This window comes from Ruegeria sp. AL1, assembly GCF_056540905.1.
This window is the reverse complement of record NZ_JBQFXP010000005.1, coordinates 223,755-276,778: the sequence shown is the minus strand read 5'-3', so window position 1 is coordinate 276,778 and position 53,024 is coordinate 223,755. Positions and strand designations below refer to the sequence as shown.

General features: G+C 60.6%; 67 protein-coding genes (1 of these 67 only partly in view). 42 read left to right on the top strand and 25 right to left on the bottom strand.

Going from position 1 to position 53,024, the window contains the following annotated elements:
• The 7 genes from ACRZ9X_RS10580 to ACRZ9X_RS10550 all read left to right on the top strand — a co-directional run.
• On the top strand, positions 1-456 hold the 3' portion of the coding sequence (locus ACRZ9X_RS10580; RefSeq protein ID WP_170686665.1) for a LabA-like NYN domain-containing protein. 120 nt of this gene lie to the left of the window's left edge; 456 of the gene's 576 nt are visible here — the last part of the coding sequence; its start codon lies beyond the left edge, outside the window; the stop codon is at positions 454-456.
• Between the two features lie 191 nt (positions 457-647).
• Complete coding sequence (ispH, locus tag ACRZ9X_RS10575; RefSeq protein ID WP_480518546.1) at positions 648-1,598, top strand: 4-hydroxy-3-methylbut-2-enyl diphosphate reductase; 951 nt, start codon at positions 648-650, stop codon at positions 1,596-1,598.
• Positions 1,595-2,047, top strand: a complete 453-nt coding sequence (locus ACRZ9X_RS10570) for a DUF3429 domain-containing protein (protein WP_480518544.1) — start codon at positions 1,595-1,597, stop codon at positions 2,045-2,047. The genes ispH and ACRZ9X_RS10570 overlap by 4 nt, the downstream gene beginning before the upstream one ends.
• Positions 2,044-2,631: a class I SAM-dependent methyltransferase gene (locus ACRZ9X_RS10565; protein ID WP_480518542.1), complete on the top strand. Its 588-nt coding sequence runs from the start codon at positions 2,044-2,046 to the stop codon at positions 2,629-2,631. The genes ACRZ9X_RS10570 and ACRZ9X_RS10565 overlap by 4 nt, the downstream gene beginning before the upstream one ends.
• Complete coding sequence (rnhA, locus tag ACRZ9X_RS10560) at positions 2,624-3,091, top strand: ribonuclease HI (protein WP_480518540.1); 468 nt, start codon at positions 2,624-2,626, stop codon at positions 3,089-3,091. The genes ACRZ9X_RS10565 and rnhA overlap by 8 nt, the downstream gene beginning before the upstream one ends.
• Positions 3,088-3,711, top strand: a complete 624-nt coding sequence (locus ACRZ9X_RS10555; protein ID WP_480518538.1) for a trimeric intracellular cation channel family protein — start codon at positions 3,088-3,090, stop codon at positions 3,709-3,711. The genes rnhA and ACRZ9X_RS10555 overlap by 4 nt, the downstream gene beginning before the upstream one ends.
• A 16-nt stretch (positions 3,712-3,727) precedes the next feature.
• The gene (locus ACRZ9X_RS10550) at positions 3,728-4,327 is read left to right on the top strand and encodes a COG3904 family protein (RefSeq protein WP_480518536.1); all 600 of its coding nucleotides are present in this window, start codon (positions 3,728-3,730) and stop codon (positions 4,325-4,327) included.
• Here the strand turns inward: ACRZ9X_RS10550 and speB are convergent.
• From speB to def (ACRZ9X_RS10520), 6 genes are read right to left on the bottom strand one after another with little or no spacing between them, the layout of a single operon-like run.
• Positions 4,324-5,145 (bottom strand): agmatinase, encoded by an 822-nt coding sequence (speB, locus tag ACRZ9X_RS10545; RefSeq protein ID WP_480518534.1) that lies wholly within the window; start codon positions 5,143-5,145, stop codon positions 4,324-4,326. The genes ACRZ9X_RS10550 and speB overlap by 4 nt on opposite strands.
• A 26-nt stretch (positions 5,146-5,171) precedes the next feature.
• Complete coding sequence (locus ACRZ9X_RS10540) at positions 5,172-5,408, bottom strand: GlsB/YeaQ/YmgE family stress response membrane protein (protein WP_480518532.1); 237 nt, start codon at positions 5,406-5,408, stop codon at positions 5,172-5,174.
• Between the two features lies 1 nt (position 5,409).
• Positions 5,410-5,646 (bottom strand): hypothetical protein, encoded by a 237-nt coding sequence (locus ACRZ9X_RS10535; RefSeq protein WP_480518530.1) that lies wholly within the window; start codon positions 5,644-5,646, stop codon positions 5,410-5,412.
• Between the two features lie 6 nt (positions 5,647-5,652).
• The gene (gene fmt / locus ACRZ9X_RS10530) at positions 5,653-6,567 is read right to left on the bottom strand and encodes a methionyl-tRNA formyltransferase (RefSeq protein WP_480518528.1); all 915 of its coding nucleotides are present in this window, start codon (positions 6,565-6,567) and stop codon (positions 5,653-5,655) included.
• 23 nt (positions 6,568-6,590) lie between these two features.
• Positions 6,591-7,085: a peptide deformylase gene (def, locus tag ACRZ9X_RS10525; RefSeq protein WP_480518526.1), complete on the bottom strand. Its 495-nt coding sequence runs from the start codon at positions 7,083-7,085 to the stop codon at positions 6,591-6,593.
• Positions 7,082-7,600: a peptide deformylase gene (gene def, locus ACRZ9X_RS10520; RefSeq protein WP_480518524.1), complete on the bottom strand. Its 519-nt coding sequence runs from the start codon at positions 7,598-7,600 to the stop codon at positions 7,082-7,084. Before def (ACRZ9X_RS10520) ends, def (ACRZ9X_RS10525) begins: the two co-directional genes overlap by 4 nt.
• 94 nt (positions 7,601-7,694) lie before the next feature.
• Between def (ACRZ9X_RS10520) and ACRZ9X_RS10515 the strand changes: the two genes are divergently transcribed.
• Entirely contained in the window at positions 7,695-8,867 is a 1,173-nt protein-coding gene (locus tag ACRZ9X_RS10515) for a MalY/PatB family protein (RefSeq protein WP_480518522.1), read from the top strand.
• A gap of 34 nt (positions 8,868-8,901) precedes the next feature.
• Here the strand turns inward: ACRZ9X_RS10515 and ACRZ9X_RS10510 are convergent, their stop codons facing one another.
• Positions 8,902-9,255: a hypothetical protein gene (locus tag ACRZ9X_RS10510; RefSeq protein ID WP_480518520.1), complete on the bottom strand. Its 354-nt coding sequence runs from the start codon at positions 9,253-9,255 to the stop codon at positions 8,902-8,904.
• A 209-nt stretch (positions 9,256-9,464) separates the two neighbouring features.
• On the opposite strand from ACRZ9X_RS10510, the gene ACRZ9X_RS10505 reads away from it, so the two are divergent.
• Positions 9,465-10,454 (top strand): glutathione S-transferase family protein, encoded by a 990-nt coding sequence (locus ACRZ9X_RS10505; RefSeq protein ID WP_480518518.1) that lies wholly within the window; start codon positions 9,465-9,467, stop codon positions 10,452-10,454.
• Here the strand turns inward: ACRZ9X_RS10505 and ACRZ9X_RS10500 are convergent.
• Entirely contained in the window at positions 10,436-10,798 is a 363-nt protein-coding gene (locus tag ACRZ9X_RS10500; RefSeq protein WP_480518516.1) for a response regulator transcription factor, read from the bottom strand. The genes ACRZ9X_RS10505 and ACRZ9X_RS10500 overlap by 19 nt on opposite strands.
• A 182-nt stretch (positions 10,799-10,980) precedes the next feature.
• Here ACRZ9X_RS10500 and cobD point away from each other — a divergent pair, with 182 nt between their 5' ends.
• Genes cobD through ACRZ9X_RS10480 form a run of 4 tightly spaced genes read left to right on the top strand, consistent with a single transcriptional unit; the run spans position 10,981 to position 14,839 of the window.
• On the top strand, positions 10,981-11,946 hold the full coding sequence (cobD, locus tag ACRZ9X_RS10495; RefSeq protein WP_480518514.1) for a threonine-phosphate decarboxylase CobD: 966 nt from the start codon (positions 10,981-10,983) through the stop codon (positions 11,944-11,946).
• Positions 11,943-12,863: an adenosylcobinamide-phosphate synthase CbiB gene (gene cbiB, locus ACRZ9X_RS10490; protein ID WP_480518512.1), complete on the top strand. Its 921-nt coding sequence runs from the start codon at positions 11,943-11,945 to the stop codon at positions 12,861-12,863. The genes cobD and cbiB overlap by 4 nt, the downstream gene beginning before the upstream one ends.
• A 10-nt stretch (positions 12,864-12,873) precedes the next feature.
• Positions 12,874-14,037: a lytic murein transglycosylase gene (locus ACRZ9X_RS10485; RefSeq protein WP_480518510.1), complete on the top strand. Its 1,164-nt coding sequence runs from the start codon at positions 12,874-12,876 to the stop codon at positions 14,035-14,037.
• A gap of 58 nt (positions 14,038-14,095) precedes the next feature.
• Positions 14,096-14,839 (top strand): hypothetical protein, encoded by a 744-nt coding sequence (locus ACRZ9X_RS10480; RefSeq protein ID WP_480518508.1) that lies wholly within the window; start codon positions 14,096-14,098, stop codon positions 14,837-14,839.
• A gap of 18 nt (positions 14,840-14,857) precedes the next feature.
• Here the strand turns inward: ACRZ9X_RS10480 and ACRZ9X_RS10475 are convergent, their stop codons facing one another.
• The 4 genes from ACRZ9X_RS10475 to ACRZ9X_RS10460 all read right to left on the bottom strand — a co-directional run bounded on the left by ACRZ9X_RS10475 (position 14,858) and on the right by ACRZ9X_RS10460 (position 20,493).
• Entirely contained in the window at positions 14,858-15,208 is a 351-nt protein-coding gene (locus ACRZ9X_RS10475) for a hypothetical protein (RefSeq protein WP_480518506.1), read from the bottom strand.
• Between the two features lie 54 nt (positions 15,209-15,262).
• On the bottom strand, positions 15,263-18,718 hold the full coding sequence (locus ACRZ9X_RS10470; protein WP_480518504.1) for a chromosome segregation SMC family protein: 3,456 nt from the start codon (positions 18,716-18,718) through the stop codon (positions 15,263-15,265).
• 141 nt (positions 18,719-18,859) lie between these two features.
• Entirely contained in the window at positions 18,860-19,255 is a 396-nt protein-coding gene (locus tag ACRZ9X_RS10465) for a hypothetical protein (protein WP_480518502.1), read from the bottom strand.
• A 44-nt stretch (positions 19,256-19,299) separates the two neighbouring features.
• Entirely contained in the window at positions 19,300-20,493 is a 1,194-nt protein-coding gene (locus ACRZ9X_RS10460) for an aminotransferase-like domain-containing protein (RefSeq protein ID WP_480518500.1), read from the bottom strand.
• Between the two features lie 150 nt (positions 20,494-20,643).
• Here ACRZ9X_RS10460 and ACRZ9X_RS10455 point away from each other — a divergent pair, with 150 nt between their 5' ends.
• A complete protein-coding gene (locus ACRZ9X_RS10455) occupies positions 20,644-21,414 on the top strand; it encodes a FadR/GntR family transcriptional regulator (RefSeq protein WP_480518498.1) in 771 nt (256 codons plus the stop codon).
• On the top strand, positions 21,414-21,890 hold the full coding sequence (locus ACRZ9X_RS10450; protein ID WP_480518496.1) for a metal-dependent hydrolase: 477 nt from the start codon (positions 21,414-21,416) through the stop codon (positions 21,888-21,890). Before ACRZ9X_RS10455 ends, ACRZ9X_RS10450 begins: the two co-directional genes overlap by 1 nt.
• 61 nt (positions 21,891-21,951) lie before the next feature.
• Here ACRZ9X_RS10450 and ACRZ9X_RS10445 read toward each other — a convergent pair whose 3' ends face one another.
• The 5 genes from ACRZ9X_RS10445 to ACRZ9X_RS10425 form a co-directional block, all read right to left on the bottom strand.
• Positions 21,952-22,512: a F0F1 ATP synthase subunit B gene (locus ACRZ9X_RS10445; protein WP_480518494.1), complete on the bottom strand. Its 561-nt coding sequence runs from the start codon at positions 22,510-22,512 to the stop codon at positions 21,952-21,954.
• A gap of 5 nt (positions 22,513-22,517) precedes the next feature.
• Positions 22,518-23,069: a F0F1 ATP synthase subunit B' gene (locus tag ACRZ9X_RS10440; protein WP_480518492.1), complete on the bottom strand. Its 552-nt coding sequence runs from the start codon at positions 23,067-23,069 to the stop codon at positions 22,518-22,520.
• A gap of 86 nt (positions 23,070-23,155) precedes the next feature.
• On the bottom strand, positions 23,156-23,380 hold the full coding sequence (locus tag ACRZ9X_RS10435) for a F0F1 ATP synthase subunit C (RefSeq protein WP_005981269.1): 225 nt from the start codon (positions 23,378-23,380) through the stop codon (positions 23,156-23,158).
• A 48-nt stretch (positions 23,381-23,428) separates the two neighbouring features.
• Positions 23,429-24,187 carry a F0F1 ATP synthase subunit A gene (locus tag ACRZ9X_RS10430; RefSeq protein ID WP_170587982.1) on the bottom strand — a complete coding sequence of 253 codons (759 nt, stop codon included), beginning with the start codon at positions 24,185-24,187 and terminating at the stop codon, positions 23,429-23,431.
• A 2-nt stretch (positions 24,188-24,189) separates the two neighbouring features.
• A complete protein-coding gene (locus tag ACRZ9X_RS10425) occupies positions 24,190-24,522 on the bottom strand; it encodes an AtpZ/AtpI family protein (RefSeq protein WP_480518490.1) in 333 nt (110 codons plus the stop codon).
• 230 nt (positions 24,523-24,752) lie between these two features.
• Between ACRZ9X_RS10425 and ACRZ9X_RS10420 the strand changes: the two genes are divergently transcribed.
• Positions 24,753-25,085, top strand: a complete 333-nt coding sequence (locus ACRZ9X_RS10420) for an ArsR/SmtB family transcription factor (RefSeq protein WP_480518488.1) — start codon at positions 24,753-24,755, stop codon at positions 25,083-25,085.
• 3 nt (positions 25,086-25,088) lie between these two features.
• Here ACRZ9X_RS10420 and ACRZ9X_RS10415 read toward each other — a convergent pair whose 3' ends face one another.
• Genes ACRZ9X_RS10415 through ACRZ9X_RS10405 form a run of 3 tightly spaced genes read right to left on the bottom strand, consistent with a single transcriptional unit; the run spans position 25,089 to position 27,361 of the window.
• Positions 25,089-25,487 carry a universal stress protein gene (locus ACRZ9X_RS10415; RefSeq protein WP_480518486.1) on the bottom strand — a complete coding sequence of 133 codons (399 nt, stop codon included), beginning with the start codon at positions 25,485-25,487 and terminating at the stop codon, positions 25,089-25,091.
• Positions 25,488-25,547: 60 nt separating this feature from the next.
• On the bottom strand, positions 25,548-26,486 hold the full coding sequence (locus tag ACRZ9X_RS10410; protein WP_480518484.1) for a DMT family transporter: 939 nt from the start codon (positions 26,484-26,486) through the stop codon (positions 25,548-25,550).
• Positions 26,483-27,361 (bottom strand): LysR family transcriptional regulator, encoded by an 879-nt coding sequence (locus ACRZ9X_RS10405; protein ID WP_480518482.1) that lies wholly within the window; start codon positions 27,359-27,361, stop codon positions 26,483-26,485. Before ACRZ9X_RS10405 ends, ACRZ9X_RS10410 begins: the two co-directional genes overlap by 4 nt.
• A 118-nt stretch (positions 27,362-27,479) precedes the next feature.
• Between ACRZ9X_RS10405 and ACRZ9X_RS10400 the strand changes: the two genes are divergently transcribed.
• Positions 27,480-28,061, top strand: coding sequence for an FMN-dependent NADH-azoreductase (locus tag ACRZ9X_RS10400; RefSeq protein ID WP_480518480.1), 582 nt, complete (start codon positions 27,480-27,482; stop codon positions 28,059-28,061).
• A gap of 65 nt (positions 28,062-28,126) precedes the next feature.
• The gene (locus tag ACRZ9X_RS10395) at positions 28,127-28,870 is read left to right on the top strand and encodes an aspartate/glutamate racemase family protein (protein WP_480518478.1); all 744 of its coding nucleotides are present in this window, start codon (positions 28,127-28,129) and stop codon (positions 28,868-28,870) included.
• A 66-nt stretch (positions 28,871-28,936) separates the two neighbouring features.
• Here ACRZ9X_RS10395 and ACRZ9X_RS10390 read toward each other — a convergent pair whose 3' ends face one another.
• On the bottom strand, positions 28,937-29,467 hold the full coding sequence (locus ACRZ9X_RS10390) for a prolyl-tRNA synthetase associated domain-containing protein (protein WP_480518476.1): 531 nt from the start codon (positions 29,465-29,467) through the stop codon (positions 28,937-28,939).
• A gap of 89 nt (positions 29,468-29,556) precedes the next feature.
• Here ACRZ9X_RS10390 and ACRZ9X_RS10385 point away from each other — a divergent pair, with 89 nt between their 5' ends.
• The 10 genes from ACRZ9X_RS10385 to trmD all read left to right on the top strand — a co-directional run bounded on the left by ACRZ9X_RS10385 (position 29,557) and on the right by trmD (position 36,541).
• Positions 29,557-30,075, top strand: a complete 519-nt coding sequence (locus tag ACRZ9X_RS10385) for a hypothetical protein (RefSeq protein ID WP_480518474.1) — start codon at positions 29,557-29,559, stop codon at positions 30,073-30,075.
• Between the two features lie 206 nt (positions 30,076-30,281).
• Complete coding sequence (gene ffh, locus ACRZ9X_RS10380; protein ID WP_480518472.1) at positions 30,282-31,787, top strand: signal recognition particle protein; 1,506 nt, start codon at positions 30,282-30,284, stop codon at positions 31,785-31,787.
• On the top strand, positions 31,784-32,338 hold the full coding sequence (locus ACRZ9X_RS10375) for a GNAT family N-acetyltransferase (protein WP_480518470.1): 555 nt from the start codon (positions 31,784-31,786) through the stop codon (positions 32,336-32,338). The genes ffh and ACRZ9X_RS10375 overlap by 4 nt, the downstream gene beginning before the upstream one ends.
• Positions 32,335-32,874: a GNAT family N-acetyltransferase gene (locus ACRZ9X_RS10370; RefSeq protein ID WP_480518468.1), complete on the top strand. Its 540-nt coding sequence runs from the start codon at positions 32,335-32,337 to the stop codon at positions 32,872-32,874. Before ACRZ9X_RS10375 ends, ACRZ9X_RS10370 begins: the two co-directional genes overlap by 4 nt.
• Complete coding sequence (locus ACRZ9X_RS10365; RefSeq protein ID WP_480518466.1) at positions 32,871-33,167, top strand: chorismate mutase; 297 nt, start codon at positions 32,871-32,873, stop codon at positions 33,165-33,167. Before ACRZ9X_RS10370 ends, ACRZ9X_RS10365 begins: the two co-directional genes overlap by 4 nt.
• Positions 33,168-33,237: 70 nt before the next feature.
• Positions 33,238-33,627 (top strand): 30S ribosomal protein S16, encoded by a 390-nt coding sequence (gene rpsP, locus ACRZ9X_RS10360; RefSeq protein ID WP_170350323.1) that lies wholly within the window; start codon positions 33,238-33,240, stop codon positions 33,625-33,627.
• A 12-nt stretch (positions 33,628-33,639) separates the two neighbouring features.
• Positions 33,640-34,275, top strand: a complete 636-nt coding sequence (gene bluB, locus ACRZ9X_RS10355) for a 5,6-dimethylbenzimidazole synthase (protein WP_480518464.1) — start codon at positions 33,640-33,642, stop codon at positions 34,273-34,275.
• A gap of 141 nt (positions 34,276-34,416) precedes the next feature.
• Complete coding sequence (gene rimM / locus ACRZ9X_RS10350; protein ID WP_480518462.1) at positions 34,417-34,920, top strand: ribosome maturation factor RimM; 504 nt, start codon at positions 34,417-34,419, stop codon at positions 34,918-34,920.
• Positions 34,920-35,735 (top strand): hypothetical protein, encoded by an 816-nt coding sequence (locus tag ACRZ9X_RS10345; RefSeq protein ID WP_480518460.1) that lies wholly within the window; start codon positions 34,920-34,922, stop codon positions 35,733-35,735. The genes rimM and ACRZ9X_RS10345 overlap by 1 nt, the downstream gene beginning before the upstream one ends.
• Positions 35,732-36,541 carry a tRNA (guanosine(37)-N1)-methyltransferase TrmD gene (trmD, locus tag ACRZ9X_RS10340; protein WP_480518458.1) on the top strand — a complete coding sequence of 270 codons (810 nt, stop codon included), beginning with the start codon at positions 35,732-35,734 and terminating at the stop codon, positions 36,539-36,541. The genes ACRZ9X_RS10345 and trmD overlap by 4 nt, the downstream gene beginning before the upstream one ends.
• Here trmD and ACRZ9X_RS10335 read toward each other — a convergent pair.
• Positions 36,538-37,338: a glycoside hydrolase family 25 protein gene (locus ACRZ9X_RS10335; protein ID WP_480518456.1), complete on the bottom strand. Its 801-nt coding sequence runs from the start codon at positions 37,336-37,338 to the stop codon at positions 36,538-36,540. The genes trmD and ACRZ9X_RS10335 overlap by 4 nt on opposite strands.
• 381 nt (positions 37,339-37,719) lie before the next feature.
• Here ACRZ9X_RS10335 and rplS point away from each other — a divergent pair, with 381 nt between their 5' ends.
• Positions 37,720-38,103 (top strand): 50S ribosomal protein L19, encoded by a 384-nt coding sequence (gene rplS / locus ACRZ9X_RS10330; protein ID WP_039541573.1) that lies wholly within the window; start codon positions 37,720-37,722, stop codon positions 38,101-38,103.
• 11 nt (positions 38,104-38,114) lie between these two features.
• The gene (gene rpmE / locus ACRZ9X_RS10325; RefSeq protein ID WP_420586214.1) at positions 38,115-38,336 is read left to right on the top strand and encodes a 50S ribosomal protein L31; all 222 of its coding nucleotides are present in this window, start codon (positions 38,115-38,117) and stop codon (positions 38,334-38,336) included.
• Between the two features lie 70 nt (positions 38,337-38,406).
• On the opposite strand, the gene ACRZ9X_RS10320 is transcribed toward rpmE, so the two are convergent.
• Positions 38,407-38,778: a VOC family protein gene (locus ACRZ9X_RS10320; protein ID WP_480518454.1), complete on the bottom strand. Its 372-nt coding sequence runs from the start codon at positions 38,776-38,778 to the stop codon at positions 38,407-38,409.
• A 478-nt stretch (positions 38,779-39,256) separates the two neighbouring features.
• Between ACRZ9X_RS10320 and ACRZ9X_RS10315 the strand changes: the two genes are divergently transcribed.
• Entirely contained in the window at positions 39,257-40,066 is an 810-nt protein-coding gene (locus ACRZ9X_RS10315; RefSeq protein ID WP_480518452.1) for a division plane positioning ATPase MipZ, read from the top strand.
• A gap of 98 nt (positions 40,067-40,164) precedes the next feature.
• Complete coding sequence (locus ACRZ9X_RS10310; RefSeq protein WP_480518450.1) at positions 40,165-41,724, top strand: acetolactate synthase large subunit; 1,560 nt, start codon at positions 40,165-40,167, stop codon at positions 41,722-41,724.
• 31 nt (positions 41,725-41,755) lie between these two features.
• On the opposite strand, the gene ACRZ9X_RS10305 is transcribed toward ACRZ9X_RS10310, so the two are convergent.
• A complete protein-coding gene (locus tag ACRZ9X_RS10305; protein WP_480518448.1) occupies positions 41,756-42,991 on the bottom strand; it encodes an adenylate/guanylate cyclase domain-containing protein in 1,236 nt (411 codons plus the stop codon).
• 61 nt (positions 42,992-43,052) lie between these two features.
• Positions 43,053-43,505, bottom strand: coding sequence for a MarR family winged helix-turn-helix transcriptional regulator (locus ACRZ9X_RS10300; RefSeq protein ID WP_480518446.1), 453 nt, complete (start codon positions 43,503-43,505; stop codon positions 43,053-43,055).
• A 58-nt stretch (positions 43,506-43,563) separates the two neighbouring features.
• On the opposite strand from ACRZ9X_RS10300, the gene hmgA reads away from it, so the two are divergent.
• The 10 genes from hmgA (at position 43,564) to ACRZ9X_RS10250 (ending at position 52,985) form a co-directional block, all read left to right on the top strand.
• Positions 43,564-44,919 (top strand): homogentisate 1,2-dioxygenase, encoded by a 1,356-nt coding sequence (hmgA, locus tag ACRZ9X_RS10295; RefSeq protein ID WP_480518444.1) that lies wholly within the window; start codon positions 43,564-43,566, stop codon positions 44,917-44,919.
• Positions 44,920-44,925: 6 nt separating this feature from the next.
• On the top strand, positions 44,926-45,549 hold the full coding sequence (locus tag ACRZ9X_RS10290) for a LysE family translocator (protein WP_480518442.1): 624 nt from the start codon (positions 44,926-44,928) through the stop codon (positions 45,547-45,549).
• Positions 45,550-45,576: 27 nt separating this feature from the next.
• Complete coding sequence (gene fahA, locus ACRZ9X_RS10285; protein WP_480518440.1) at positions 45,577-46,833, top strand: fumarylacetoacetase; 1,257 nt, start codon at positions 45,577-45,579, stop codon at positions 46,831-46,833.
• A gap of 86 nt (positions 46,834-46,919) precedes the next feature.
• A complete protein-coding gene (locus ACRZ9X_RS10280; protein WP_480518438.1) occupies positions 46,920-47,870 on the top strand; it encodes an MBL fold metallo-hydrolase in 951 nt (316 codons plus the stop codon).
• A gap of 136 nt (positions 47,871-48,006) precedes the next feature.
• Positions 48,007-49,617 carry an FAD-dependent oxidoreductase gene (locus ACRZ9X_RS10275; protein ID WP_480518436.1) on the top strand — a complete coding sequence of 537 codons (1,611 nt, stop codon included), beginning with the start codon at positions 48,007-48,009 and terminating at the stop codon, positions 49,615-49,617.
• 5 nt (positions 49,618-49,622) lie between these two features.
• Positions 49,623-49,826 carry a DUF2783 domain-containing protein gene (locus ACRZ9X_RS10270; protein WP_480518434.1) on the top strand — a complete coding sequence of 68 codons (204 nt, stop codon included), beginning with the start codon at positions 49,623-49,625 and terminating at the stop codon, positions 49,824-49,826.
• Positions 49,827-49,833: 7 nt separating this feature from the next.
• Entirely contained in the window at positions 49,834-50,472 is a 639-nt protein-coding gene (gene maiA, locus ACRZ9X_RS10265) for a maleylacetoacetate isomerase (RefSeq protein WP_480518432.1), read from the top strand.
• Between the two features lie 86 nt (positions 50,473-50,558).
• Positions 50,559-50,900 carry a DOPA 4,5-dioxygenase family protein gene (locus ACRZ9X_RS10260; RefSeq protein WP_480518430.1) on the top strand — a complete coding sequence of 114 codons (342 nt, stop codon included), beginning with the start codon at positions 50,559-50,561 and terminating at the stop codon, positions 50,898-50,900.
• A 219-nt stretch (positions 50,901-51,119) separates the two neighbouring features.
• Positions 51,120-52,511 (top strand): aminotransferase family protein, encoded by a 1,392-nt coding sequence (locus ACRZ9X_RS10255; protein ID WP_480518428.1) that lies wholly within the window; start codon positions 51,120-51,122, stop codon positions 52,509-52,511.
• Between the two features lie 267 nt (positions 52,512-52,778).
• Positions 52,779-52,985 (top strand): cold-shock protein, encoded by a 207-nt coding sequence (locus tag ACRZ9X_RS10250; protein ID WP_298850459.1) that lies wholly within the window; start codon positions 52,779-52,781, stop codon positions 52,983-52,985.
• The last annotated feature ends 39 nt before the right edge of the window (positions 52,986-53,024 follow it).

Below are 53,024 nucleotides of genomic sequence, written 5' to 3'. Positions count from 1 at the left end.
GGCAAACTGCTTAGAGCTTTCTATTACACAGCGCTACTGGAAAACGACGAGTATTCCCCGATCCGTCCCCTTGTTGACTGGCTGCATTACAACGGCTTCACCATGGTGACGAAACCGGCCAAGGAATACACCGACAGCATGGGGCGTCGGAAGGTCAAAGGGAACATGGACATCGAACTGACTGTCGATGCTATGGAACTGGCGCCGCGTGTTGATCATATCGTGCTGTTCTCGGGCGATGGGGATTTCCGCCCGCTGATTGCCAGCCTTCAGCGTCAGGGTGTACGCGTTTCGGTGGTTTCGACCATCCGCAGCCAGCCGCCTATGATCTCGGATGAGCTGCGTCGTCAGGCCGACAACTTCATCGAACTTGAGGATCTGCGCGACGTGATCGGACGCCCTCCACGTGAAATGCCAGCCGAGCCGCGCAGCGTTGCGGCGGCTGGCGGGCACTAATCCCCGGCCACTCACTTCCGGGGAAAATTGGCGCGGTCAGGATGTCACCACCCTGACCGCGCTTCTTTGTAAAGGGACAGGTACTAAAATCAGCCCTTTGCTAACAGCGATTCATGTCAGGTAAATGACGCGCTCCTGTCTGGACCATGGCAATGAAAAGACTTACCTGTCTCAGACAAGGAGACAGTGACATGACCAAGCCGCCCCTGACCCTTTATCTTGCCGCCCCGCGCGGGTTTTGCGCCGGCGTGGACCGGGCCATCAAGATCGTGGAAATGGCACTGCAGAAATGGGGCGCGCCGGTCTATGTGCGCCACGAGATCGTGCATAACAAATTCGTCGTCGACGGTCTGCGCGCCAAGGGGGCAGTGTTTGTCGAGGAGCTGGATGAATGCCCCGATGATCGCCCGGTTATCTTTTCCGCCCACGGCGTGCCAAAATCAGTTCCCGCCACCGCCGCCCAGCGAGAGATGATCTATGTCGATGCCACCTGCCCTCTGGTGTCGAAAGTGCATGTCGAGGCGCAGCGCCATGCGGATGCAGGCCTTCAGATGATCATGATCGGCCACAAAGGCCACCCCGAGACGGTCGGAACCATGGGGCAACTGCCGGACGGCGAGGTGCTGTTGGTCGAAACGGTTGAGGATGTGGCGCAGGTTTCCGTACGCAACGCCGAAAAACTGGCCTTTGTAACTCAGACCACCCTGTCGGTGGACGATACCAAGGATATCATTGCCGCGCTTGAGGCGCGCTTTCCCGCCATTGTCGGGCCGCACAAGGAAGACATCTGCTACGCCACCACCAACCGGCAGGAGGCAGTAAAGGCGGTCGCGCCCAAATCCGACGCACTACTTGTCGTCGGTGCTCCCAATTCCTCGAATTCCCGCCGTCTGGTCGAGGTCGCCTCGCGCGCGGGATGCACCTACGCGCAACTGGTTCAGCGCGCGACCGAGATCGACTGGCGCGCGTTGGAAGGCATCTCAAGCGTCGCCGTGACTGCCGGGGCTTCCGCGCCCGAAGTGCTGGTGAATGAGGTGATCGACGCCTTCAGCGACCACTATGATGTCACCGTCGAGCTGGTCGAGACCGCGGTGGAAAACGTGGAATTCAAAGTGCCCCGCGTCCTGAGGCAACCGGCATGAGCGGCATCCCCCGCGCGCCGCTGTTCCTTGGGCTGGCCGGGCTGCTCCCCTTTCTCTGGGGCGCTCTGACCTATCTGAGTGGCGATCTGAACGATTGGGGCCGTCAGGCGCTGGGGTCGCGTTTCGTTGGGCCTTATATCCAGCTTTTCTATGGCTCTGTGATCCTCAGCTTCATGTCCGGCGTGTTGTGGGGCTTTGCCACCAAAACCTCGGGCAGCAAGGCGGCGACCTGTTACGCACTGTCCGTTCTGCCCGCGCTTTGGGCGTTTTTCATGACCGGCGGCGGGCCAGTCGGTGCCGGGACGAACCTGATGTACGGGTTCGCCGGGTTACTCGTGCTGGATGCGCTGTTCTCGTACTGGCGGCTGACCCCGGTCTGGTGGATGCGCCTGCGCATCTTGCTGACCTGCGTGGTCTTGGCCTGTCTTGCGGTAGGAGTTTACCTGTGACCGACGAACGAACGATCGACGCCTATACGGCGCGTGTGGCTGACTATCTGAAAATTCCCCTGCCCCCTGAACAGCTTGAGGCGCGGCAGGCCTTTGCCGAAGCCGTCGGTGCAGGTGGCACTGTGCTGGATCTGGGCTCGGGGCCGGGATCGGACAGCGCGTTTCTGATGCGGCAAGGGCTGAAGGTACGTGCGCTGGATGCCACACCTGCCTTTGTCGATCATGCGCGCGAAAACGGCGTGGACGCGCATCTGGGCACGTTCGATGATGTCTCGGAAGTGGCGGAATATGACGGTGTCTATGCCAGCTTTTCTCTGCTGCACGCGCCGCGCGCCGATTTTTCCCGCCATCTGGGTGCAATCCACACGGCGCTGAAACCCGGTGGTCAACTGTTTCTTGGTATGAAACTGGGCACGGGCGAGCATCGCGACGGCATTGATCGATACTATACCTATTACTCGGAGGCCGAGATTGAGGCCGCTCTGACCGAAGCCGGGTTCACCATCGACCGCGCTGTCAAAGGGGTGGGCAAAGGTCTGGCCGGGTCATATGACGGGTTCATTCTGGTGTTTGCCCATGCCTGATCTTTTTGCCTATACCGATGGAGCCTGTTCCGGCAATCCCGGTCCCGGAGGCTGGGGCGTGCTGCTGCGCGCGATGGATGGCGAGACTGTCCTGAAAGAGCGAGAGCTGAGCGGCGGCGAGGCGGAAACCACCAACAACCGGATGGAACTGCTGGCGGCCATCAGCGCGCTGGAAACGCTGGAGCGGCCCTCGACACTGACCATCGTCACCGACAGTGCCTATGTGAAGAACGGCGTGACGGGGTGGATTTTCGGGTGGAAGCGAAACGGCTGGAAAACCTCGAACAAAAAGTCGGTCAAGAATGTCGATCTGTGGCAGCGGTTGGATGAGGCCGCGCAGCGGCACGAAGTGACGTGGGAATGGGTCAAGGGCCATGCAGGCCACCCCGAAAACGAACGCGCCGACGAGCTGGCGCGCGCAGGCATGGCCCCGTTCAAACCCAAGAAAGAGCAGGCGTGAGCGGGCTCGCCCTGCTGGACTACGCCTCGGTTCTGGTCTTTGCGCTGACCGGAGCCCTGGTGGCCAGTCGGGCACAGTTGGATCTGGTGGGCTTTGCCTTCATCGCCTGCCTGACGGCCGTGGGCGGGGGCACGGTTCGGGATTTGCTGCTGGACCGGCACCCGGTGTTCTGGGTGGGCCAGCCAGATTACATTCTGATCGCCTGCGGCGCGGCGGTGCTGGTGTTCTTCACCGCCCATCTGGTGGAAAGCCGGTACAATTGGCTGATCTGGCTGGACAGCTTTGCCTTGTCCATCGCCGTGGCTGCCGGAACGGGCGCCGCGCTATCGCTTGGCCAATCCGGCACCATTGTGGTGCTGATGGGCGTCACCACCGGCTGTCTGGGCGGGTTGATGCGCGATGTGGTCTGCAACGAGGTGCCGCTGGTGCTGAAACAGGGTGAACTCTATGTCTCTTGCGCCTTTGCGGGGGCTTTGACCGCGGTTGTGGCAACTCGGGCGGGACTTGAAGGCCTGCCCGCGCTTGCGCTATGCGCCCTTGTTTGCTGGGCATTGCGGGCCGGGTCGCTGTTTTTCGGATGGCAATTGCCGGTCTACAAAGCCCGGCCGCCGAGGCAATAAGGTTTAGGAATCACCAGTGACCCTCCGATGTTCATATCTGGCTTCGGCGCTGCTGCTGGCGGGATGCGCCTCTCCCTACTCGCCGGTCAGCTTCGTCGCTGAGGGGGATCAGATCGTGGCCAGCGGCACGATCGACCACACAACGCTGGGCGCGTTTGAGGAAATCATCGAAGACCATCCCGACATCAAAACGCTGGTGCTGCAGAATATCGAAGGCTCGGTCGATGATGATGCCAATGTGGTCTTCAGCCGCGTGGTGCGGCAGGAAGGGTTCGACACGGTCGTGCCTTCGGACGGGCTGGTCGCCTCGGGCGGGACAGACCTGTTTCTTGCGGGCAACCGGCGGGTGCTTGAGCCGGGCGCTTGCGTCGGCGTCCACAGCTGGGGCGGCGGCGGGTTTGTGGCCGCAGAGCTGCCCGAGGATCACCCGGAACATGATCGGTATCTGGACTATTTCACAGATATCGGCGTTGATCCCGCCTTTTATTGGTTCACATTGGACGCGGCCTCGGAAAACGAGATGCACTGGATGACCGCAGCCGAGGCGAACCGGTTCGACATGACCACGCGCAGCACTCCGCAACTGGGCAGCGCGGCCAATTGCGAAATCCGCTAGTCGTTCAGCAACCGCGCGCCGATTTCCTTGACGAATTTCGCCGCCACCATGGCCGTCATGCCATAGGGATCGCGGTGTGGGTTCAGCTCGACAATATCCGCGCCGATGAGCTGACCCTGGATGCGGTGGATCAGGTCGATCACCTCACGCGTGCTCAGCCCGCCGGGCTCGTGATGCGACACACCCGGCGCAAAAGCCGGGTCCAGAGCATCCAGGTCCAGCGACAGGTAAACCGGGCCGTCAAAGCTGATCTCAAGATCGGGACGCCAGTTGCGCATGTCGATCACCTCGACCCCGAACCTGTCGGCCTGTTCCTGTTGATGGGCGTTCATGGTGCGGATACCGACCTGCACCAGACGCTTGACCTTGCCAAGCTCCATGACGCGCGCAAACGGGCAACCATGGCCCAGCGGGCCGATCTGCTGACTGTCATAGAGGTCGGGATGGCTGTCGATATGCAGGACATTCAGCCCTTCATACCTGTCGGCATGGGCCTTGATCAGCGGATAGGCCACCGAATGATCGCCCCCCAGCGACAGCACCCGCGCACCGGATTCGATCCGGGCGGCAGCGCCGGTCTCGATCCGGTCGATGGGTTCCTGCCCTATCATCTCGAACACATCCAGATCGCCAGTGTCCCTGAAACGATCAGTCGCGCCCAGATCGGTGCCATCTTCGGCGGTCAGGTTGGCGGCCCCAGAGTGCAACGCCTCGCGGATACGGCCCGGAGCAAAGGCTGGCCCCTGCAGGAATGAGGAATGCAGGTCCAGCGGCACACCCATCAGCGCAACATCACCGGGATTCAAATCGCGGATCATTGATCACCTTTCATTTTGGGCCGCCGTCAGCGCCGCACATAAGTTTGCCACACCCAGATCACCAGCAGTGCCCCCAGCACGGCCCCGACAAAACCCGAGAGCCAGCCCATCACAGCCAGCAAGGTGCGCAGGATCAGCCCACCCACCAGCGCCCCTACGATGCCGATCAGCATGGTGGTGGGGATGTCGGCCTCGATCCGCATCAGGCGGGTGGCGAGGAAACCTGCCGCGGCTCCGATGACGATCAGGGCGACGATGGGCATGTCATTTCCTCCAATGCGTCGGCACGATGATCAGCGCACCGATCGAAGACAAAACCGCGTCCAGACCCGGCAGGCCAAAGCTGATGCCGAACATGATGCGGACGAAATAGAACAGGAAGGCCCCACCGACGCAGATGATGATCGACGGCAGGTAGCCGTTATGGGTAAAGCCCGTTTTCTCGGACAGATAGCCGACGATTCCGGCGATCACGACGGTGCCCATCAGGATCATGAACATCTGGCTTTACTCCGACGTCAGGCGGGTTCCGACCGGAATAGGCCAGCCCCGCAAGAAAGTTTCCCTATCCTGCGCGCCTTTGCCCGCCCTTTGCAAGCGCAGCAGTTCGACCGCGCCTGTGCCGCAGGCCACGGTCAGGTAGCTGTCCAGAACCTCGCCCGGTGCGCCCTGCCCGCCGGCCAGACGTGAGGCGAGAAGTTTGATCCGGTCGCCTCCGATTTCGGTCCATGCGCCGGGGAACGGAGAGAGGCCACGGATGTGCCGGTCAACCTCTGTTGCGGGAGCCGACCAGTCGACCCGCGCCTCGGATTTGTCAATCTTGGCGGCGTAGGTGACGCCTTGATCGGGCTGGGGGTCCGGGGTCAGGTCGGGGAGTTTGGTGAGTGCCTCGACGATCAGGCGCGCGCCCATTCCCGACAGGCGGTCATGGAGCTGAGCGGTGGTCTCCTCAGCCCCGATATCGGTAGCCTCGCGCAGCAAAACGGGGCCTGTGTCCAACCCTGCCTCCATCTGCATGATGCAGATGCCAGTTTCGGCGTCGCCCGCCATGATCGCGCGGTGGATCGGCGCCGCCCCGCGCCAGCGCGGCAACAGGCTGGCGTGGATGTTCAGGCAGCCTTGGGCGGGCGCATCCAGAATGGGTTGCGGCAGGATCAGGCCATAGGCCACGACCACAGCCACATCGGCATTCAGCGCTGCAAATTCGGCCTGGGCTTCGGGTGATTTCAGCGAGGTCGGATGGCGCACATCAAGGCCGAGCGCCTCGGCCCGCGCATGAACCGGGGTCGGACGGTCTTTCTTGCCACGCCCAGCAGGGCGCGGGGGCTGGCAATAGACGGCGACGATCTCGTGGCCCGCATCAACCAGAGCGTCCAGAATAGGGACCGAAAAATCGGGGGTACCCATAAAAATTATACGCATCCGTTCCTCCGTAGGATGGGGTTTCACCCCATCTTCTTGGCCTTGCGCAGCAGCATGTCGCGTTTGACCTTGCTGAGGCGGTCGAAATACATCCGCCCGTTCAGGTGGTCGATCTGGTGCTGCACGCTGGTGGCCTCGATCCCGACGAAATCGCGGCGATCGATCTGGCCCTGTTCGTTGAGGAATTTCACCGTCACCGCGCGCGGGCGTTTCACCTTGGCCGAGACGCCGGGCAGGTTCGGGCTGGCCTCATCATGTTCGCGCAGCTCGACCGAGCTGTGCAGGATTTCGGGGTTGGCCAGACGCACCGCCCGACCCCGCTGGGTCGAACCATCAACGACGGCCAGCCGCAGCATGACGCCGATCTGCGTCGCGGCGAGGCCGACGCCGGGCATCGCCTCCATCGTGTCGATCATGTCGTTCCAGATGGCGCGGATCTCATCGGTGATCTCGGGGACGTCCTCAGCCTTGGTGCGCAGGCGCTTGTCGGGCCATGGCAGGCAGGTCCGCACGGTCATGTGCGGGCCTTTTCGCGCTTGAGCTTCTGCATTTTTCGCGTGATCATTTGGCGTTTAAGCGGCTTGAGATAATCGATGAACAGCTTGCCGTTCAGATGGTCGATCTCATGCTGCACGCAGGTGGCCCAGAGATCGTCGAACGTTTCCTGTTGCAAATTGCCGTCACGGTCCAGCCATGTGACGTCCACCGTTTTGGGGCGGGTGACCTCGGCATATTGCTCGGGGATCGACAGGCAGCCTTCCTCGTAGACATTGGTCTCGTCCGAGGCGGCAATGACCTCGGGGTTGAACATCACCAGCGGTCGCGGGGCCTCGCCTTCTTCCTTGACGCAATCCACCACGATCAGCCGATCCAGCACGCCGATCTGGGGCGCGGCCAGACCGATGCCGGGCGCGTCATACATCGTCTCCAGCATGTCGTCGGCCAGTTTGCGCAGGTCGTCGGTGATATCGGCCACCGGCGCGCAGACCTTTTTCAGGCGGGGGTCGGGATGGATCAGGATATTGCGTTTCATGGGGCTGATTTAGGCCATCGCGCCCGCCACCGCAACGGCCCCCTTGCACATGGCGGAATTGCGGTTAGCTTTCGCCTCGACAGATGGAGATGACATGACTTTCAACGACCTGATCGACCGCCGGGGCACCAACAGCTCGAAATGGGACAAGATGGAGCGTCTTTACGGCGTCTCGCCCGAGGATGGGCTGGCGATGTGGACAGCCGATTCCGACTATGCCACCGCCCCTTGCGTGATCGAAGCGGTGCGCAAGGCGGCGGATCATGGGGCGTTTGGTTATTCGTGGGCGCACCCCGACTATCTGAATGCGATCCAATGGTGGATGAAGACCCGTCACAACTGGGCGATCGACACCGATTGGATTCTGACTTCGCAGGGTCTGGGCAATGCGATTGCGCTGTGTCTGGATGTCTGGAGCGAGCCCGGGGATGGGATCGTCATCTTCTCGCCCGTTTACCACGAGTTTGCCCATAAGGTGAACAAGGCGGGCCGCCGCGTTGTTGAATGCCCGCTGATGCGGGACGGCGAGACCTATGCGCTGGATCTGGACGATGCGCAGTCGCGGCTGGACGGGTCCGAGAAACTGCTGCTGTGGTGCTCGCCGCAGAACCCTTCGGGCCGGATCTGGACGCCCGAGGAGTTGCGCGCGGTGGCGGCGTTTGCCGAACGCAACGGGTTGATCCTTGTGTCCGACGAGGTTCACCACGATCTGGTCTATCCCGGCCATAGCTTCGTGCCGATGGATGTGGCCGTACCGGATGCGCGCCCATGGACCGTGACGCTGACGGCGGCATCGAAGACATTCAACATCGCAGGCCAGCGCACCGGCAACTTGATCATCCCCGACGCCAAGCTGCGGGCTGAGATGCGGCACCGGTTGCAGACGCTGGATTATGATCCCAGCGCGCTGGGGGTGGCGATGATTACCGCCGCTTATAGCCCCGAAGGTGCGGAATGGGTCGACGCGCAGGTCGCGCATCTGGCCGAGAACTGCAGGGTGTTCGACGCCGCAATCGCCGAAATTCCGGGCTTGTGGTCGATGCCGCTGCAGGCGACCTTTCTGGCTTGGGTCGATTTCTCGGGCACCGGGATGGATCACGCCGAGTTTGTGCGTCGCCTGCGCGAAGACGCCCGCATCGCCACCTCATCTGGACCCGGCTTCGGCACAGGGGGCGAAACGTTCGAACGATTCAATCTGGCCACGCAGCGCGCGCGCGTGGAAGAGGCCTGCAGGCGACTAAAGGCTGCGTTCAGCGATTTGCAGTAATACTGGTCCGGCGGCCTGACGGTCGGGCAGCGCCCTACTCGTCAACCCCCAACAAAGCGATCGGCGCATCCGGCGCGCGATAGAAATCCAGCGGAGCTTTGTCGGCGGCCACGGTGTTGCGCTTGAATTCATAGCGCATCTCCCCGGCGGCTTCCTCATCCGCGATGATCAGACATTGGTACATGTGATTGGCGCCGTCGTAGATATCGACCAACCCGCGCAGTCGAGGTGTGGTTTCAGCCTCGACGGTGAATCCATCCTTCCACAATGTTAAAATTTTGAAGGTATTGTCGCCCATTTCCACCCGCAAACGGCTGGATTTCTTCAGGGTCGCGATTCGGGCTGCATCCAATTCAGCGCGAATTTCCTTTGAAACATAGGTACTCATAATAAGGTTCCCCCCCTTAACACTCTCTATTGTGGCCCAGAATTTGTAAAAATCCAGTGAACTGCGTCACGTGATCCAGACAAGGCGCGATCTGTTGCGCAACAATCCCGGATTGTGCGTGGGTGCAGGCCACATGCGCGCGCGATGAAATAGGAACATCCGTTGCGACGTCCTATCTTTGCCCCAATCGCAAAGCGAAAGGACAAACAATGGGCCTGCTTGTTGACGGTGTCTGGCATGACACCTGGTATGACACCAAATCCAGCGGCGGGGCGTTCAAACGCTCGGCGGCGCAATTTCGCAACTGGATCACCGCCGATGGCGCGCCCGGCCCCTCGGGACGTGGCGGGTTCGAGGCTGAATCGGGGCGCTATCACCTCTATGTCTCTCACGCGTGCCCCTGGGCACATCGCACCCTGATTTTCCGAGCGCTGAAGGGGCTGAGCAATCACATCTCGGTCTCGGTCGTGCATCCTGACATGCTGGACAAGGGCTGGACGTTTGAAACGGACACTCATGGCGCCACAGGCGACAAGCTGTTCGGACATGATTTTGCCCACCAGATCTATACCCGCGCCGATCCCAACTATTCGGGTCGGGTCACGGTGCCGATCCTGTGGGACAAGGTGGAAAAGACCATCGTCTCGAACGAAAGCTCCGAGATCATCCGCATGTTCAACTCGGCCTTCAACGGGATCACCGGCAACTCAGACGATTACTGGCCCGAGGCAATGCGGGACGCGATCGAAGAGGTGAACGCGCGCATCTATTCAGACGTCAATAACGGGGTCTACAAATGCGGTTTCGCCACCTCGCAACAGGCTTATGACGCCGCCATTGGCCCGCTGTTCGACACGCTGGATTGGCTTGAGGATCGTCTGGCCCGCAACCGCTATCTGATGGGCGATCGCGTGACCGAGGCCGACTGGCGGCTGTTCACCACGCTGATCCGGTTCGATCCGGTTTATCACCTGCATTTCAAATGCAACCGGCGGCGGTTGATCGATTATCCGAACCTATGGGCCTATACGCGAGAGCTGTACCAGTGGCCGGGCGTGGCCGAGACAGTCAACATGAACCACATCGTGCGCCACTACCACTATAGTCACGAAAGCATCAATCCGCACCGGATCATCCCGGTGAACCCGGTGCTGGATTACGCGGAACCGCATGGGCGGGATCAGCGTCCGGCGGCGTAATGTTCCACCATGGCCGCCAGATCCTCGGGCGGGGTCGAGCTTTGCACATAAGCGCAGGCATTGGCGCTGTGGGCAAAGATGGACCCGTCCGAGAAGAAGGTGGTGTTGGTGACAAAGATCACCCGCGCGTCAGGCCGGCGGTAGCTGGCGAAATCCGCCACCGCCAGCGCGCTGCCGGTTTCCAGAACCAGATCCAGCACGATGATCTCAAAATCAGTGCCGTACAACGCGAGGATCGCCGCCTCTTGCGTTCCGACCAAGGTCACCTCGGCGCCCTGCCTTTGCAGATGCCGCTGCCAGACCCGACCAAGATCGGGGTTACTCTCAACAATCAGTACTTTCATTTGCAACAACCTCGGCACGTGATATGGGTGAGTAGGTGCCGACCCTTGTGATCCGTGATCACGCGATTTCCTTAACAAAGTGTTAACGACAGCCGCACAGAACGGTGATCCGGCGGATTCGCTTGTGCGAACGGCAAAAATCCGCTTGAAGCAGCAAGACTTGGCGATTCCGGCAGGGGCAGATGGTGGAAACGGTAGACAGATTGAATCCCCGGGGCGCACGCGATCATGGCGGCGGGTTGGACGGAGCCATGGCGCGCTTTGGCGGCGCGCGGGGCGACTGGATCGACCTGTCGACCGGGATCAACCCGCACGCTTACCCGGTCGCGGGGCTGCAGCCTGCGGATTGGATGGAACTGCCTGATCATGGCGCGTTTGAACGGCTGTCGGATGCCGCGCGCAGTTTCTGGGGCGTGCCGGACGGGGCGGCCATTCTGCCGGTGCCTGGGGCTTCGGCAGTGATTGCGCGTATCCCGGCACTGGCGGCGGCGGGCCGGGTCCAGATCACTCCGCCCACCTATAACGAACACGCGGCAGCCTTTGCGGCGCAGGGCTGGCAGGTGCAGGAGACCGGCCCGGCCGAGGCGCGCGTGATCGTGCATCCTAACAATCCCGATGGCCGCCTCTGGCAACAGGCAGATGCCAATGCCGCACTCACTGTTATCGATGAAAGCTTCTGCGATGTCGCGCCCGAGGCGTCATTGGTGCGGCTGGCCGAACGGCCCGGCGTGATCGTGCTGAAAAGCTTTGGCAAATTCTGGGGGCTGGCAGGTCTGCGGCTGGGCTTTGCCATTGGCCATCCCGACCTGATCGCGCGGTTGAACGATCTGACCGGGCCGTGGGCGGTCTCCGGCCCCGCCCTGCGGATCGGCGCGCAGGCGTTGCGCGATGTGCACTGGGCCGAGGACACACGGGTGCATTTGGAGAATGAGGCGACGCGATTGGACCAGCTTGTGCTGGCCAAGGGCGCGCATCTGGTCGGCGGCACCAGCCTGTTCCGACTCTATGAGGTGGATGACGCCGCCGCGTGGCAGGATCGCCTTGCCCACGCGCATATCTGGAGCCGCATCTTCCCCTATTCCACAACGTATCTGCGCCTCGGCCTGCCGCCCGCCGATGGCTGGGCACGGCTGGAGGCCGCGCTGTGAGCACCGCCTTCGTCCTGATCTGCGCACTGTGTCTGGACGCCGCCTTGGGCGAACCCGACTGGCTGTGGTCGCGCCTTCGCCATCCGGCGGTGATGATCGGAAACACTATTGGCTGGTTGGATAAGCGCATGAACCAAGGCACGCAGCGGCGGCTGAAGGGGTTCACAGTGGTTTTGCTGCTGGTGCTGTGCGCGTTTGCTCTGGGTCGGGTTCTTGCGCTGCTGGGACCGGTGGCCGAGATCGTGATTTGTGCAGTCCTGCTGGCGCAGAAATCACTTGTCGAGCATGTGCGCGCTGTAGGCGACGGCCTGCGCAGCACGCTGGCCGAGGGGCGGGCGCAGGTCGCAATGATCGTCTCACGCGACACGCGCGACATGAGCGAGGCGCAGGTCGCGCGATCCGCCATCGAAAGCGCAGCAGAAAACCTCAGTGACGGGGTGATTGCTCCGGCGTTCTGGTTTCTGATCGGGGGGCTGCCGGGGCTGCTGATCTACAAGGCCGTCAACACCGCAGACAGCATGATCGGCTATCGCAATGACAAATACGCGGCCTTCGGCTGGGCCGCCGCACGGTTGGACGATCTGCTGAACCTGATCCCGGCGCGGCTGACATTCCTGCTGATCGTGGCGCTGTCCGGCCAATGGTCTCGCTGGGCCGAGATGGTGGCGGATGCCCGTCGTCACGTCTCACCAAACGCAGGCTGGCCCGAGGCCGCCATGGCGCGGGCGCTCAACGTCGCGCTGGCCGGGCCGCGCAGCTATGACGGGCAGATGCGTGAGCTGGCCTGGGTCAACGGCGATGCCCCGCGTGACATCGGCGCGGCGGGGATTTTCCGCGCATGTGACATGCTGTGGCGCGTCTGGGGGCTTGCGCTTGGGTTGATCTCGGTGTGGGTTGGGGTCAGCCTGATCTTTTGAAGGACGCCGGATGCGCTTTCTCTCTGCCCTCGTGGCCACCGCCCTGTTCGCCTCGCCCGCCTTCGCCCAATGCGGCGGCGGGTTCAATGCCTTCGTGAAGGGCCTGAAATCCGAGGCGGCTGATCGTGGTTATGACGCCGCAACCGTCAACGCCTTCTTCCAAGGCGTCCAGCAGGACAATGCGGTGCTGAAAGCCGACCGGGCGCAGGGGGTGTTTCAGAAACCATTCATTGAGTTTTCGCGCCGCCTGATCTCGCAAAACCGGATCGACCGGGGCAAGGCGATGTCGCAGAAATACGACGCGGTGTTTGACCGGATCGAGGCGGAATACGGCGTCTCGCGCGGCGTGCTGCTGGCCTTCTGGGCGTTCGAGACCGATTACGGCGCGGTGCAGGGTGACTTCAACACCCGCAACGCGCTGGTGACGCTGGCCCATGACTGCCGCCGCCCCGAACTGTTCCGGCCGCAGATCTTCGCCGCCATCGAGCTGTACGATCAGGGCGATTTCGACCCCGCCCGCACCACCGGCGCTTGGGCGGGTGAGATCGGCATGGTGCAGATGCTGCCGCAGGACATTCTGGACAATGGCGTGGACGGGGATGGGGACGGCAAGGTCTCGCTGAAAACTTCGGCCCCGGATGCGCTGATGTCGGGGGGCAAGATGCTGTCGCATCTGGGTTGGCAACCGGGCCAGCCATGGCTGCAAGAGGTGACGGTGCCTGCAGATATGGACTGGTCCCTGTCCGGTCCGGGCAAGCCGCGCGCCGTGTCTGACTGGCAGGCGATGGGCGTCAAGGCGCGCAGCGGATCGCTGGCGAACCTGCCCGCCTCGCTGATCCTGCCGCAGGGGCACAAAGGGCCCGCCTTTCTGGCCTATCCCAATTTCGACGTCTATTTCGAATGGAACCAGAGCTTTGTCTATGTCCTGACCGCCGCCTATTTCGGGACGCGGCTGGAGGGTGGTCAGATCTATGACGCAGGCAACCCGGCACCGGGGCTTTCGGGAGCGCAGATGAAGCAACTGCAGAGCAAGCTGCAGGCGCGCGGGCATGATGTCGGCAAGATCGACGGCATTCTGGGCGCAGGTACGCGGGCTGCGGTTCAGGCCGAACAGGTGCGGCTGGGGCTGCCTGCGGATGCGTGGCCGACGGCGGAGTTGTTGGGGCGGTTGTAAAGGACAAGGACCTCAATCTGGCCAACCGCACTATACCTCACCAAGTAAGAACTCGCACATGTTTCGCATTGCTTTTCACGCAATCCTAATTCTCTTACTGACGATCCTTACGCAATTGGGCGGCCTCGCTTGGCTCGCTGCTCTATTCTTCAGAAGACGTCTGATTGCCTTTGTATTGGCTTACACCGGACTTTCGGTGGCTGCTATCTTTGTGGCACCAGTGTTTGGTCGCACAGCGCTTAGCTGCTTTGACGACGGCCCACTGGAAGTTCAAAGCTGGATGTATTGCGCGCTGAACAGAAACTATGTTTCACCCGAACTCAAACAAGTATTGATCGATACTGCGGGCAAGGTCGAACATCGCCACCCTGGAACCACCACCTTGGTTTTGGACGCGAGTTTTCCATTTGTGACCGGATTCCCTTTGCTTCCGCATTTGTCACATGATGACGGTGAAAAAGTTGATCTAGCATTCTACTATTCAGACAGTTCGGGTTACTTGCGCGGTGCAACACGCTCACCCATTGGGTATTTTGCATTCGAAAACGGGCCTACAGAATGCACATCAAAGTGGCCTACGCTCAGGTGGGATTTGGGTTTTGCTCAACCGCTTTGGAGCACCTTCAACATTGATGAAGGCCGAATGCGCACGGTTCTTGGGGTGCTAACGCAAGACGAACGGGTCGCAAAAATCTTTGTTGAGCCGCACCTTGTCGATCGTCTGAATGCTGCCCATCCAAAAATACGTTTTCAGGGCTGCCGGGCCGCGCGCCATGATGATCACATCCACATCCAGCTATAGATTTATTTCAGGTAGCACTCACTCTGGCCTGACCGGATACCGGTCGCCCTTCTCATCAATCAGGATCAATCGCCCGCCGCTGCGCACATACAGATCGCAGCGTTCGAAGCCGTTGCGATAGGCGATGCAGATACTGCCATCCTCGGCGATGGAATAGGTGCCAAAGGCGGATTCTCCGCTGGCGTAGGTGTAGGAATAGGCCCCTCCAGCCGAGTATTTGGACTGACCGTCGTCGAAAAAGGTCAGAGTGCGGCCAGCCAGACCGTTCAGTTCCTCGGCGGATAACGGGATATCTCCGGGTTTGGTGGCCCATTCGGCGGCCATCACTGGGCTGGCAGCCAGCAGAGCAAGGATCAGATAGCGGGTCATGCGGGCAGTCTAGCCCGAAGCGCCCTGCAACAGGCATAACGATGCAGTTATCGGTCAGGCGACCATCTGCTCGGCTTTCTTGAGGTCAACGGAGACCAACTGACTGACACCCTGTTCCTGCATGGTCACACCAAACAGCCGGTCCATCCGCGCCATGGTCACGGCGTGGTGGGTGATGATCAGGAACCGGGTGTCGGTCTGGCGGCACATCTCGTCCAGCAGGTCGCAGAACCGGGTGACGTTGGCGTCATCGAGCGGGGCGTCGACCTCGTCCAGCACGCAGATCGGGGCCGGATTGGCGAGGAAGACGCCAAAGATCAGCGCGGTGGCGGTCAGGGTCTGTTCCCCGCCCGACAACAGGCTGAGGGTCGAGAGCTTCTTGCCCGGCGGCTGGCACATGATCTCAAGCCCCGCATCCAGCGGATCGTCGCTTTCGACCATGACCAGATTAGCCTCACCACCGCCAAAGAGGTGCTTGAACAGCATGGCGAAGTTGGAATTCACCTGTTCGAACGCCGTCAGCAGGCGTTCGCGGCCTTCGCGGTTGAGGCTGGCGATGCCGCTGCGCAGGGCTTTGATCGCCTCTTCCAGATCGGCCTTTTCGCCGTTCAGGGTGTCGAATTCTTCCTGAACTTCTTTGCTGTCTTCTTCGGCGCGCAGGTTCACCGCACCCATGGCGTCGCGCTGGCGTTTGTGGCGATTGACCTCGGCCTCTAGCGCATCGGCGGCGGGCATCTGGTCGGGGTTCACGTCCAGCTGGTTGAGCAACTGGTTGGGCGTCAGTTGCTGATCCTCGGCGATGCGTTCTGCCGCCGCCATCACGCTTTCCTTGGCGGCGTCACAGCGCGCCTCGGCTGCCGCACGGGTTTCGCGGGCTTCCGACGCCTGACGTTCCGCTTCGCGTTCGGCCAGCACCACCTCGCGCTGCGCGGTCTCGGCCTCGGCCAGCTTGTCGGCGGCCTCGGCTCGGCGGGCCTCAGCTGTTTCGATCAGTTCATTCAGTTCCTCGCGTGCCTCGGCAATCTCGCCGGGGGCGGCCATGGCCTCTTGCAGTTCCTCCTCCGAGCTTTCCTTGCGTTCGGCCAGTTCCGCGATGCGTTTTTCCGCTGTTTCAAGACGGTGCTTCCAGCCGCTGAGATCTTTCGTCACCTCCTGGCTGCGCCTTGTGCGGGCCTCGCCCTCGCGGCGCAGCTCATCATGGGTTGAGCGGTGGGTCAGCATGGTGATCCGCGCGGCCTCGACCGTCTGTTTGATGTCCTCGACCTGCGCGCGGGCGCTGTCGAGATCGCCCAGACCGGTCAACGCGCCTTCGGCCTCGCGCAGTTGGGCGCGGGCAGACATAGCGTCTTCCTTGTGGCGGTCGACGGCGAGGGTCAGGGTTTCCAGCTTGCCCTGCGCAAGATTGCGATCCGCCTCGGCCCGACTCAGCTGGCGCGCGGTGTCGGCCATGCGCTGATCGGCGGCGCGGCGGGCCTCTCGCGCGCGGCGGTCGGCTTCGGTCACGTCGGCCAGTTGCTGCGACAGCGCCTCATGCGCGGCGCGGGCCCCGTCGGCCTGCGCCTCGGTGCGGGTGAGTTCCTGTTTCAGTGTCTCAAGCTTATTGAGTTGTTCCAGCCGCAGGGCGGCGGCGCTTGGGGCGTCCTCGGCCCAGGCGCGGAACCCGTCCCAGCGCCACAGGTCGCCCGAGCGCGAGACCAGACGTTGACCGGGTTTCAGCGAGGCTTGCAGGCGTGCGCCCTGATCTGCGTCGACCAGACCAATCTGCGCAATGCGGCGGCTGAGGCGGTCGGGGCCGGAGATGTGCAGGGCCAGCGGTTCGGCCCCATCGGGCAGCGGTTGATCGGCGTCATAGCCTGCAACCTGCACCCAGCCAGATGGCCCGTCGCCTTCGACCAAAGGCGCGCGCAGGTCATCGGCCAAAGCCGCGCCCAACGCCTTTTCATAGCCCGGTGCCACCCGCAGCAGGTCCAGCACCTGTCCGCCTTCGGCGGTGTCGCGTTCGACCAGTTTGGCCAGCGCGGTGGTTTCGGCCCGGATCGCGCCCAACTCACCTTCGGCCTCTGACCGCTTGGCACGGGCCTCGGCCTCACGCGCCTGCGTGTCGTTGCGCAGCTCATCGGCGGCGGCGAGCGCTTCTTCGGCGGCCTCGGCGGCTTCGCGGGCTTCCTCTTCGCCCTCTTGCGCAGCCTCGAACGCCTCATTGGCGCGGATCAGGGCGGTTTTGGCGTCATCCACGGCGGCGCGGGCTTTTTCTTCTTCGCCCTCGGACCGGGCCAGTGTCTTGCGGCTGTCTTCAACCAGTCGCTGCGCCGATTGGTGACGGGCGACCAGGCGGGCCATGTCTTCGGTCTGCTGCGAGAGGTGATCTTCGCGATCCTGCAGAACCGACGCGGCCTCGCGGGCGATCTCGGCAGCCTCAGCGACCTTTTCGTCATAACCTTCGGCGGCTTTGGCAAGCTCGCGGGCCTCCCACTCCAGCCGTTCAATCATCTCTCCCGCATCCCGGTTCAGGCCGGATTCGCGTTCGATATCGTTGCCAAGCTGCTGGATGCGGTTGGTCAGGGTTTCAATGGTCTGGCGGGCGCGGGTTTCCTGATCCGAAAGCTGGTCGCGCTGTACCTGCTGGCGTTGCAGGACAGCGGCGGCGATGGCCTCTTCCTCACGCAAGGGCGGCAGGGTCTCTTCGATCCGGGCGCGCTTGGCGGCAGCTTCGCGGGCGGCGGCTTCGGCGCGTGACGCTTCGGTGAGACGCTCGCGCAGCTTTTCCTCGGCCTGTTGGCGGGCCATGTCGGCCTCTTTCCAGCGGCGATAGAGCAGCATCCCTTCGGCCTGCCGCAACTGCTCACCAATCTCGCGATAGCGGGCGGCCTGACGGGCCTGACGGGCTAATTGCGCCAATTGACCGCCCAGCTGTTCCAGCACGTCATCGACGCGAGTCAGGTTCGCCTCGGTGCCTTTCAGTTTCAACTCGGCTTCATGGCGGCGCTGATAGAGGCCGGAGATGCCCGCAGCCTCTTCCAGAATGCGCCGACGCGCGCGGGGTTTGGCGTTGATCAACTCCGCAATGCGGTTCTGACCCACCAGCGCCGGGGAATGCGCTCCGGTCGAGGCATCGGCGAACAGCATCTGCACGTCGCGGGCGCGGACGTCCTTGCCGTTGGTCTTGTAGGCGCTGCCCACGTCGCGGGTGATGCGGCGGACAATTTCCAACTGGTCGCTTTCGTTGAAGCCCGACGGCGCGAGCCGTTCCGAGTTGTCCATGGTCAGGACCACCTCGGCAAAGTTGCGAGCCGGGCGCGTTGCGGCACCGGCAAAGATCACATCCTCCATCGCGCCACCGCGCATGGATTTGGGTCGGTTTTCGCCCATCACCCAGCGCAAGGCTTCCAGCAGGTTGGACTTGCCGCAGCCATTGGGACCAACAACGCCGGTCAGCCCGTCCGCGATGATCAGATCGGTCGGGTCCACGAAGCTTTTGAAGCCGGTCAGTTTGAGTTTGCTAAAGCGCAATGGCTGCTCTTGGTATGATTCCTCTGACTACAAACTCTGCGCAAGGGAGGGGCAAGGTGTCAACGTGATTGCGCAGGATATGGGAGTTTGGGCGAAGTTATCCACAACATCTTGGCAAAACTACGCGCGGGCCCACGTATCTTAGTACGGCGTGCATTCAAAAACCTGATAGCCGTAGCCACCCGAATAGCCATAGTTGACGCATTCATAGGATCGCATCATGAGCGCGCCAAAAATCAACTTTTCTCCAAGTTCCTGATCGCAGCCCAACACCCCCACGGTCACCGCCGCATCGCCCAGAACGTCCAGCAGAGGGCAGCCCGAAACCTGCGCCATGGCCAAAACGGCGCGGTCGCGGATCGGGCCCAAACGCGGAGCGTATTGGGGGTTCACGCGCACTGCCTCGGCCAAGGCATCATTCACGCGGACATCGAAAACGCTGCCATTGACCTCGACCCGCGTCGCGGGCAGGCCCCGGAAATGAGGCGAAGCGCCCGAGCAGGCGGCAAGCAACAGAAATGCGAACAGACGGATCATGCCGCCTTTCTAGCCGCACGATGGTTAATGAAACCTTTCGCGCCTCAGGCACGCAACACTTCGCCCAACCGACGAATGCCTTCACGGATTGTCGGCTCATCGGAGTTCGAGAAACTCAGGCGGATGGTATTTTCTCCGGACCCGTCCGGAAAAAATGCCCGCCCCGGTACAAAGGCCACTTTGACTGTATCCAGCGACCGCCGCAAAAGAGCAGCACCGTCTTTTCCGGCGGGCAGCGTCACCCATATGAACATACCGCCCTCGGGTCTGGTCCAATCGACTCCGTCGGGCATATGCTCCCGCAGCGCTTGCAGCATCACATCCCGCCGTGCGCCATAGACGCGCCGCAGCGTTGGTATATGCGTATCAAAACAACTGTTCGCCACCTGTGCGATGACCATCTGGTTGATCGTTGCCGAATGCAGATCGGCCGCCTGTTTCAACAGAACCAACTGAGAAATAACCGGTCTGGCCGCAACAACCCAGCCCACCCGCAGACCCGGCGACAGCGTCTTGGAAAAACTCCCGCAATAGATCGTGCGGCAGGCCTCGATCGAACCCTTTCGCTGGACCTCCAACGCCAGAACCGGCGGAATGGCGGGGCCGTCGTAGCGCAATGACTGATAGGCCCCATCCTCGATCACGGCGCAATTCAGGTCGTCGGCGAGGTCGAGCAAGGTTTCACGCCCGCGACGGTCAACCGTTTCACCTGTCGGGTTGGCAAAATCGGGAGAGAGATAGGCGAACTTCACCGAACCTTCACCAGCAGCAGCCTTGTATTCTTCAGCTCTGCGGTTGCCGTGGATGCTCAGCCGGTCGAACCGGGGTTCGTAAGCATTGAACGCCGCCAATGCTCCCAGGTAGGTCGGCCAGCCGACCAGAGTAGTATCACCAGCGGAAAGATACAGCTTACCAAGGTAGTCGAGCGCTTGCTGCGAGCCCGAGGTGATCAGCACATTGTCGATCCCGCAGCTCACGCCAAGCTGTTTCATGTAATCGACGATCCACTCGCGCAGAGGCGGATGCCCCTCGCTCACGGAATACTGTAACGCCTGCGCTTTGTTCTGGGCCGTCAACGCAGACTGGAATGCAGAGGCAAAAGCCTCGGCCGGGAACAGATCGGCATCTGGAATGCCACCTGCGAAAGAGATGATTTCCGGCTGCTCCAACACCTTGAGCAACTCGCGGATTTCTGACGCTTTCATGCGTGCAGCGCGCGTCGCAAAACCTGTTTCCATTGGCCAAACCCTCCTGCCTGAAAGGCACGCTAGCGGGTCAGAATTTAAAGTCAATAATGCTGACCTAATATGACGACAGATGTGACAGCTTTTCTTGAACACCTATGGATTACGTGGTCATATGTTTTGACCGATTTCGAATGAAGCGACATGCCCTTTCAAAAAATCCACTCTGAAAAACTGTCTCTGGCCGTAGTGCGCCAGATCGAGCTTCTGATCCTGCGTGGCATCCTGCGCCCCGGAGAGCGGCTGCCCCCGGAACGGGATCTGGCCGAACGCATGGGCGTATCGCGCCCGTCGCTGAGAGACGCAATTTCGCAGTTGCAGGAACAGGGTTTACTGACCGCAAGGGCCGGGTCCGGCATATATGTGGCCGAGGTGCTGGGCTCTGCCTTTTCCCCGGCGCTGATCCGGTTGTTTGGCAGCCATGACGAAGCGGTGTCCGATTACCTGTCTTTTCGCCGCGACATGGAGGGGCTGGCGGCCGAGCGCGCGGCGCGGCTGGGGTCGGAAAGCGATCTGAAGGTGGTGCAGACCATTTTCGACAAGATGGAGGCCGCGCATAACCGCAATGCGGCGCAGGATGAGGCTGATCTTGATGCGCAGTTTCATATGTCCATCATCGAGGCCAGCCATAACGTCATCATGTTGCATATGATGCGATCTATGTATGACCTGTTGCGTCAGGGCGTGTTCTATAATCGCCAGTTGATGTTCCAGCAGCGCACCACGCGCGAGGCCATTCTGGATCAGCACCGCGCCATCAACTCGGCGCTGCAGCAGCGCGACCCCGAGGGCGCACGGAAGGCGATCGACCATCATCTGAGCTTTGTTGAAAGCTGCATGTCCGACCAGCAAAAGGCCAACCGGAACGAAGCCATTGCACAGCAGCGCCTGAAGCATGAAACCGGCGAAGTCTGATGTTTATCGGCCACCTACCCGGAGCGTATCTGACCTTTCGGATTGCAGCTCCAGGTCTCGGCAGGCTTGCTTTCGCGGCGGCGATGGTAGGGGCCGTTGCCCCTGATATCGATATTCTTTGGTTCTATCTTGTCGACGACCGGGGACACCACCACCACTCCTACCTGACGCATCGCCCGATCATCTGGGCGGGCTTTTTCCTCGCCGGGTTGATGATACGTAAATGGGCCTTGAGAACCGGTACCTTCCTGACCTTCTTTGGTGCCGGAGGGCTGGTTCATATGGTGCTGGATTCGATCACCGGGGAGGTTGCGTGGCTCTGGCCGTTTTTAGACGCAACGCATCCGCTGGTCGTGGTGCAGGCCACCCATTCTCATTGGATATTGTCCTTCCTCAACCATTGGACGTTCAAGGTTGAGATCGCGATTACGCTGATTGCATTGCTTGTCTGGTTTCTCAGTTGGCGAAGAACCTGAGAGAACGAAAAAACCCGAGCGCCTGAGGCCCTCGGGTTCATTCAAAAAATTTGTCTACAGATCAGTGCAGCTTTTCATCGACATCCGCGATGGCTGCGTCGATCAGCTTGTTCGCCTGCGTCGCAGTCATCTGCTTGGCCAGAACCGCGTTGGCTGCCGAAACGGCCACGGTGATGGCCTGATCGCGCACCTCTTTCACAGCCGAGGCTTCGGCCGATGCGATCTGATCCTGCGCGGCTGCCAGACGGCGGGCGATGGATTGTTCCAGATCGACCTTGGCTTGCTCGGCCGCGCGGACGGCGTCTTCGCGGGCTGCCTCGACGATGGCGTCGGCCTGACCTTGAACTTCGCGCTGCTTGCGCTCATACGAGGCAAGCAGGCTGCGCGCTTCTTCATGCAGGGCCCGGGCTTCGTCCAGTTCGGACTGGATGCCCGCGGCCCGGTTGTCCAAAGCGCCGCCGATCATGCCGGGGACCTTGAAGTAGAACAGGACCGCGATGAAGACGATGAAGCCCAACAGGACCACAAAGTCGGTATTGCCAAGCGAGAAGAACGGGCCGCTTGCGGCCAGCGCGGGGCTGGCAGCGCCAAGGGTCAGGATAAGGGCAAGAGTGTTCCGCATGTCACTTATCCTTTCGTCTGCGCGTCTACGGCACTGTTGATAGCTTTGGCATCTGCCTCGCCGCCCAGTGCGGTGACCAGTTCAGCCGCCGTATCCTTGGCAACCACTTGAATGCTTTCCAGCGCACCGGCACGGATGTCGGCAATTGCCTTTTCCGATTCAGCCGCCTTGGCAGCGATTTCCGCGTCCGCCTTGGCAATCGCGTCATCCAGACCAGACTGGATTTCGGCACGTGCTTCGGCAGCGATACGCTGCGCTTCGGCACGGGCATCGGCCAGCGCCTTGTTATAGGCCTCTTCGGCCTCGACCGCCTTGGCCTTCAGATCTTCGGCCGCAGCCAGGTCATTTGTAATGGTCCCCTGACGTTCAGCCAGGATTGCCGCGATGCGGGGCAGAGCCACGCGAGACAGGACCAGAAAGATGACGACCAGCGTAATGACCAGCCAGAAAATCTGGTTGGGGAACCAATCGAAGCAGAGCTGCGGCATACCGATCGCCGACCCATGAGAGTCAACGCAGGTGCCAGCTACTTCTTTGGCAAGGGGTTCAGTCGCCATGATGTCCTCCGTCGGAACGTTGTCTTTACAACAGGTGGGCCGCTATGGCTTGGGCCCACCTGCGCGTAAGGATCAGGTTCCGCAGATTAGACGGCGAACATCAGCAGCAGCGAGACCAGGAATGCAAAGATGCCCAGCGCTTCTGCGAATGCGATACCGATGAAGAGGGTTGCGGTCTGCGAAGCAGCCGCCGAAGGGTTGCGCAGGGCGCCGGCCAGGAAGTTGCCTGCAACGTTGCCCACCCCGATTGCGGCTGCGCCGGAACCGATTGCTGCCAGGCCTGCGCCGATGTGTGCGAGATCGCCTTCCATGATGTGTCTCCTTACGAATTGGAAGTTTCGATGTTGGGTGTTCGGACCTTAGTGCGACGGATGCAGCGCATCCTTGAGGTATACACAGGTCAGAATGGTGAATACGTAGGCCTGAATGAAGGACACGAGGACCTCGAGGCCGTACATTGCGGTGATCGCCAGAACCGACACGGGCGAGATCACGGCAATCGCGGCAAAGCCTGCGAACACCTTGATCACCGCGTGGCCAGCCATGACGTTACCGGCAAGACGAATGGAGTGGCTGACCGGGCGTACGAAGTACGAGATCAGCTCGATGATCGCCAGAACCGGGCGCAGCGCCAGAGGCGCGCTGGAAACCCAGAACAGGCCCAGAAACGCGGCACCGTTCTTAACGAAACCCAGAACGGTCACGGTCAGGAACACGGCCAGCGCCAGCGGGATGGTCACGGCGAAATGCGATGTGGTGGTGAAGGATGTGGGGATCATCCCAAGGAAGTTCGCGCAGACGATGAACATGAAGAGGGTCATGACATAGGGGAAGTACTTGACGCCTTCCTTGCCGCAGATGTCTTCCAGCATCTTGTAGATGAAGCCATAGGCCAGTTCGGCCACCGACTGCATCCGGGTCGGAACAATCGCGCGCTTCGAGGTGCTGAGCACCAGCAGGCCGAAGATCGCGGCAATCGCCAGGAACATCCACAGGGTCACGTTGGTGGGCGTGTACCAGGCAATCGCACCGTCGCCAAAGAGCGGCTTGACGATGAACTGGTCCATCGGGTGGAATACCAGGCTGCTGCCTTCTGCTGCGGTGGTCTCGGTCGCCACGTTCAGTCCCTCTCGTCCTTCTCGGCCGCGCTTGCAGCCGCTTGTTTATCTTGAACCTCTTTCGCGCTGCGGAGCATAACCTTCACGCCCGCGACAAGGCCCAGCAATGTGAACAGCACCAGAAAGATCGGGATCGTCCCGAGCAGGCTGTCCAGCCCGTATCCGATGCCAAATCCGATCCCCAGACCGGATACCATTTCGATGACCATCCTCCAGGCAAGCTCGCCCCCGGACACGTCAGCATCTGCGCGGGGCTTGGGCGCTTTGGCCTTTTTCGCCGCTTCGATCTTGGCCTCAAGCTGCGCCATACGCTGCTTTTGGTCATCATCGGTCACGGGCGGGTCCCTCGTACAGTCTTGGGTAGGGTGCTAAGCGGCACGGGGCGCAGAGTCAACGCCATTGAGGTCGCAGGCAAGGCGCGCATAACTATGTGATTTTTATGTTAAATTTTTTACCGTCGCAGAACCGCAAAATGCGCGGAAGCGACCGAGCAGGCTGATGGACCTGAATCCGCATATTCAACCAAGTGGTTGACCAACCTGGACAGCTATGGTTCTGCAGATCTATGTCAAACGACCTAGACACCGTTTTCGCGGCCCTCGCCGACCCAACCCGCCGCACCATCCTTGCGATGCTGCTGGAGGACGACATGGCCGTGACGGATGTCGCCGAGCCGTTCGAGATGTCGCTGGCCGCGATCTCGAAACATCTGGTGATCCTGACCCGCGCGGGGCTGATCTCTCAGGAAAAACGCGGACGGGTGAAATGGTGCAAACTGGAACCCGACGCGCTGCGGGCCGCGTCCGTCTGGATGCAGGGGTTCGGACAGTTCGAGCCAATCAATCTGGACGCGTTTGAACGATTTCTGGAAGTCGAACTGCCCTCGGACGACGCCTGAGCGTCAACGCACCACAAAGACCGATACCGTGGCATGCTTGGCCAGATAGCCCGCATGGCTTGAGAAGATGTAATCTGTAATCCGAGGCGCATGGGTCCCGACGACAATCAGGTCTGCGCCAATCTCATCCGCAGCACGGGTCAGATCGCCGTCCATTTCGACGGCCACATCCACAGATTCGATCGTTTTTACCGAGACGTCCGAGCCGCTTGCTTCGGCCAGCTGATCGACAAAGGCCTTGATCTCATCGGCGTGAACCGACGCGTCTGATTGTGTTCCGGTGACACTGACGACGGTGATCCTGGCCCCCTGCCATTTCGACAACTGCGCGGCCACATCCGCCGCCTTGCGGGTTTCGGGCGGCAAATGCCGGTCCACTGGGATCATGATATGCTTGAACATGGTGAATTCCTCCTTATCAAAAAGTATAGAGAAATTTGAATGTTTACACTTTGATCTGTCTCAATGGCGTGTTCTGCCGGACGCCTTTCCTGCAATGGTCTTGGCGGGACCGCCTTCGCGGTTTTCGGGGCGCAGCAATAACAGCAATGCGACGCAGGTCATCAAAACCCCCACGATAATCAACGCACGAGGTGCACCATTGCCAAGCGCGATTTCCCAAAGAATGACCCAGCTGGGTGTGAGATAGGTATAGGCCATCACTTTGGCAGATGGCAGATTCAGCGATGCAAACTGAACCAGAACGAAACTGGCCGCCGTAGCGAAAATGGCGACGTAGAAAAGGCCAACCCAGACGATCAGCGGCAGATTGGCCCAGTCGGTCGCCTGTATGTCGGACCAGCCATAGACGGTCAGGATCAAACCTCCGGCGATCAGAGTGCCAAAGGTGAAGACCACTGCAGGCTCACCGCGATTGAGCTTTCGAACCATCGGAGTATAGACCGCATGCGCGATACACCCCCAGAAATAGACGATCTCTCCGGTTCCTATCTCGAATGCCAGGAAAGCCTGCCAATCCGCCCGAAAGATGACCCAAAGCGCGCCCAAGGCACCAACCGAAAGCGCCAGCGCCATGCGTGGCGTAGTGATCTGGCGCAACAATACCCAACCAGCCAACGCTGACATGACCGGGGTCAGCGTAAAAACCGCAGCGGCACTGACGGGCGGTGCGGTTTTGAGACCCTGGAACATCAGCACGAAATAGGCGCCAAACAGCCCTCCCAGCACCAGATAACGCCACGGTGCCTGCGCCGCGCTCCGCGGCAGACCGGTTGTGACCAGCGCTGCCACGCCGATCACCACGGCAGCTATTGCAAAACGCGCGGCCGTAATTGCGGACGGCGCGATTTGGTTTGCAACGATCGAACCTAAAGAGAAACTGCCCGCGACCAATGCCGAAAACGTCAGCATGGCCAGATGGCCACGCGCCTGTGGGCTCATGTCAGCCAACTTTTGGACTGTTCCTTCAGAAAGCTCAGAAAAGCCTGCACCTTGGTGGTGCGATGCAGATCCACATGCGTCACCAGCCACAGGTTACCGAACCATTCCGACACCGGCTCGATCACCTCGATTAGATCCGGGTCGCGGGCTGCCTCCCACCGCGCCATAAAGCCGATGCCTGCGCCCGACAAAACAGCCTCGCGGATACAGAAGTTGTTGGTGCAGCGAAATGTGATCCTGTCGACCGGAACGGTCTGACGCAGCCAGCGCGAGAACGGCGCGCGGCTGTTTTCATCATCCGTACTGACGAAGAAATGGTTCGGGAAATCAACCACACCGTCGGGCTTGCCGTGACGCTCGATATAGGTTGCGCTGGCATAAAGCCCGACCTCTTGCGTCATGAACGGCTGCACAACGTTATCCGGCTGATCAGGGGCCGAGCCGGCGCGAATGGCAACATGCGCCTCGCCATATTCCAGGCGGAACAGCCGGTCACCGGTCAGATACCGCACGATCAACCCGGGATGCAGGCGCTGAAAGTCGCTGAGCACCGGCACAACCAGAGGTGCCAGCGAGGATAACGATGTCACGACCAACTCGCCTGACACATCGTCGCCGCGCCCTTTCATCCGGCCCACAAGCTGATTGAACTGATCCTCGGTCGCCTGCGCCACGCGCAGAAGGTCCTCTCCGGCCTCGGTCGGTGTATAGCCGCGCGCGTGGCGCTGGAACAGTTTGACACCCAGTCGCGCCTCGATCGCGTCGATATGGCGGATGACAGTGGCATGGTGCACACCCAGAACCTCGGCCGCACCGCTGACTGTTCCCATACGTGCCACCTGATAGGCGGTTCTGACTTCGTCCCAATTGTCCATTGTATTTGCCTATGTGCAAAATCCCACAACGACTGTTGGTGTATCCGAGTTTTGTTCGCAAACGCAACAATCATATTGAGGCTGCACACGGGAACCCGCAACATAAGGACGCCCTAAAATGACCAAAACCATCCTGCATATCGACGCCTCGGCCCGCCGCAGCGGGTCAACCACCCGCGATCTTTCGGGCCGCGTGGTCCGCCACCTGAATGCCGGGCGCATCATCCGCCGCGATCTGGCCACGCCCTTGCCCCTGCTGACTGAGGACTGGATCGGTGCCAATTTCACCCCCGCCGATCAGCGCGACGCGGCGCAGCAAGACCTGCTGGCCCTGTCCGATGAGTTGGTGACCGAGCTTCAAAAGGCCGACACCATCGTCATCGGCCTGCCGATCTACAACTTCTCGGTCCCCGCCGCGTTCAAGGCCTGGATCGATCTGGTCGCCCGCGCAGGCGTGACCTTCGCCTATTCCGAGAACGGCCCCAAAGGCCTGCTGGAGGGCAAACGGGCCATACTCGCGGTGGCCTCGGGCGGCACGGCGGTGGGCTCCGAGATCGACTTTGCCACCACCTATGCCCGTCACGTACTGGGCTTCATCGGCATCCAAGACGTCGAGGTCATCGCCGCCGACCGCATGGCGCTGGACCCCGAGGCCACTTTGGCCAACGCGCAGAAAGCGGTCACTGAACTGGCGGCCTGATTGACCTGCACCCCCTGAACCGCCCAGTCTGCCCCCGAACGGGAACTGCAGGCTGGGCGTTTACCATGAAAAAGATCGGAATTCTGGGCGGTGTGGGCTGGGCCTCGACCGTCGACTACTATCGGGCGATTGCCGAAGGCGCAGGTCGCCACTTCGCTGAGCGTGGCCACGGTTCACCGCTGCCGGTCCCGCCCATGACCATCGAGTCTGTAACGCAGGCCAAGACACGCGCCCTGCGCGGCACCGCCGGAGACGAGGCCAGCTGGGCCGGTTTCGACGCCGTGTTCCGCGAGGCGCTGCTGACGCTGGAACGCGCTGGATGTGATTTCGGCATCATCGCCTCAAACACCCCCCACACCCGGTTGCACGCCATCCGGCAGGGCGTGTCGATGCCGATCCTCAGCATCTTCGACGCCACAGCCGAAGCGACTGCACAGACCGGCGCATCAAACGCGCTGGTCCTCGGCACCACCGTCACGATGCAGGCCACCAACTATGCCGAACGCCTCGCGTCCGAGGGCATCACCGCAAACCCGCGCCTGCCCGACCCAGAGATCGCCGAGATGCAGGCGATGATCGACAGCGACTTCTACGGCGGTGCCTCAGAGACCGCTCATGCCCACCTGCTGGCCTTCTGCAACACACACGCCACCCCCGGCACGGCAATTCTGCTGGCCTGCACCGAACTGCCGCTGGCCTTCCCCAACCATCTCGACGATCCGGTGTTCGAGGCCGATGGTCACCTCTTCATCAACCCCTCAGCCGCCCATGTCTCGGCAGCGCTCAAAGAAGCGCTGGACACACAATAAAGCGCCCGCCCCTTCTTCTGTTCAAAAATACTTCCGCCGGAGGCACGCGCCGCAAGGCGCGTCCCGTCACGCCAACCAAGCCACCTCGCACCCGACCCGATCAAAGAACCCCATCAGATCCCCGCGCGTCATCGCAACGGTGCGGTCATTGACCAACGGGTGCATATAAATGACATCCGCCTGCTGCGCGGCGGCATCCATAAAGAACCGCACGCCATTGCCCACCCCGTTGATCATCGCCAGAGGGCTGACCGCCCCGGGCCTGATCCCAAGGTTCTGAAACAACCGATCCGCCGAGCCGAAGGACAGGTTGCCGATCCCAAACTCCGCCCCCAGCGCCTTGAGGTCAATCTCGCGGCTCTGTTCCAGCGTCACCAGATAGTTCCGCTTTTTCTTTTCGCGCAGGTAGAGGTTCTTGAGCCGCAACGCGTTCTCGCCCGGCACCATGAACTCCCCCTCGACGCCTTTGGCATCCTCGACCGTGCGCAAAGGAACATGCGTGTGCAACCGATAGGCCAGCCCCCAATCATCCAACTGCGCCAACAGCGCGTCGGAACTCAGCGGCAAAGTATCCTGAAAAGCAGATGATGCGTCCATGGGAACCTCCTCGTGTGACGCGCTCATCGCGCAATGGCCGCGCGAATTCAAGCCACGACAGGCGCGGTGTTCGATGCTAGCGTGCCGCCATGAAAGTGACGCGCAACACTCCGAACCAACTGATCCTGTCCAACACGCCGTGGTTCATCGGCATTACGCTTGTGTTCTTTATTCTGGCCTTTGTCGGCGCGGGCGTGTTCATGGCCAGCGAAGGCGGTGAGAGTATCTTCTTTGGCATCTTCTTCGCGCTTTTCGGCGGCGGCATGGGGGTCGGGGCCTTCTGCGCCTTTGTGCGCCGCGTGCAGGTCATTCTGGACCGCAGCAACAACCGCATCACCATCCGCAGGCAATCGGTCTTTGGCTATCAAGCCGTCGAACACGCGCTTGCAAACCTGTCCCATGCCGAGATCGAAAGCACCACGTCGCGCAGCGACAAAGGAAGCTCGACCCTCTATCGTCCAGTGCTTGTGCTGCACCAAGGCATGAGCGCCGGACGGCATCCCATTGTCGAGGCTTTCTCGAACGGGCGCGGCGCGCATCGGCTGGTTGATGCGGTCAATGACTGGCTTCCGGCACGCAAGGTTGACTCTGCCAGCCAATCGGCCTAAATCGCTGCCAACATCCGGAAGCGTTTGATCTTCCGGTCCCTTGAGTCGTTCAGGGATCGCCCCCCACCAGCGAGTTTCGCCCGTGGGGGCAATGCCATTTGGCATTACCCCCACGTCTAATTCAGTGGGAGGGGGCGTTTGTGCATTTAACCGGCGCGTCCTATCTAGGGCACGCCACCAGATAACCGGCTAAGGAGGCCGAAGGCATGTTTGAAAATCTATCCGAACGCCTTTCCGGCGTCTTTGACCGGCTGACCAAACAGGGTGCCCTGTCCGAAGAAGACGTCAAAACCGCCCTGCGCGAAGTTCGCGTTGCTCTGCTTGAGGCCGACGTCTCGCTGCCGGTGGCGCGTGAGTTCGTCAAGAAGGTACAGGAACAGGCGACCGGTCAGGCAGTGACGAAATCGATCACTCCGGGCCAGCAGGTCGTCAAGATTGTGCATGACGCACTGGTCGACACTCTGCGCGGCGAGGAAGACCCCGGCAAGCTGAAGATCGACAACCCACCTGCCCCGATCCTGATGGTCGGCCTGCAGGGCTCGGGTAAGACCACGACCACCGGTAAGCTGGCAAAACGCCTGAAAGAGAAAGAGGGCAAGAAAGTCCTGATGGCCTCGCTCGACGTCTATCGCCCGGCGGCGATGGATCAGTTGGCGGTGCTGGGTACGCAGGTCGGCGTCGATACGCTGCCGATCGTGCCCGGTCAGAAACCTGTCGATATCGCCAAACGCGCCAAACAGCAGGCGACGCTGGGCGGCTACGACGTCTACATGCTCGACACAGCGGGCCGTCTGCATATCGACGAAGTCCTGATGGACGAGGTTGAGCAGGTCCGTAACGCGGTCGACCCGCGCGAAACCCTGCTGGTGGTCGACGGCCTGACCGGTCAGGTCGCCGTTGAAGTGGCCGAGGAGTTTGACGCCAAAGTCGGCATCTCGGGCGTGGTCCTGACCCGGATGGACGGCGACGGGCGCGGTGGTGCCGCTCTGTCGATGCGCGCAGTCACTGGCAAACCCATTCGCTTTGTCGGTCTGGGCGAAAAGATGGGCGCGCTCGAAACCTTCGAGCCGGACCGGATCGCCGGTCGTATTCTGGGCATGGGCGACATCGTTGCTCTGGTCGAAAAGGCCCAGGAAACGATGGAGATGGAACAGACCGAGCGCATGATGAAGCGCATGGTCAAGGGTCAGTTCAACATGAACGACCTGAAGATGCAGCTGGAACAGATGATCCAGATGGGCGGTATGCAGGGCATGATGGGCATGATGCCCGGCATGGGCAAGATGGCCAAGCAGATGGATCAGGCCGGTCTGGACGACAAAATCCTGCGCCAGCAGATCGCCCTGATCCAGTCGATGACCAAACGTGAACGCGCCAATCCGCAACTGCTGCAAGCCAGCCGCAAGAAACGCATTGCCGCCGGGTCGGGGATGGAGGTCAGCGACCTCAACAAGCTGCTCAAGATGCACCGGCAGATGTCGGACATGATGAAGAAGATGGGCAAGATGGGCAAAGGCAAGATGCTGAAACAGGCCATGAAGGGCATGTTCGGCAAAGGCGGCCCCTCGCCCGAGGATATGGCCGCAGGCATGGACCCCAAGGCGCTGGAACAGGCCGCAAAGGCCATGGGCAAGATGCCCGGCGGCATGCCTGGAATGGGCGGCGGCATGGCTCTGCCTCCGGGCCTCAGCGGGTTCGGTAAGAAAAAGTGAACCTGATCGCTGATCATATCCCCCGGCTTGAGACCGAGCGCCTGATCATGCGCGCCCCGTCCGAGGCCGATCTGGACGCGGATACCGCGTTCTTTGCCAGTGAGGCGGCGAAATTCGTCGGCGGCCCGCTGCGTCGGGACGAGGTATGGCGGGTCTTTGCCTCGCTTCTGGGGCACTGGGTCGTACGCGGCTATGGCTATTGGAGCGTCGATGACAAAGACACCGGCGCTTATGTCGGGCGCATCGGGTTGTGGTTCCCCGAAGGCTGGCCCGAGCCCGAGGTCGGCTGGACCCTGATGACCCATGCCACCGGCAAGGGTTATGCGACCGAGGCGGCGCTGGCTGCACGTAGCCACGCCTATGATGTGCTGGGGTGGGACACGGCGATCTCGCTGATTGATCTGGACAACCACGCCAGCAAGGCGGTGGCCAAACGTCTGGGTGCCGCGTTCGAATATCACTATGACCACCCCAAATACGGCGGATCCGAAATCTGGCGGCACCCGGCCCCGGGCGATCTGGTCAATGGCGGGATCGAGGCCTACGCATGACCTCGTTCACCATCCCCACCGTCGAGACCGACCGCCTGGTCCTGCGCGCGCCGCATCTGGATGACCTGCCGCAAATGATCGCGTTCTACGCGTCCGAGCGCAGCCATATGGTTGGCGGCCCAAGAGACGAACTGGGCAGTTGGAGCGCCTTGTCCGGCCGATTGGGCCACTGGGCGCTGCGCGGCTATGGCCTGTGGCATCTGACCGAAAAATCCAGCGGCGCGTTTGTCGGCTGGGCCGGTATCATCGATGTGCCGGGCTGGGCCGAACCTGAACTGGGTTGGGCGCTGATGGCTGAGGCCGAGGGCAAAGGGCTTGGGTTCGAGGCCGCACAGGCCGCACGCGACTATGCCGCGTGGCATCAGGGCCTGAACGGCGTGATCTCGTATATCGCGCACGCCAACGACCGCTCGCGCGCTTTGGCCCAACGCCTCGGCGCGACGCTGGAACTTGAAAGAGCCGAACTGCTGGGCCAGCACGCACAGCTTTGGCGTCATCCGCAAATTGACCTGACCGCTGAAAGGACCGGCCAATGACCGACCCTGTGACACAGGCTGCCGCGCTGCTGAAAGAGCATCGCGAAAGCATTGACCGGCTGGACGCGATCCTTGTCTACACGCTGGGCGAGCGGTTCAAGCACACGCAGGCGGTTGGCAAGCTCAAGGCGCAACACGACCTTCCCCCGTCCGATCCCACGCGCGAGGCTGCGCAGATCGCACGGCTTGAAGACCTGGCGAAAGAGGCCGATCTGGACCCCGATTTCGCCAAGGCTTTTCTGAATTTCATCATTCAGGAAGTCATCCGACACCACCGGAAACATCAAGAGTGAACCTCCGGTTCAACAAACACCAAGAATAACTGGGGTCTTCCCAGTCTCGCCATTCAAAGGAGATACCACCATGGCAATGAAAATTCGTCTCGCCCGCGGCGGCTCGAAAAAGCGTCCCTTCTATCGCATTGTTGCGGCTGACAGCCGTATGCCGCGCGATGGCCGTTTCATCGAGAAGCTGGGCACCTACAACCCGCTGCTGCCGAAAGACAGCGAAGAGCGCGTGAAAATGAACATGGAGCGCATCCAGTACTGGCTGGATCAGGGTGCCCAGCCCACCGACCGGATCGCGCGTATGCTGGAAGCTGCCGGCACCCGTGATAAGGCCGAGCGCAACAACCCCAACAAGGGTACCCCGGGCAAGAAAGCTCAGGAACGCGCGGAAGAGAAAGCGGCCAAGGCTGCTGAGGCCGCCGAAGCTGCTGCTGCGCCTGCTGAAGAAGCTGCTGCTGAAGAATAAGCAGGCGGGCGCGTGCGGGATCAGGCCTTCAATGACGATTTTCGCACGCAGTTCGATCTGTTGCTGCGGCTCCGGCGCGATGTGCGCCGGTTCCGCACCGACGCCGTGGACGAGGCAGTGTTGACGCGCTGCCTCGACGCGCTTCAATTGGCTCCTTCGGTGGGGCTCAGCGAACCCTGGCGCGTGATCCGCGTCGAAAGTGCGACCGCGCGCGCCGCAGCGCTTGAGAATTTCAAGACGGCCAATGCCGAAGCCCTGAAAGGGTATTCCGGCGAAAAGGCGCAGCTTTACAGCGACTTGAAACTGTCGGGGATGCAAGAGGCCCCGGTGCAACTGGCCGTATTCTGCGACGACGCCACCGACAAGGGGCAGGGGCTGGGCGCGGGCACGATGCCCGAGATGCGGCGCTATTCGGTGGTTTCGGCCATCACCCTGTTTTGGCTGGCCCTGCGGGCCGAGGGGCTGGGGCTGGGCTGGGTGTCCATTCTGGACCCAGACCAGATGGTGCGCGATCTGGATGTACCCGATGACTGGCGGCTGATCGGTTATTTCTGTGTCGGCTGGCCCGAAGAGATTTCGGACACGCCCGAGCTGGAAAAGGTCGGCTGGGAAGACCGGGCTAGTACCCTGCCGATTGAGGTAAGATAGATATGTTCGGCCTGTTACGGCTTCCCATACTCCTGGCAATCGCCTTTATTGTCGGCGTGTTCTTTGAACGCAGCAACCAGCGCGAGGCCTGCGAGGTCATCGGGCAATGGCGGGACGGACTATGTGTGACGGAAGGCTCAAATGAGTGATCTGATCTGTGTCGGCAGTATTGCGGGATCCTACGGCGTGCGCGGCGAAGTACGGCTGAAAAGCTTCTGCGCTGTTCCGGAAGACATCGAAGCCTATTCCCCCCTGACCGACGAAGCGGGCAAGAACCGCTATCCGGTGGTTTTGACCCGCGCCATCAAGAACGGTTTCGCCGCAAGGTTGGGCGGGGTCGAGACCAAGGAAGAGGCCGATGCGCTCAATGGTCTGCGGCTTTATGCGCGGCGGGACCAGTTGCCTTCGTTGCCCGACGATGAATTCTACCACACCGATCTGATCGGGCTTGAGGTCTACGATACCGGCGGCGCTCTGCTGGGCCGGGTGAAATCCGTACAGAACCACGGCGCGGCGGACCTGCTGGAATTGCACGGGCCGGGGCTGAAGGCCACCGTGCTGCTGCCGTTTACTCTTGAGGCCGTGCCGACAGTCGATCTGGACAAGGGCCGCATTGTCGCCGACCCGCCCGAAGGCTTGCTGTAATGCGCCGCGTGTTGTTGCATCTGGGCCTGCACAAGACCGGGACGACGGCAGCACAGTCTTTTCTGTTTGAAAACCGCGCACTGATCTGGCCTCAGCATGCGCTGGTTTTGCCCTTTCGCACCCGGAAATCCGGCTTGTCCGAAGCGGCCACACGGTATTCGGTATATGGCACTCCGGGCACAATGGCGGACTTCGAAGACCAGATGCGCGGTTTTCTGAACACGCTGGACTTTGGCGAAAAGCGCGGGCTGATCCTGAGTGAAGAGAATTTCTCGGGCCTGCGTCCCAGTCGGAATGTGGCCGTCGGATACGAGGCCGCGCCAGAGCTTGCGGCCTGTCTGGTGGGTTTGATCCGCGAACGGTTCAAAGGGCAGGAAACGCACATTACCATCTACCTGTCATTACGCCAGCGCGGCGGGTGGATTCGCTCGTTGTGGGCGCATGATCTGCAGCGGTCGCGACTGGTGCAGGATTTTGACACCTACCGCACCCGGCTGGACCCGGTGTCCTCGCCTCAAACCGCAGCTGACACCATACGGGAACGCCTGCCTTCGGTCTCGGTCCGCACAGAATGGCTGGAGGATGTGCAAGCCCACGCCTACGGCCCCGGCACGCCCTTTGCGGAGTTTCTGGACTTGCCACAGGACAAGGCGCAACAGCTGGTCGGTCCCAAGCGCGTCAATCCACGCATGCCCGAGGATGTGCTGAAAGCTCTGCTTGACCTCAACCGCTCTGCACTGGACGAGGCGGAGCTGACCCGTCAAAAGACGGCACTTGTAGAGAAAACCCAAAACGCGCTGGTCGGCACCTCATGACGGACAAACCCGGTAAATCCCATGGCCGCAAAGCCATCCGCCCAACCCTGAAACCCCGAGAACTGCTGACCCCGACACCCGACCTGCATGGCGTGTGGAAGGCAAAGATCATCACCCTGTTTCCATCCGCCTTTCCCGGCGTGCTGGGCGAAAGCCTGACGGGCAAGGCCCTGCAAGAGGGGTTGTGGCAGCTGGAAACTGTCGACCTGCGCCAATTCGGCGTCGGCAAGCATCGAAACGTGGATGACACGCCTGCTGGCGGCGGCGCAGGCATGGTGCTGCGTGCCGATGTATTGGGCAAGGCTATCGAACACACAATGGCTGGGGTGCAGGGCAATTGGCCGTTGATCTATCTCAGCCCGCGTGGCCGCCGGATGAACCAGCGCATGATGCAGAACCTTGCACGCTGCGATGGCATGACCTTGCTGTGTGGCCGCTTCGAAGGTGTCGATGAACGCGTGCTGGAACATTACGGCGTTCAGGAAGTGAGCTTGGGGGATTTCGTCATGACCGGCGGCGAGATCGCCGCGCAGGCGCTGATCGACGCCACCGTGCGCCTGATCCCCGGCGTGTTGGGCAATCAGGCCTCGGCGGAAGACGAGAGCTTTTCATCGGGCTTACTGGAGCACCCCCAATACACCCGCCCGGCAGAATGGAAAGGCCGCGCGATCCCGGATGTGCTGATGTCAGGGCATCACGGTCGCGTGGCCGCGTGGCGTCATGAACAATCTGAACAGATCACCCGCGAACGGCGGCCTGATCTGTGGGATGCCTATCGCAAGGCGCGCAACGACGGGTCAGGCTAACCCTTTGACTTCCATAAGGCCCAGGTTTCGGGCGTTCCATTGAAGGTGTTGATATCCACCGGCCCTTGCACGCCCGGCACCAGACCGGTTCCCGTATATTGCCAGAATCGCCAGATCGCCCGCGGATAGACATTGCGTGGATGCCCCGCGACCGACCGCAACCAGAATTCGGTCTTGGGCAAACGCCCAATCTCGGTATCCCCATAGAAATCAACGGTCGTGTAAACGATGGGACGCCGCCCATAGTGGCGTTCCAGTATGTCGAGAAACCGCTGCGCCTCGGCCCGGACGGTTTTACCATCAGGACGCAGCGTGCAGGTTCTGGAATGTGGCGTCCATTCCATATCCAGCACATGCGGCAGGTCTGCGCCTTTGGGCACGTTCTGGATGAACCATTGTGCCTGTTCACGTGCCGAGCGACAGAAGTAATAATAGTGATATGCCCCCCAGGGCACGCCTGCCGCCCGCGCACCACGGCTGTGATCCTCGAACATTGGATCGAAGACGTCACCACCCTCCGTTGCTTTGATGAACACGAAACTCACGCCCGAGGCCTTGGCCTGCTGCCAGTTGATCGGCCCCTGCCAGCGGGAAACATCCAGCCCGTGCACAGGGTAGTGCCCCGGATGCCGGCCATCCCAGTCATGCGGGTCAGCATCGCCAAAGGCAGGGTAGATCACCGACGGGCTGCGCCGGTCGACAAAGGACTGTGGATCAAGGGTCTGGGGGCGCGGGCCACCGCGACCGCAGGATGTGATGATCAAGGCCAAAACGGCCAGAGTAACGGCGAGGCGCATGATCTGGTCCTGTGGTAAATGTCTGCTCGTATAATTGCATCCAGAATGCCTGAACGGGGGTATAAGGCAACAGCTGGTTTCTCGGGCGGCAGAAAGTCACCACCCAAACACGAGAATAAAGGCAATTGAGGCTTGATCCCCGTCAGCAAAGCCCGTAAAGCAGCGCAATCCGGTGCCGCGAGATGCGACTCCGGTGTTTTGGCTTTGTCCATGTCGTGACGCCTGGCTTTCTTCAGCCCACGGCGCGACAGGGCGAACCGGACCAAAGGAACATTCGATCTGACCTCTGGCGGGCTGTACGCAGGACCCGGTGAAGACCAAGAGCTCTCAGGCCGTGCCCAAACTTCGTGGAACAACCACGAGCATATAGGAGTAAATGCGATGGACCTGATCGCACAGCTTGAGGCGGAACAGATTGCCGCCCTGGGGAAGGACATTCCCGATTTCAAAGCCGGTGACACCATCCGTGTCGGCTTTAAAGTGACCGAAGGGTCGCGTACCCGTGTGCAGAACTACGAAGGTGTCTGCATCGCGCGCAAAGGTGGCAGCGGCATCGCCGGTTCGTTCACCGTCCGCAAGATTTCGTTTGGCGAAGGCGTAGAGCGTGTATTCCCGCTGCATTCGACCAACATCGACAGCATCACCGTTGTCCGCCGTGGCCGCGTCCGTCGCGCCAAACTGTACTATCTGCGCACCCGTCGCGGTAAATCCGCACGTATCGCAGAGGTCACCAACTACAAGCCCAAGGCTGGCGCCGAGGCGTAAGGAGCGGAAAGATGAAAAAAGACATCCATCCCGATTATCACGTCATCGACGTCAAATTGACCGATGGCACCGTGGTTCAGATGAAATCCACCTGGGGCGCCGAGGGCGACCAGCTGGCTCTGGAAATCGACCCCTCCGTGCACCCCGCATGGACCGGTGGCGGCGCGCGTCTGATGGACGCCGGCGGCCGTGTGTCGAAGTTCAAGAAGAAATACGAAGGTCTGGGCTTTTAATCCCGACCCCGGTTCGAACGCGAAAGGCCGCCCAAACGGGGCGGCCTTTTTCTTTCATCGATCTCTGAACTTAGCCAAAAACGTAAAAGCACAACTTGTTGCCATCGGGGTCGCGCGCATAAGCGCCGTAAAACACATCAGGGACCCGCTGGCCCGGCTCGCCTTCGTCGGTGGCACCAAGGCTCAGAGCTTTTTGATACATGGTTGAAACGGCATCTTTGTCCTCGGCCGCGAAAGCAATCATGTTGCCATTGCCCGGCGCACACGTATTGCCATCGAAAGGATTGCAGACTGCCACCATCGGCGCCCCCGGTTCCGCGCCAATGAAAGCAATGCGGCCCGCATCCATCTGAACCTTCGCCCCCTTGTCGGCAAACAGCGAAGTATAAAACTCCTTGGCGCGTTCCATATCCGAAACACCGATGGTTACGTATCCGATCATAAGAATATCCTTTTCCGGGCAGATGTCAGAGTTCGGCGCACACTCACGCAGCCATCATCGATTTTCAAATCACGAAAACGGCATCTGTGACGCTGGGCGAAGACAAGTGCGGGGTGATCAGCGTTGGATAGCATTTCCGCGATGACATGCTACCGATGACCTTGTGGAACGGCGCTTGAATACCACCAGTGCGCACCCGAATCCGGCACAGGTCAGGATGTGCAAAACTATGGTCAGAGCATTCAAAAACAGATGACCCGCTCGAAGCCTTTTCCCCATATCCGTTGCTGAGACCGCGATACGAGGCATCTGCCTTGGCATCGCATCATATATAACCCGTGCCCAGCAATCATTTTTTCAAATTAGTCTCTGTAATTCCCGACTGAGCCCACGCGAGGTTCTTCCCTTCCCTGCTGACACAACATATAGTAGCGGCCAACAACCGGTGGCAAACACTGCGGGACGTGGGAATACAGGCATGGCACATATTATTGTGGTCGGAAACGAAAAGGGCGGCGCCGGGAAATCGACCGTCTCGATGCATGTGGCCACCGCTCTGGCCCGGTTGGGGCACAAGGTCAGCACACTGGATCTGGATTTGCGGCAGCGCAGTCTTGGACGGTACTTTGAAAACCGGCTGAACTTCGTCAACGGCTCGGATCTGCACTTGCCCAGCCCGCGCCATCACGATCTGCCCGAGATCGATGCGACCACTCTGAAACCTGGCGAAAACATCTATGACCACCGCCTGTCCGCCGCTGTGGCCGAGTTGGAAAGTGACAGCGACTTTATCCTGATCGACTGTCCCGGTTCGCACACGCGCCTCAGTCAGGTCGCACATTCGCTGGCCGATACATTGGTTACGCCGCTCAATGACAGTTTCATCGATTTCGACCTGCTTGCACGGATCGATTCAAAGGGCGAGAAAATCCTTGGGCCGTCGGTTTATTCCGAAATGGTGTGGAACGCGCGCCAGTTGCGTGCGCAGGCGGGACTGAAACCCATCGACTGGGTGGTGGTGCGCAACCGCGTCGGCACCCAGCGCATGGTCAACAAGGAAAAGATGCAGCGCGCCATCGAGATGCTGTCGCAGCGCATCGGCTTCCGGGTGGCCTCGGGCTTCTCGGAACGGGTTATCTTTCGCGAGCTGTTCCCACGCGGACTGACCCTGCTGGATCTCAAGGATATCGGTGTCAAACAGCTTAATATCTCGAACATCGCCGCGCGCCAGGAATTGCGCGACATGATGAAAGAGCTGAACCTGCCCGGCGTCGAGATTGATTTCTAGCGACCAAGCTGCCTGTCCCGGACCTCAGCCGTAATTCGGATTACCATGCGGGCCGCGTTCGCCTATGGTCAGCCCCATAGCTGAACGAAGGTGATCACATGAACGGTGCATATTCTCTGGTAAAGACCTTCCTGCACAATGGTCTGGATACGGTCTTTGCCAATCCCGGTACATCCGAGATGCACTTTGTCGCCGCGCTGGACGATCACCCCGAGATGAATTGCGTGCTGTGCCTGTTTGAAGGCGGCACGACAGGTGCAGCGGACGGGTATTACCGAATGAAACGCGATGTGGCCGGGACCCTTCTGCATCTGGCCCCAGGCTTCGGGAATGCCTTTGCCAACCTGCACAATGCCCGCAAGGCCGGGTCCGGGATCGTGAATGTGGTGGGCGATCATGCTTCTCACCATCTGAGGTATGAAAGCCCGCTGAAGGGCGACATTCTGGGCGTCAGCCAGTCTGTCAGCCACTGGACGCGCATCTCTGGCGCGGCCGGCGATGTTGCCGCTGACGGGGCGGCCACCATTCAGGCGGCGCGGTCCCGCAACGGGCAGATCGCCACGCTGGTTCTGCCTGCAGATGCCGCATGGGACAGTGCCGATGCGACGCCGCGCCAAGCCGCCGGGCAACCACCTTTGACGCGCCCGTCAACGGATGAGATTGAAGCTGCCGCCAAACGGTTAAGGTCGCCGGGCGCGGCTTTGCTGATCGGAGGCGCGGCGCTTTTTGGCGCACAGCGGCAATTGGCAGGTCGGATCGCAGCCGCCACCGGTTGCCGGTTGTTGGCCGACACCTTGATCCCGCGTATCTCGAAAGGGGCCGGGACCGCCCGTCTGGAACAGCTTGTCTATCCGATCACGCCCAAAATCGAACAGTTGGAGGGCACGTCCTCGATCACTCTGATCGGCAGTGACAGGCCTGTGGCCTTCTTTGCCTATCCCGGCAAACCCAGCTTGCCCGAACCGCCCGGATGCCCGGTCACCAGCCTGTGCCTGCCAACAGATGACATCGACTGGACCCTGCGGGCGCTGGCGGATGCGGTCGGGGTCACCGAACAAACCCAAGCCGCCCTCGTGCCCTTAAGCCTGCCGGATGTGCCGAGCGGACAGATGTCCCTGGATAAGGTCGGGCAGGCTTTGGCCGCGCTGTTCCCGGAAGGCGCGATTGTGTGCAATGAATCGGTTACATCCGGGTTCCACGTGATTCCACCAATGGCAACCGCCCGCCCCCATGAGGTGTTGTCCGGGACCGGAGGCGCCATCGGCCTGTGCCTGCCTTGCGCCACAGGAGCAGCCATCGCCTGCCCTGACCGCAAAGTCATCGCCCTGACCGGCGACGGGTCGGCGATGTATACGCTGCAGTCGCTGTGGACCATGGCCCGCGAAAACCTAGATGTGACCGTCGTGGTCTTTGCCAATCGCGGCTATCAGATTCTGCGTGATGAGCTGACAAATGTCGGCGTGGAAAAATATGGCCGCAACGCGCAGGCCATGTTTGATGTTGAAAACCCGGTGCTTGACTGGGTGGCGTTGGCAAAGGGACATGGCGTTCCCGGAACCCGCGTCGAGGATATCGACCAGTTCGTAAAGGCCCTGTCCGATGGTCTGAGCAGCGACGGCCCCTCTCTGATCGAGGTTGTGTGCCCGCCACCGGGCTGAACCTGAGCCGCGCAAACGCGGCATACGAAAGCTATTTGGTGCCGTTATAGACGGTAAACAGCTCTTTGGGTTCAGGCACCCCGCGCAGCATATAACGCCCGACCGAGATCAGGTCCTGATTGCAGGGCTGCGCCGCCTGCGCCACATCGTCCGAGATCAGGATGCGTTGCCCCAGCGACCGGTGCATGCCGGCAATCCGCGCGGTCTGGTTGACAGCAGGGCCAATCACTGTGAAATCCAGCCGTGTCTCGGACCCGATATTGCCGTACAAAATCTCACCGGAATGCAGCGCCAGCGTGAAATTCGCGACGGGCAACCCGGCCTCTGTGCGTCGGGTATTCAACGCGGCCATGCGAGTTTGCAGATCCGGCACGGCTGCCAGCGCCGCGCGGGCATCTTCGTCAATATCGCCGACATCGAACATGGCCATCAGCCCGTCGCCCATGAATTTCAGGATATTGCCACCATTGTCATGCACAACGCCCACGACGACGGCCAGATAGTCGTTCAGCATGTCGATAATCTCGTTGCCCGGCAGTTCCTCGGACAGGCTGGTGAATCCTTCCAGATCAAAATTCCAGATCACCGCATCAATCTGCTGCAACGACCCGCGACGAATCTCGCCGGACAACACGCGCCGCCCCGCATCGCGGCCCAGATACACACGCATCAGATCCTTTGAAATCCGCGCATTTGAGGCGGATTTCAACGCAAGACCCAGATGCGGCAGCGCGGTGTCGATCAGTTTCAGATCGTCCTCGGCAAAGCCCTCAGGCGCATCTGAGGTCCAGGACAGCAAAACCCCGTCCACCGGCCTTTTGGCGTCTTTCGGCAAACTGTTGGATGGCAAATCGAACGTCACACCGGTTGCGTAATACTCGGTGGCACCGATTTCCCGCAGCTCGTTGATCAGCGGATAGCGGCTGGGTTCGTTTTGCTCGTACATACGTTCATGCACAACTTCTGTGTCGCTGTTGAGAATCGCGTACAGAGGGCTGTTCTGCCAGTCCTCGCCAACTTCTTCCGAATACTCGAACTTCTGATAGTCACCGCCACGCCCCTGATACCAGCTATAGCCCGTGCCGCCATACACCGGATGCAGCGCTGACTGCGCGGCGTGAAACCGCATCAACGGGACACCCATCTCAACCAGCCGGGTGCAGTAGCCATCCAGCAATTCTTCCTTGTCCGCGCCCTTCAGGCTGCGGTCAACAATCCAGTTGATCAGGTCACCGGACTTTGCCGCGTTGGGGTTGGGGGCTGTCATCTCACGTTCCTGTGTTCATCCTATGTGTCATCTGGGGATGAACAGTCGAATTTACCATAGATCACCCCATATGCGACAACCGCCGAAGCATATGGCGCAGCAGCTCGACCTCGTGCTGATCAAACAACCCGGCCAGCTTAGCATCATATTGCGCCGCGACACCCCTCAGGTCCCGATAAGCCGTGTGCCCGTGCGGCGTCAGCGACAGCAGTTCAACCCGGCGGTCATTCTGGCTGCGGGTGCGGATCAGGAATCGGCGCTGCTCTAGCTTGCTGACAGCCCGGCTGATCTTGGTCTTATGGATTTTAGCCTGTTCCCCGATCTCCTTCGCGGTCATCTCGCCATAATTGCCCAGATGAAACAGCACCCGCCATTCGGTGCGCAACATGCCGTATCGGTCTTTGTAAACCCGCTGAAATTCAAGCGAACTTTCTTCCGCCGCCCGGTTCAGCAGGTACGGCAGGAAATTCCGCAAATCAAAGTCATCATTTTTTGTGGATTCAGTGTTGCTCATGGTTGTTAGTTACAAAATCAACTATTATCCGACAAGCAGCAAATGAAAGGAGCACAGGATGAACCGTCCGACTGATCCGCACGCCCTGACTCAGGCCAGTACCCCCGTTGGCACACATGCAGGCTATATGCCCGGTTTTGGCAATGATTTCGAAACCGAAGCCCTGCCCGGCGCGCTGCCTCAGGGCATGAATAGCCCGCAACGCTGCAACTATGGCCTTTATGGTGAACAGCTTAGCGGCACTGCCTTTACCGCCAACCCGCCCGAGCGGACATGGTGTTACCGCATTCGCCCCTCGGTCAAGCATTCGCACCGCTATGAAAAGATCGATCTGCCGTATTGGAAATCTGCCCCCTGCGTTGATCCCGATGTGATCAGCCTGGGCCAGTATCGCTGGGATGCAGTGCAACATGCAGATGAAGGCCTGACATGGCTGACCGGCATGCGCACGATGACCACCGCAGGCGACGTCAACACGCAGGTCGGCATGGCCAGCCACGTCTATCTGGTCACCGAGTCGATGCAGGATGCCTATTTCTTCTCGGCCGATTCCGAAATGCTGGTGGTGCCGCAGGAAGGCCGCCTGCGGTTTGCGACCGAGCTGGGGATTATTGATCTGGAGCCCAAGGAAATCGCCATCATCCCGCGGGGGCTGGTCTACCGGGTCGAAGTGCTGGAAGGCCCAGCCCGCGGTTTTGTCTGCGAAAATTACGGCCAGAAATTCGAGTTACCCGGGCGCGGCCCGATCGGCGCCAACTGCATGGCCAATCCGCGCGATTTCAAGGCACCGGTGGCCGCATTCGAGGACCGCGAGGTGCCCTCGGCCCTGACGATCAAATGGTGCGGGCAGTTCCACACCACTCAGATCGGCCAAAGTCCACTCGACGTGGTGGCCTGGCACGGCAATTACGCGCCTTACAAATACGATCTGCGCACCTATTGCCCGGTCGGTGCGATCCTGTTCGACCACCCTGATCCGTCGATCTTCACCGTCCTGACCGCACCTTCGGGCCAGCCGGGTACAGCCAATATCGACTTTGTCCTGTTCCGTGAACGCTGGATGGTGATGGAGGACACGTTCCGCCCACCCTGGTATCACAAGAACATCATGTCCGAGCTGATGGGCAACATCTACGGCCAGTACGACGCCAAACCGCAGGGCTTTGTTCCCGGCGGGCTGAGCCTGCACAACATGATGATCCCGCACGGGCCCGACAAGGATGCGTTCGAAAAGGCGTCCACCTCCAATCTCGGCCCGGACAAGCTGGATAACACCATGTCCTTCATGCTGGAAACCCGCTTCCCGCAGCATCTTACACAATTTGCCGCCAACGAGGCTCCGTTGCAGGACGATTACATTGACTGCTGGACTTCGCTCGAGAAAAAGTTCGACGGAACCCCCGGCAAGAAGTGAGCAATCATGAGCATCGATGTCTGGATAACTTATGTCGCCACCGTGTTGCTGTTGATGAGCACACCCGGCCCAAGCCAGTTGCTGATGCTCTCGAATTCGGCGGTGAACGGTCTGCGGCGTGGGCTGTTTACCGCAGCCGGAGACCTGACGGCCAACATGATGCAAATGCTGGCGGCCGGTCTGGGACTGGCAGCCATCATTGCAGCATCGGGCACAGCGCTGGCCGTGATCAAATGGCTGGGCGTCGCCTATCTGCTGTTTCTCGGGTTTCGCATGATATCAAAGGCCAGCCCAAATGCACCAAACGCCGCGGCGCGGGCCAGCCGAAAATCCCTCTGGATGCAGGGCTTCGTCACCTCGGCGGCCAACCCCAAAGCTGTGGTGTTCTTTGCCGCGCTATTTCCCCTATTCATTGACGGATCGCTGCCGTTCTGGCCTCAATTCGCAATTCTCTCCATCACCTACCTAACCCTTGATGGTGTGTTTCTGACCCTGTACGGCGGCAGCGCCAGCTGGTTGGCGGCACGGCTCAAGGGTCCGGCGCGGCTTTGGCTTGATCGTGCTGGCGGCAGCTTCATGATCCTGGCCGCAGTGATGCTGGGACTGAAATCACTGCGCTCCGCCCAATGATCCGGTTTTGAAAAACAAGGACCAAATATGCCATTGATGAAATCCTGGGTTGCTTCAGCCAATTCGGCCAGCCATCCCTTTCCGCTGAACAACCTTCCTTACGGCGTGTTCTCAACGGGCGACACCGACCCGCGCTGCGGCGTGGCCATCGGGGACATGATCCTGGATGTCACCCGCGCCGAGCACGAGGGCCTCATCGATCTGGCCGATGAGCCTTTGTTCGACATACCCTTCTGGAACCCGCTGATGGAGCAAGGCCCCGCAGTCTGGGCCGCGCTGCGCGACCGCCTGGTGACACTGCTGTCGGACGGGTCCGACGAACAACAGAAGGTCGAGCCACTGCTGGTCGCGCAAAACGAAGCAGAGCTGCACATGCCGTTTGCTGTCAGCGAATATACAGATTTCTATGCTGGCCGACATCATGCTCAGAACGTCGGCACCATGTTTCGCGGCCCGGAAAATGCGTTGCCGCCGAACTGGTTGCATATCCCAATCGGTTATAACGGTCGCGCTTCGTCGGTTGTTGTGTCCGGCACCGACATTCGCCGCCCTTGGGGCCAGCTGAAATCCCCCGATTACGATCGCCCGGCTTTTCTGCCCTGCCGCCGGTTCGACATCGAACTGGAAATGGGCGCAATCGTCGGAACCCCCTCGGACGGACCACTCTCGGTGCAAGAGGCGGATAACAACATCTTCGGCTATGTCCTGCTGAACGACTGGTCCGCCCGCGACATTCAGGCCTGGGAATACCAGCCCCTCGGCCCGTTCCAGGCCAAGGCCACAGCCACATCCGTCAGCCCGTGGATCGTGACCAAAGCCGCGCTTGAGCCGTTCCGCTGCGACACACCCACGCGCGAATTCGAGTTGCTGGACCATCTGAAAGACTGTGGCCCGATGCTTTACGACATCGACCTCAAGGTCACCATGGCACCTGACGGCAAAGCCGCCAGCACAATCGCACAGACAAACTACCGCGAGATGTACTATTCCGCGGCCCAGCAACTGGCCCATCACACCACCTCGGGCTGCCCGATGAACACAGGCGACCTGCTCGGGTCCGGCACCATCTCCGGCCCGACCAAACCCGAACGCGGCTCGCTGCTGGAACTCAGCTGGGGCGGGAAAGAACCACTGACGCTCGATACCGGCGAAAGCCGCAGCTTCATCGAAGATGGCGACACACTGACCCTGCAGGGCGCCGCATATGGCGATGGCTACACGATCGGCTTCGGCGATTGCACCGGCTCGGTCCTGCCCGCTCTCGAAAACCCTTACGAAAGATAGAACCAGCCCTTCATCTTTTCCCAAATACTCCCGCCGGAGGCGTCCCGCACGTACCACCGGCGCAACCAAACAAGGACAGACCCAACATGGCCAAGGCATTCGCGTCCCAGGGGGACATGTCAGAAAAAAACATCAGCTTCACCGAGGTGGGCGAGGGCCTTTACGCCTTCACCGCCGAAGGCGACCCGAACTCGGGCGTCATTATCGGTGATGATAGCGTGATGATTGTCGAAGCGCAGGCAACACCGCGTCTGGCCAACAAGGTGATCGAATGTGTCCGATCAGTGACGGACAAGCCGATCACGCACGTGGCGCTGACCCATTACCACGCCGTCCGTGTGCTGGGCGCCAGCGCTTTTGGCGCGCAACAGATTCTGATGTCGGACATGGCCCGCGCGATGGTGGTCGAACGCGGACAAGAGGATTGGGACAGCGAATTCCAGCGTTTCCCTCGTCTGTTTGAAGGACATGAAAGCATCCCGGGCCTTACATGGCCCACCACCACATTCAGCGACACGATGACCGTTTATCTGGGCAACCGCCGGATCGACCTGATGCATCTCGGTCGTGCCCACACCGCAGGCGATATCGTGATTCATGTTCCCGATCAAAACGTCATGTTCACCGGTGACATCGTCGAATACCACTCGGCCTGCTATTGCGGCGACGGGCATTTCAGTGACTGGGGGGACACGCTGGACGAGATCAAATGGTTCGACGTGGACGCCATCGCGCCGGGGCGCGGAGACGCTCTGATCGGCAAGGACATGGTCAACGCGGCCATCGAAAACACCCGCGATTTCGTGGAAAGCACCTACCGGCCGGCAGCAAAAGTCGCGGCGCGCGGTGGCAGCCTGAAGGAAGCCTGGGACGCAGTACGCGCCGAATGCGATCCGAAATTTGCCGATTACGCGATCTATGAACACTGTTTGCCCTTCAACGTCGCCCGCGCCTATGACGAGGCGCGCGGCATCGACACCCCTCGCATCTGGACCGCGCAGCGCGATCTTGAGATGTGGGAGGCCCTGCAAGACTAAGGAAAAGCGGGCGGATTTGATCCAGATCGTTTTGCCCGCCTGAAATCGATGAAACCATAAGGTTGAACCTGCGGCTATCACTGGTCGGGGATCGGATGTCTGCGCCGCGTGCGCATCAGAATTGGGGAGAGAGCCCATGAACAAGATTTTCGAAGTGCCACTCTATAGCTACACGCGTAGCCCGGATCAGGATGCACCGACCCCCGTCCGACACAAGGTTATCGTCATTGGTGCAGGTCCGGTTGGTCTGGCTGCAGCCATCGATCTGGCGCAGCAGGGGGTCGAAGTGGTTGTTCTCGATGACAATGACAAAGTCAGCTTCGGCAGCCGCGCGATCTGCTTCTCGCAACGCACGCTTGATATTGCCGACCGTTTGGGCGCGGGCCAGCCGATGGTCGAAAAAGGCGTTCAGTGGAATGTGGGCAAGGTGTTCTTTGACGACCGCGATGTCTATCAGTTCAACCTACAACCCGATGACGGCTATGCGAACCCCGCTTTCATCAACCTTCAGCAATATTATTTCGAAAAGGTTCTGGTCGACCGCATTCGCGCATTGCAGGACGCAGGCGCGCCGTTGGAAATCCGGGGGCGCAACAAGGTCGAGGCGATCGGCACTCATGACGATCACGTCAAGCTCGAAGTCGAAACGCCCGAAGGCTCGTACACGATCGAGGCCGATTGGCTGATCGCCTGCGACGGGGCGAACTCGCCAACCCGCCGCATGCTGGGTCTGGATTTCGTGGGCCGCGTGTTCGAAGACAATTTCCTGATCGCCGATGTCATCATGGAGGCCGATTTTCCGACCGAACGCTGGTTCTGGTTCGATCCGCCTTTCAACAAGGGGCAATCGGCGCTGCTGCACAAACAGCCCGACAATATCTGGCGTATTGACCTGCAGTTAGGCTGGGACATCGACAAAGAGCGTGAAAAGCGCCCCGAAAACGTGATCCCCCGCCTCAAGGCGATGCTGGGCGACGATGTCGAGTTCGAGCTTGAGTGGGTCAGCATCTACACTTTCCAATGCCGCCGGATGGAGGATTTTCGCCACGGCCGGGTCCTGTTTGCAGGCGACAGCGCCCATCAGGTCAGCCCCTTTGGCGCGCGCGGGGCGAATTCCGGCCTGCAGGACACGGATAATCTGTGCTGGAAACTGAAACTCGTTCTGGATGGAAAAGCCCCCGAAACCCTGCTGGACAGCTACAATGCCGAGCGGATCGTGGGCGCGGACGAGAATATTCTGAACTCTACCCGTTCCACTGATTTCATAACGCCGAAATCGGAAATGTCCCGTCTTCTGCGCGACGCGGTTCTGGACCTCAGCGAGCATTATGATTTCGCCCGTCCTCTGGTCAATTCCGGACGGCTGAGCGTACCTTGCACCTATGATGGCTCGGTGCTGAACTCTGCCGATGCGCTGGACGGGCCAGCAATCACCCGCCCGGGCTCGGCCTGCCCGGATGCGCCGGTGGGTGACGGGTTCCTGTTGCCCAATCTGTCGGGCAAGTTCACGTTGTTGACCATTGACGCCGATGCGCCGGACGAGATCGAAGTGGACGGGATCACGGTCAACCGCGTCGCCTTGTCGGTGAAAGACGACCCGACGCTGGAACTGAAGCATCGCTATCTCGGCAATGCCACCAGCGCGGTTTATCTGATCCGCCCCGACCAGCATGTGGCCGCCCGCCGCGATACATATGAAGAAAACGCATTCCGTCACGCGGTCCGCCGGGCCACGGGCAAGGAGTAAGCACCATGGCCGATCTGATCCTTACACCAAACCTGGACAACGCCGATGATTTCTATGCTGACCTGCTGGCGGCGCATGAAGGGCTGGACAAAGCTCTGGGTGATGCGTTGAACGCCCGGCTTCTGCTGGTTCTTGCCAACCATATTGGCGACGGCAACGTTCTGAAACAGGCGCTGAAAGCAGCCGCCTTGTCCGACGATGCAGGCTGAGCCTCAAATGTCGGATGTGGTTCTTTATGACTATTGGCGATCCTCTGCCAGCTACCGCGTAAGGATCGCGCTGAACCTTGCGGGCATCGCCTATCGCCCCGTCTCGGTCGATCTGGTTGCCGGCACCCATCGCACGGCCGACCACTTGTCACGCAACCCGCAAGGACTGGTTCCGGTCCTGGACATAGATGGGCTGCGACTGACTCAATCGCTGGCGATTCTGGAGTATCTGGATCAGACCAGACAGATGGGCCTTTTACCTGACGATCCGGCAAAACGGGCCGCGGTTCAGGCGCTGGCGCACAGCGTCGCTGTGGATGTGCATCCGGTCTGCAACCTGTCGGTCGCCAGGCACGCCACGGCCCTGGCACAAGGGGCAGGCGACATGCCGGGCGACTGGATGCGCCATTTCATCCGCCCTGGCCTTCTGGCTTTCGAAGCGTTGCTTGACGGGTTTGAACCAGCCCCGTTCTGCGCCGGAGGCCAGCCCGGGCTCGCTGATCTTTGTCTCATGCCCCAGCTATACAATGCGCGCCGCTGGGGGGTCGATCTGGATGGTTTGCCGCGTATTCAGAAGGTCGAAATAACCTGTACCGCTCACCCGGCCTTTCAGGCTGCGCATCCGGATTTGCACGCTCCGGCCTGAGCCATCGCACAAGCTCTGTGACTGGCTGCGTATTTATGAGGGTTCGATCCTGGTCTAAGCTGCCGGAAACAGCAGCGAGGTTTTAGATGATCCAGATCACCGGCTACCATGCACACGTCTACTTCGATGCCGACACCCAGGATTTGGCGCAACAGATATGCGAGCAGGCGGCACAGCTGTTCGCGGTCGAGATGGGGCGAATGCATGCCCGCAACGTCGGACCGCATCCACGCTGGAGCTGCCAGTTGGCCTTTGCGCCCGAGGCGTTCGATCAGGTGATCCCCTGGCTGATGCTGAACCGCCAGGCCCTGACGATCTTCACCCACCCCGAGACAGGAGATCATCTGGCAGATCACCGTGATCGGGCGATCTGGATGGGCGAGATGCTGGATCTTGACCTCACAATATTCGACAAACCGGACTGTTGAGTGACTTCTCTGCACCGCAGATATCCCGTATGACCTTGTGCCCGCAGCCCCGGCTGCAGCGTCTTTCTCGAACTGTTTTTCCGTGGACTGGTGCTATGCGATAGTGCAATCTGGCCCTATCTCCGACCAATCATTCGCGGTGATCTGTGCCATCGAAATCTCTGGCCGGACGGCGCGGCATTCACGCCCGAACACCGCAAAATTCTGAAAGGACATGTCATGGACGGCACGTTCAACGAAAACGATCTATCCCGCGTGGTCGAAGCCGACCGCGCCCATATCTGGCACCACCTGATCCAGCATAAACCTTTTGAAACCAACGACCCGCGCATCATTGTCGAAGGCAAGGGCATGCGCGTCTGGGATCAGAAAGGCAAAGAGCATCTGGATGCCGTTTCTGGCGGGGTCTGGACGGTGAATGTGGGCTATGGCCGCGAATCGATCTGCAAGGCCGTCTATGACCAACTGATGAAACTGTGCTATTTCGCCCAGTCGGCGGGCTCGATCCCCGGGTCGATCTTTGCCGAAAAACTGATCAGCAAGATGCCGGGGATGAGCCGGGTCTACTACATGAACTCTGGCTCTGAGGCGAATGAGAAAGCCTTCAAGATGGTGCGCCAGATTGCCCACAAGAAATACGGCGGCAAGAAGACCAAGATCCTGTACCGCGACCGCGACTATCACGGCTCGACTCTGGCGGCGATGTCGGCGGGCGGTCAGGAGGAACGCAACGCGCAATACGGCCCCTTCGCGCCGGATTTCGTGCGCGTGCCCCATTGCATGGAATACCGCAAACATGAGCTGGATGGCGCACCCGAAGAGAATTTCGGCGAATGGGCCGCCGATCAGATCGAAGAGGTCATCCTGCGCGAAGGCCCCGATACTGTTGGCGCCCTGTGCCTTGAGCCGGTCACGGCAGGTGGCGGCGTCATTGAAGCGCCCGAGGGCTATTGGCAGCGCGTGCAGGAGATCTGCAAGAAATACGATATCCTTCTGCACATTGACGAGGTCGTCTGCGGGGTTGGCCGCACCGGCACATGGTTTGGCTATCAGCAATACGGTGTGAAGCCAGACTTTGTGACCATGGCAAAGGGTGTCGCCTCGGGCTATGCGGCGATTGCCTGTCTGGTCACGACCGAGGAAATCTTTGACATGTTCAAGGACAACGCGGACGACCCGATGAATTATTTCCGTGATATCTCGACCTTTGGCGGCTGCACCGCCGGTCCGGCGGCCGCGATTGAGAATATGCGCATCATCGAGGACGAAAACCTGCTGCAGAACTGCACCGACATGGGCGCGCGCATGATGGGCAATCTTCATGCGCTGATGGAAAAGCACAAGGTCATCGGCGATGTACGCGGCAAGGGCCTGTTCCTTGGCGCCGAACTGGTATCGGATCGTGAGACCCGTGATCCGGTGCACGAGAAGCAGGCGCAGGCGGTCGTGGCCGATTGCATGGCGCAAGGCGTAATCATCGGCGTGACCAACCGCTCGGTCCCGGGCAAGAACAACACATTGTGCTTCTCGCCCGCATTGATCGCAACCGCGGATGATATCGACCAGATCACTGACGCGGTTGACGGCGCGCTGGGTCGGGTGTTCGGCTGACAGTGCGCACAAAGCAGCGGCCGGGCCCCGAGGGGGCTCGGCAAAGCGGCCCAAAATCAGTGAGGTGGACGGCGTGAACACGCTCAAAACCACTTGAAAGAGCGCGCATCTCTCTTGTCACAGCGAGTGCGCGGTGCCATACCGGGCTTGCTTACGTTATTCTTTTTCGACCTACTGTCTCCTATTACGGCGCTCAGTCTATCGATCCAGACAACGACGCCGGGCTGCCGCAACACCGTGGGCAGCACTTAAACAGGAGAAACGGATATGCCCGCAGGCACCGTAAAATGGTTTAACACCACCAAAGGCTTCGGCTTTATTGCACCGGAAGAAGGCGGCAAAGACGTGTTCGTGCACATCTCGGCTGTCGAGCGTTCGGGCCTCACCGGTCTGGCCGACAACCAGAAAGTCACGTACGAGCTGCGCGCCGGTCGTGACGGCCGCGAAAGCGCCGACAACATCCAGCTGGCCTAAGCTGTTCAAAGGGCGGGATTTTTCCCGCCCTATCCCAAA

What these genes read in the sequence shown, in the direction of transcription:
- ACRZ9X_RS10440 (WP_480518492.1), bottom strand. Translation starts at nt 23,069, where the DNA reads ATGGCGACTGAACCCCTTGCCAAAGAAGTAGCTGGCACCTGCGTTGAC.
- ACRZ9X_RS10300 (WP_480518446.1), bottom strand. Translation starts at nt 43,505, where the DNA reads ATGAGCAACACTGAATCCACAAAAAATGATGACTTTGATTTGCGGAAT.
- ACRZ9X_RS10445 (WP_480518494.1), bottom strand. Translation starts at nt 22,512, where the DNA reads ATGCGGAACACTCTTGCCCTTATCCTGACCCTTGGCGCTGCCAGCCCC.
- ffh (WP_480518472.1), top strand. Translation starts at nt 30,282, where the DNA reads ATGTTTGAAAATCTATCCGAACGCCTTTCCGGCGTCTTTGACCGGCTG.
- ACRZ9X_RS10420 (WP_480518488.1), top strand. Translation starts at nt 24,753, where the DNA reads ATGTCAAACGACCTAGACACCGTTTTCGCGGCCCTCGCCGACCCAACC.
- ACRZ9X_RS10270 (WP_480518434.1), top strand. Translation starts at nt 49,623, where the DNA reads ATGGCCGATCTGATCCTTACACCAAACCTGGACAACGCCGATGATTTC.
- ACRZ9X_RS10475 (WP_480518506.1), bottom strand. Translation starts at nt 15,208, where the DNA reads ATGACCCGCTATCTGATCCTTGCTCTGCTGGCTGCCAGCCCAGTGATG.
- rimM (WP_480518462.1), top strand. Translation starts at nt 34,417, where the DNA reads ATGAGTGATCTGATCTGTGTCGGCAGTATTGCGGGATCCTACGGCGTG.
- rpmE (WP_420586214.1), top strand. Translation starts at nt 38,115, where the DNA reads ATGAAAAAAGACATCCATCCCGATTATCACGTCATCGACGTCAAATTG.
- ACRZ9X_RS10275 (WP_480518436.1), top strand. Translation starts at nt 48,007, where the DNA reads ATGAACAAGATTTTCGAAGTGCCACTCTATAGCTACACGCGTAGCCCG.
- ACRZ9X_RS10310 (WP_480518450.1), top strand. Translation starts at nt 40,165, where the DNA reads ATGAACGGTGCATATTCTCTGGTAAAGACCTTCCTGCACAATGGTCTG.
- ACRZ9X_RS10480 (WP_480518508.1), top strand. Translation starts at nt 14,096, where the DNA reads ATGTTTCGCATTGCTTTTCACGCAATCCTAATTCTCTTACTGACGATC.
- rnhA (WP_480518540.1), top strand. Translation starts at nt 2,624, where the DNA reads ATGCCTGATCTTTTTGCCTATACCGATGGAGCCTGTTCCGGCAATCCC.
- ACRZ9X_RS10515 (WP_480518522.1), top strand. Translation starts at nt 7,695, where the DNA reads ATGACTTTCAACGACCTGATCGACCGCCGGGGCACCAACAGCTCGAAA.
- ACRZ9X_RS10505 (WP_480518518.1), top strand. Translation starts at nt 9,465, where the DNA reads ATGGGCCTGCTTGTTGACGGTGTCTGGCATGACACCTGGTATGACACC.
- maiA (WP_480518432.1), top strand. Translation starts at nt 49,834, where the DNA reads ATGTCGGATGTGGTTCTTTATGACTATTGGCGATCCTCTGCCAGCTAC.
- speB (WP_480518534.1), bottom strand. Translation starts at nt 5,145, where the DNA reads ATGATCCGCGATTTGAATCCCGGTGATGTTGCGCTGATGGGTGTGCCG.
- ACRZ9X_RS10320 (WP_480518454.1), bottom strand. Translation starts at nt 38,778, where the DNA reads ATGATCGGATACGTAACCATCGGTGTTTCGGATATGGAACGCGCCAAG.
- rplS (WP_039541573.1), top strand. Translation starts at nt 37,720, where the DNA reads ATGGACCTGATCGCACAGCTTGAGGCGGAACAGATTGCCGCCCTGGGG.
- ACRZ9X_RS10370 (WP_480518468.1), top strand. Translation starts at nt 32,335, where the DNA reads ATGACCTCGTTCACCATCCCCACCGTCGAGACCGACCGCCTGGTCCTG.
- ACRZ9X_RS10450 (WP_480518496.1), top strand. Translation starts at nt 21,414, where the DNA reads ATGTTTATCGGCCACCTACCCGGAGCGTATCTGACCTTTCGGATTGCA.
- ACRZ9X_RS10345 (WP_480518460.1), top strand. Translation starts at nt 34,920, where the DNA reads ATGCGCCGCGTGTTGTTGCATCTGGGCCTGCACAAGACCGGGACGACG.
- def (WP_480518526.1), bottom strand. Translation starts at nt 7,085, where the DNA reads ATGACCGTGCGGACCTGCCTGCCATGGCCCGACAAGCGCCTGCGCACC.
- ACRZ9X_RS10365 (WP_480518466.1), top strand. Translation starts at nt 32,871, where the DNA reads ATGACCGACCCTGTGACACAGGCTGCCGCGCTGCTGAAAGAGCATCGC.
- fmt (WP_480518528.1), bottom strand. Translation starts at nt 6,567, where the DNA reads ATGCGTATAATTTTTATGGGTACCCCCGATTTTTCGGTCCCTATTCTG.
- hmgA (WP_480518444.1), top strand. Translation starts at nt 43,564, where the DNA reads ATGAACCGTCCGACTGATCCGCACGCCCTGACTCAGGCCAGTACCCCC.
- ACRZ9X_RS10540 (WP_480518532.1), bottom strand. Translation starts at nt 5,408, where the DNA reads ATGCCCATCGTCGCCCTGATCGTCATCGGAGCCGCGGCAGGTTTCCTC.
- rpsP (WP_170350323.1), top strand. Translation starts at nt 33,238, where the DNA reads ATGGCAATGAAAATTCGTCTCGCCCGCGGCGGCTCGAAAAAGCGTCCC.
- ACRZ9X_RS10570 (WP_480518544.1), top strand. Translation starts at nt 1,595, where the DNA reads ATGAGCGGCATCCCCCGCGCGCCGCTGTTCCTTGGGCTGGCCGGGCTG.
- ACRZ9X_RS10315 (WP_480518452.1), top strand. Translation starts at nt 39,257, where the DNA reads ATGGCACATATTATTGTGGTCGGAAACGAAAAGGGCGGCGCCGGGAAA.
- ACRZ9X_RS10415 (WP_480518486.1), bottom strand. Translation starts at nt 25,487, where the DNA reads ATGTTCAAGCATATCATGATCCCAGTGGACCGGCATTTGCCGCCCGAA.
- ACRZ9X_RS10390 (WP_480518476.1), bottom strand. Translation starts at nt 29,467, where the DNA reads ATGGACGCATCATCTGCTTTTCAGGATACTTTGCCGCTGAGTTCCGAC.
- ACRZ9X_RS10400 (WP_480518480.1), top strand. Translation starts at nt 27,480, where the DNA reads ATGACCAAAACCATCCTGCATATCGACGCCTCGGCCCGCCGCAGCGGG.
- ACRZ9X_RS10385 (WP_480518474.1), top strand. Translation starts at nt 29,557, where the DNA reads ATGAAAGTGACGCGCAACACTCCGAACCAACTGATCCTGTCCAACACG.
- ACRZ9X_RS10335 (WP_480518456.1), bottom strand. Translation starts at nt 37,338, where the DNA reads ATGCGCCTCGCCGTTACTCTGGCCGTTTTGGCCTTGATCATCACATCC.
- ACRZ9X_RS10465 (WP_480518502.1), bottom strand. Translation starts at nt 19,255, where the DNA reads ATGATCCGTCTGTTCGCATTTCTGTTGCTTGCCGCCTGCTCGGGCGCT.
- ACRZ9X_RS10280 (WP_480518438.1), top strand. Translation starts at nt 46,920, where the DNA reads ATGGCCAAGGCATTCGCGTCCCAGGGGGACATGTCAGAAAAAAACATC.
- ispH (WP_480518546.1), top strand. Translation starts at nt 648, where the DNA reads ATGACCAAGCCGCCCCTGACCCTTTATCTTGCCGCCCCGCGCGGGTTT.
- ACRZ9X_RS10455 (WP_480518498.1), top strand. Translation starts at nt 20,644, where the DNA reads ATGCCCTTTCAAAAAATCCACTCTGAAAAACTGTCTCTGGCCGTAGTG.
- ACRZ9X_RS10435 (WP_005981269.1), bottom strand. Translation starts at nt 23,380, where the DNA reads ATGGAAGGCGATCTCGCACACATCGGCGCAGGCCTGGCAGCAATCGGT.
- cobD (WP_480518514.1), top strand. Translation starts at nt 10,981, where the DNA reads ATGGTGGAAACGGTAGACAGATTGAATCCCCGGGGCGCACGCGATCAT.
- ACRZ9X_RS10460 (WP_480518500.1), bottom strand. Translation starts at nt 20,493, where the DNA reads ATGGAAACAGGTTTTGCGACGCGCGCTGCACGCATGAAAGCGTCAGAA.
- ACRZ9X_RS10255 (WP_480518428.1), top strand. Translation starts at nt 51,120, where the DNA reads ATGGACGGCACGTTCAACGAAAACGATCTATCCCGCGTGGTCGAAGCC.
- trmD (WP_480518458.1), top strand. Translation starts at nt 35,732, where the DNA reads ATGACGGACAAACCCGGTAAATCCCATGGCCGCAAAGCCATCCGCCCA.
- ACRZ9X_RS10305 (WP_480518448.1), bottom strand. Translation starts at nt 42,991, where the DNA reads ATGACAGCCCCCAACCCCAACGCGGCAAAGTCCGGTGACCTGATCAAC.
- ACRZ9X_RS10395 (WP_480518478.1), top strand. Translation starts at nt 28,127, where the DNA reads ATGAAAAAGATCGGAATTCTGGGCGGTGTGGGCTGGGCCTCGACCGTC.
- ACRZ9X_RS10485 (WP_480518510.1), top strand. Translation starts at nt 12,874, where the DNA reads ATGCGCTTTCTCTCTGCCCTCGTGGCCACCGCCCTGTTCGCCTCGCCC.
- ACRZ9X_RS10510 (WP_480518520.1), bottom strand. Translation starts at nt 9,255, where the DNA reads ATGAGTACCTATGTTTCAAAGGAAATTCGCGCTGAATTGGATGCAGCC.
- ACRZ9X_RS10290 (WP_480518442.1), top strand. Translation starts at nt 44,926, where the DNA reads ATGAGCATCGATGTCTGGATAACTTATGTCGCCACCGTGTTGCTGTTG.
- ACRZ9X_RS10535 (WP_480518530.1), bottom strand. Translation starts at nt 5,646, where the DNA reads ATGTTCATGATCCTGATGGGCACCGTCGTGATCGCCGGAATCGTCGGC.
- ACRZ9X_RS10260 (WP_480518430.1), top strand. Translation starts at nt 50,559, where the DNA reads ATGATCCAGATCACCGGCTACCATGCACACGTCTACTTCGATGCCGAC.
- ACRZ9X_RS10500 (WP_480518516.1), bottom strand. Translation starts at nt 10,798, where the DNA reads ATGAAAGTACTGATTGTTGAGAGTAACCCCGATCTTGGTCGGGTCTGG.
- def (WP_480518524.1), bottom strand. Translation starts at nt 7,600, where the DNA reads ATGAAACGCAATATCCTGATCCATCCCGACCCCCGCCTGAAAAAGGTC.
- fahA (WP_480518440.1), top strand. Translation starts at nt 45,577, where the DNA reads ATGCCATTGATGAAATCCTGGGTTGCTTCAGCCAATTCGGCCAGCCAT.
- ACRZ9X_RS10410 (WP_480518484.1), bottom strand. Translation starts at nt 26,486, where the DNA reads ATGAGCCCACAGGCGCGTGGCCATCTGGCCATGCTGACGTTTTCGGCA.
- ACRZ9X_RS10250 (WP_298850459.1), top strand. Translation starts at nt 52,779, where the DNA reads ATGCCCGCAGGCACCGTAAAATGGTTTAACACCACCAAAGGCTTCGGC.
- ACRZ9X_RS10405 (WP_480518482.1), bottom strand. Translation starts at nt 27,361, where the DNA reads ATGGACAATTGGGACGAAGTCAGAACCGCCTATCAGGTGGCACGTATG.